Source organism: Glutamicibacter uratoxydans (genome assembly GCF_006539925.1).
Classification (GTDB): Bacteria; Actinomycetota; Actinomycetes; order Actinomycetales; family Micrococcaceae; genus Glutamicibacter; species Glutamicibacter uratoxydans.
In genome coordinates this window covers 1-57,671 of record NZ_BJNY01000021.1, presented here as the reverse complement: position 1 = coordinate 57,671, position 57,671 = coordinate 1, and the positions used below count along the sequence as shown (strand labels likewise).

General features: G+C 63.0%; 52 protein-coding genes (1 of these 52 running past the window's edge). 29 read left to right on the top strand and 23 right to left on the bottom strand.

The features are described 5' to 3' along the window. A protein-coding gene (locus AUR04nite_RS15420) for a DUF4192 domain-containing protein (protein WP_141366745.1) crosses the window boundary here: on the top strand, positions 1-46 show its 3' end. Its footprint begins 1,061 nt before the window's first position; only the last 46 of its 1,107 coding nucleotides appear in the window; its start codon lies off the left edge, out of view; its stop codon occupies positions 44-46. A 253-nt stretch (positions 47-299) separates the two neighbouring features. Further along, positions 300-1,508: an RNA polymerase sigma factor gene (locus AUR04nite_RS15415; RefSeq protein ID WP_141366743.1), complete on the top strand. Its 1,209-nt coding sequence runs from the start codon at positions 300-302 to the stop codon at positions 1,506-1,508. Positions 1,509-1,688: 180 nt separating this feature from the next. On the opposite strand, the gene AUR04nite_RS15410 is transcribed toward AUR04nite_RS15415, so the two are convergent. Further along, positions 1,689-1,913 carry a DUF7455 domain-containing protein gene (locus AUR04nite_RS15410; protein ID WP_141366741.1) on the bottom strand — a complete coding sequence of 75 codons (225 nt, stop codon included), beginning with the start codon at positions 1,911-1,913 and terminating at the stop codon, positions 1,689-1,691. 220 nt (positions 1,914-2,133) lie between these two features. On the opposite strand from AUR04nite_RS15410, the gene AUR04nite_RS15405 reads away from it, so the two are divergent. After that, positions 2,134-4,242 carry a DNA gyrase/topoisomerase IV subunit B gene (locus AUR04nite_RS15405; RefSeq protein ID WP_141366739.1) on the top strand — a complete coding sequence of 703 codons (2,109 nt, stop codon included), beginning with the start codon at positions 2,134-2,136 and terminating at the stop codon, positions 4,240-4,242. Positions 4,243-4,331: 89 nt separating this feature from the next. Here AUR04nite_RS15405 and AUR04nite_RS15400 read toward each other — a convergent pair whose 3' ends face one another. Together AUR04nite_RS15400 and AUR04nite_RS15395 are read right to left on the bottom strand one after the other, a co-directional pair. Then, complete coding sequence (locus AUR04nite_RS15400; protein ID WP_141366737.1) at positions 4,332-5,297, bottom strand: M56 family metallopeptidase; 966 nt, start codon at positions 5,295-5,297, stop codon at positions 4,332-4,334. A 23-nt stretch (positions 5,298-5,320) separates the two neighbouring features. Then, entirely contained in the window at positions 5,321-5,692 is a 372-nt protein-coding gene (locus AUR04nite_RS15395; protein ID WP_141366760.1) for a BlaI/MecI/CopY family transcriptional regulator, read from the bottom strand. A 414-nt stretch (positions 5,693-6,106) separates the two neighbouring features. Between AUR04nite_RS15395 and AUR04nite_RS15390 the strand changes: the two genes are divergently transcribed. The 3 genes from AUR04nite_RS15390 to cydC are packed head-to-tail and all read left to right on the top strand — an operon-like array spanning position 6,107 to position 12,095. Beyond that, positions 6,107-7,705: a cytochrome ubiquinol oxidase subunit I gene (locus AUR04nite_RS15390; RefSeq protein ID WP_141366735.1), complete on the top strand. Its 1,599-nt coding sequence runs from the start codon at positions 6,107-6,109 to the stop codon at positions 7,703-7,705. Between the two features lie 25 nt (positions 7,706-7,730). Next, positions 7,731-8,753, top strand: a complete 1,023-nt coding sequence (cydB, locus tag AUR04nite_RS15385) for a cytochrome d ubiquinol oxidase subunit II (RefSeq protein WP_141366733.1) — start codon at positions 7,731-7,733, stop codon at positions 8,751-8,753. 33 nt (positions 8,754-8,786) lie between these two features. Further along, positions 8,787-12,095, top strand: a complete 3,309-nt coding sequence (cydC, locus tag AUR04nite_RS15380; protein WP_141366731.1) for a thiol reductant ABC exporter subunit CydC — start codon at positions 8,787-8,789, stop codon at positions 12,093-12,095. Here cydC and AUR04nite_RS15375 read toward each other — a convergent pair. Beyond that, a complete protein-coding gene (locus AUR04nite_RS15375) occupies positions 12,092-14,731 on the bottom strand; it encodes a DNA gyrase/topoisomerase IV subunit A (RefSeq protein WP_141366729.1) in 2,640 nt (879 codons plus the stop codon). The genes cydC and AUR04nite_RS15375 overlap by 4 nt on opposite strands. A 97-nt stretch (positions 14,732-14,828) precedes the next feature. Between AUR04nite_RS15375 and AUR04nite_RS15370 the strand changes: the two genes are divergently transcribed. From AUR04nite_RS15370 to AUR04nite_RS15360, 3 genes are read left to right on the top strand one after another with little or no spacing between them, the layout of a single operon-like run. Next, the gene (locus AUR04nite_RS15370) at positions 14,829-17,489 is read left to right on the top strand and encodes a bifunctional acetate--CoA ligase family protein/GNAT family N-acetyltransferase (RefSeq protein ID WP_141366727.1); all 2,661 of its coding nucleotides are present in this window, start codon (positions 14,829-14,831) and stop codon (positions 17,487-17,489) included. 53 nt (positions 17,490-17,542) lie between these two features. Beyond that, the gene (locus tag AUR04nite_RS15365) at positions 17,543-18,130 is read left to right on the top strand and encodes a DUF5998 family protein (RefSeq protein ID WP_141366725.1); all 588 of its coding nucleotides are present in this window, start codon (positions 17,543-17,545) and stop codon (positions 18,128-18,130) included. A 9-nt stretch (positions 18,131-18,139) separates the two neighbouring features. Further along, positions 18,140-19,312 carry an alkaline phosphatase family protein gene (locus AUR04nite_RS15360; protein ID WP_246055559.1) on the top strand — a complete coding sequence of 391 codons (1,173 nt, stop codon included), beginning with the start codon at positions 18,140-18,142 and terminating at the stop codon, positions 19,310-19,312. An 83-nt stretch (positions 19,313-19,395) separates the two neighbouring features. Here the strand turns inward: AUR04nite_RS15360 and sepH are convergent, their stop codons facing one another. Continuing rightward, positions 19,396-20,451: a septation protein SepH gene (gene sepH, locus AUR04nite_RS15355; RefSeq protein ID WP_141366723.1), complete on the bottom strand. Its 1,056-nt coding sequence runs from the start codon at positions 20,449-20,451 to the stop codon at positions 19,396-19,398. 227 nt (positions 20,452-20,678) lie between these two features. On the opposite strand from sepH, the gene AUR04nite_RS15350 reads away from it, so the two are divergent. Further along, positions 20,679-20,981 carry a DUF4193 family protein gene (locus AUR04nite_RS15350; RefSeq protein WP_218024694.1) on the top strand — a complete coding sequence of 101 codons (303 nt, stop codon included), beginning with the start codon at positions 20,679-20,681 and terminating at the stop codon, positions 20,979-20,981. A gap of 68 nt (positions 20,982-21,049) precedes the next feature. Here AUR04nite_RS15350 and AUR04nite_RS15345 read toward each other — a convergent pair whose 3' ends face one another. Then, complete coding sequence (locus tag AUR04nite_RS15345; RefSeq protein ID WP_141366719.1) at positions 21,050-21,592, bottom strand: DUF3093 domain-containing protein; 543 nt, start codon at positions 21,590-21,592, stop codon at positions 21,050-21,052. Between the two features lie 142 nt (positions 21,593-21,734). On the opposite strand from AUR04nite_RS15345, the gene dut reads away from it, so the two are divergent. Genes dut through AUR04nite_RS15325 form a run of 4 tightly spaced genes read left to right on the top strand, consistent with a single transcriptional unit; the run spans position 21,735 to position 24,094 of the window. Further along, positions 21,735-22,193 (top strand): dUTP diphosphatase, encoded by a 459-nt coding sequence (dut, locus tag AUR04nite_RS15340; RefSeq protein ID WP_141366717.1) that lies wholly within the window; start codon positions 21,735-21,737, stop codon positions 22,191-22,193. 37 nt (positions 22,194-22,230) lie between these two features. Next, positions 22,231-22,947 (top strand): DUF3710 domain-containing protein, encoded by a 717-nt coding sequence (locus tag AUR04nite_RS15335; RefSeq protein ID WP_141366715.1) that lies wholly within the window; start codon positions 22,231-22,233, stop codon positions 22,945-22,947. Positions 22,948-22,951: 4 nt separating this feature from the next. Then, positions 22,952-23,326, top strand: coding sequence for a hypothetical protein (locus AUR04nite_RS15330; protein WP_141366713.1), 375 nt, complete (start codon positions 22,952-22,954; stop codon positions 23,324-23,326). Positions 23,327-23,374: 48 nt separating this feature from the next. Further along, positions 23,375-24,094: a DUF3159 domain-containing protein gene (locus AUR04nite_RS15325; protein ID WP_141366711.1), complete on the top strand. Its 720-nt coding sequence runs from the start codon at positions 23,375-23,377 to the stop codon at positions 24,092-24,094. Between the two features lie 80 nt (positions 24,095-24,174). Here the strand turns inward: AUR04nite_RS15325 and AUR04nite_RS15320 are convergent, their stop codons facing one another. Next, positions 24,175-24,840 carry a potassium channel family protein gene (locus AUR04nite_RS15320; RefSeq protein ID WP_141366709.1) on the bottom strand — a complete coding sequence of 222 codons (666 nt, stop codon included), beginning with the start codon at positions 24,838-24,840 and terminating at the stop codon, positions 24,175-24,177. 12 nt (positions 24,841-24,852) lie between these two features. Continuing rightward, positions 24,853-25,530, bottom strand: coding sequence for a potassium channel family protein (locus tag AUR04nite_RS15315; protein WP_141366707.1), 678 nt, complete (start codon positions 25,528-25,530; stop codon positions 24,853-24,855). Between the two features lie 145 nt (positions 25,531-25,675). Here AUR04nite_RS15315 and AUR04nite_RS15310 point away from each other — a divergent pair, with 145 nt between their 5' ends. The 11 genes from AUR04nite_RS15310 (at position 25,676) to AUR04nite_RS15260 (ending at position 37,971) form a co-directional block, all read left to right on the top strand. Continuing rightward, the gene (locus AUR04nite_RS15310; protein WP_174787893.1) at positions 25,676-27,697 is read left to right on the top strand and encodes an APC family permease; all 2,022 of its coding nucleotides are present in this window, start codon (positions 25,676-25,678) and stop codon (positions 27,695-27,697) included. A 6-nt stretch (positions 27,698-27,703) separates the two neighbouring features. Further along, the gene (locus tag AUR04nite_RS15305) at positions 27,704-29,026 is read left to right on the top strand and encodes a class I SAM-dependent RNA methyltransferase (protein WP_141366705.1); all 1,323 of its coding nucleotides are present in this window, start codon (positions 27,704-27,706) and stop codon (positions 29,024-29,026) included. Between the two features lie 192 nt (positions 29,027-29,218). Further along, positions 29,219-31,924, top strand: a complete 2,706-nt coding sequence (gene acnA, locus AUR04nite_RS15300; protein ID WP_170184238.1) for an aconitate hydratase AcnA — start codon at positions 29,219-29,221, stop codon at positions 31,922-31,924. A gap of 142 nt (positions 31,925-32,066) precedes the next feature. After that, the gene (locus AUR04nite_RS15295; protein WP_141366701.1) at positions 32,067-32,612 is read left to right on the top strand and encodes a GNAT family N-acetyltransferase; all 546 of its coding nucleotides are present in this window, start codon (positions 32,067-32,069) and stop codon (positions 32,610-32,612) included. Then, positions 32,609-33,478, top strand: a complete 870-nt coding sequence (locus AUR04nite_RS15290) for a phosphotransferase (protein WP_141366699.1) — start codon at positions 32,609-32,611, stop codon at positions 33,476-33,478. Before AUR04nite_RS15295 ends, AUR04nite_RS15290 begins: the two co-directional genes overlap by 4 nt. A 134-nt stretch (positions 33,479-33,612) precedes the next feature. Next, complete coding sequence (gene dxs / locus AUR04nite_RS15285; RefSeq protein WP_141366697.1) at positions 33,613-35,580, top strand: 1-deoxy-D-xylulose-5-phosphate synthase; 1,968 nt, start codon at positions 33,613-33,615, stop codon at positions 35,578-35,580. Beyond that, a complete protein-coding gene (locus tag AUR04nite_RS15280) occupies positions 35,577-36,158 on the top strand; it encodes a DUF402 domain-containing protein (protein ID WP_141366695.1) in 582 nt (193 codons plus the stop codon). The genes dxs and AUR04nite_RS15280 overlap by 4 nt, the downstream gene beginning before the upstream one ends. Before the next feature lie 69 nt (positions 36,159-36,227). Then, a complete protein-coding gene (locus AUR04nite_RS15275) occupies positions 36,228-36,797 on the top strand; it encodes a hypothetical protein (protein ID WP_141366693.1) in 570 nt (189 codons plus the stop codon). 12 nt (positions 36,798-36,809) lie between these two features. Beyond that, entirely contained in the window at positions 36,810-37,319 is a 510-nt protein-coding gene (locus tag AUR04nite_RS15270) for a GNAT family N-acetyltransferase (protein WP_141366691.1), read from the top strand. Continuing rightward, positions 37,316-37,651 (top strand): hypothetical protein, encoded by a 336-nt coding sequence (locus AUR04nite_RS15265; RefSeq protein WP_141366689.1) that lies wholly within the window; start codon positions 37,316-37,318, stop codon positions 37,649-37,651. Before AUR04nite_RS15270 ends, AUR04nite_RS15265 begins: the two co-directional genes overlap by 4 nt. Then, a complete protein-coding gene (locus AUR04nite_RS15260) occupies positions 37,648-37,971 on the top strand; it encodes a hypothetical protein (protein WP_141366687.1) in 324 nt (107 codons plus the stop codon). Before AUR04nite_RS15265 ends, AUR04nite_RS15260 begins: the two co-directional genes overlap by 4 nt. Before the next feature lie 94 nt (positions 37,972-38,065). Here AUR04nite_RS15260 and argG read toward each other — a convergent pair whose 3' ends face one another. Next, positions 38,066-39,493, bottom strand: coding sequence for an argininosuccinate synthase (gene argG, locus AUR04nite_RS15255; RefSeq protein WP_141366685.1), 1,428 nt, complete (start codon positions 39,491-39,493; stop codon positions 38,066-38,068). A gap of 134 nt (positions 39,494-39,627) precedes the next feature. On the opposite strand from argG, the gene AUR04nite_RS15250 reads away from it, so the two are divergent. Beyond that, positions 39,628-40,602, top strand: coding sequence for an aldo/keto reductase (locus tag AUR04nite_RS15250; protein ID WP_141366683.1), 975 nt, complete (start codon positions 39,628-39,630; stop codon positions 40,600-40,602). A 71-nt stretch (positions 40,603-40,673) separates the two neighbouring features. On the opposite strand, the gene AUR04nite_RS15245 is transcribed toward AUR04nite_RS15250, so the two are convergent. Next, positions 40,674-41,147: a QcrA and Rieske domain-containing protein gene (locus AUR04nite_RS15245; protein ID WP_170184237.1), complete on the bottom strand. Its 474-nt coding sequence runs from the start codon at positions 41,145-41,147 to the stop codon at positions 40,674-40,676. A 113-nt stretch (positions 41,148-41,260) separates the two neighbouring features. Here AUR04nite_RS15245 and AUR04nite_RS15240 point away from each other — a divergent pair, with 113 nt between their 5' ends. Beyond that, entirely contained in the window at positions 41,261-41,662 is a 402-nt protein-coding gene (locus tag AUR04nite_RS15240; protein ID WP_141366679.1) for a hypothetical protein, read from the top strand. Between the two features lie 101 nt (positions 41,663-41,763). On the opposite strand, the gene AUR04nite_RS15235 is transcribed toward AUR04nite_RS15240, so the two are convergent. The 8 genes from AUR04nite_RS15235 to msrB form a co-directional block, all read right to left on the bottom strand. Next, positions 41,764-43,890: a 3-hydroxyacyl-CoA dehydrogenase NAD-binding domain-containing protein gene (locus AUR04nite_RS15235; RefSeq protein ID WP_141366677.1), complete on the bottom strand. Its 2,127-nt coding sequence runs from the start codon at positions 43,888-43,890 to the stop codon at positions 41,764-41,766. A gap of 13 nt (positions 43,891-43,903) precedes the next feature. Then, positions 43,904-45,154, bottom strand: coding sequence for a thiolase family protein (locus AUR04nite_RS15230; protein WP_246055558.1), 1,251 nt, complete (start codon positions 45,152-45,154; stop codon positions 43,904-43,906). Positions 45,155-45,358: 204 nt separating this feature from the next. Beyond that, positions 45,359-46,606 (bottom strand): HRDC domain-containing protein, encoded by a 1,248-nt coding sequence (locus tag AUR04nite_RS15225; RefSeq protein WP_141366674.1) that lies wholly within the window; start codon positions 46,604-46,606, stop codon positions 45,359-45,361. Positions 46,607-46,654: 48 nt separating this feature from the next. Further along, positions 46,655-47,293: a DUF3000 domain-containing protein gene (locus AUR04nite_RS15220; protein ID WP_141366672.1), complete on the bottom strand. Its 639-nt coding sequence runs from the start codon at positions 47,291-47,293 to the stop codon at positions 46,655-46,657. 64 nt (positions 47,294-47,357) lie between these two features. After that, a complete protein-coding gene (locus AUR04nite_RS15215) occupies positions 47,358-48,419 on the bottom strand; it encodes a threonine aldolase family protein (protein WP_141366670.1) in 1,062 nt (353 codons plus the stop codon). Positions 48,420-48,536: 117 nt separating this feature from the next. Beyond that, positions 48,537-49,250 carry an SDR family oxidoreductase gene (locus AUR04nite_RS15210; RefSeq protein WP_141366668.1) on the bottom strand — a complete coding sequence of 238 codons (714 nt, stop codon included), beginning with the start codon at positions 49,248-49,250 and terminating at the stop codon, positions 48,537-48,539. A 38-nt stretch (positions 49,251-49,288) separates the two neighbouring features. After that, positions 49,289-50,674 (bottom strand): DUF6421 family protein, encoded by a 1,386-nt coding sequence (locus tag AUR04nite_RS15205; protein ID WP_141366666.1) that lies wholly within the window; start codon positions 50,672-50,674, stop codon positions 49,289-49,291. A 148-nt stretch (positions 50,675-50,822) separates the two neighbouring features. After that, positions 50,823-51,245 (bottom strand): peptide-methionine (R)-S-oxide reductase MsrB, encoded by a 423-nt coding sequence (gene msrB, locus AUR04nite_RS15200; RefSeq protein WP_141366664.1) that lies wholly within the window; start codon positions 51,243-51,245, stop codon positions 50,823-50,825. 61 nt (positions 51,246-51,306) lie between these two features. Between msrB and AUR04nite_RS15195 the strand changes: the two genes are divergently transcribed. After that, positions 51,307-52,530 (top strand): alpha/beta hydrolase family protein, encoded by a 1,224-nt coding sequence (locus tag AUR04nite_RS15195; RefSeq protein ID WP_141366662.1) that lies wholly within the window; start codon positions 51,307-51,309, stop codon positions 52,528-52,530. 64 nt (positions 52,531-52,594) lie between these two features. Here the strand turns inward: AUR04nite_RS15195 and ybaK are convergent, their stop codons facing one another. From ybaK to AUR04nite_RS15180, 3 genes are read right to left on the bottom strand one after another with little or no spacing between them, the layout of a single operon-like run. Beyond that, on the bottom strand, positions 52,595-53,098 hold the full coding sequence (ybaK, locus tag AUR04nite_RS15190) for a Cys-tRNA(Pro) deacylase (RefSeq protein ID WP_141366660.1): 504 nt from the start codon (positions 53,096-53,098) through the stop codon (positions 52,595-52,597). A gap of 47 nt (positions 53,099-53,145) precedes the next feature. Continuing rightward, complete coding sequence (locus AUR04nite_RS15185) at positions 53,146-53,589, bottom strand: SufE family protein (protein ID WP_141366658.1); 444 nt, start codon at positions 53,587-53,589, stop codon at positions 53,146-53,148. After that, on the bottom strand, positions 53,586-54,500 hold the full coding sequence (locus tag AUR04nite_RS15180; protein WP_141366656.1) for a sulfurtransferase: 915 nt from the start codon (positions 54,498-54,500) through the stop codon (positions 53,586-53,588). The genes AUR04nite_RS15185 and AUR04nite_RS15180 overlap by 4 nt, the downstream gene beginning before the upstream one ends. 211 nt (positions 54,501-54,711) lie before the next feature. Here AUR04nite_RS15180 and zapE point away from each other — a divergent pair, with 211 nt between their 5' ends. Continuing rightward, positions 54,712-55,752: a cell division protein ZapE gene (zapE, locus tag AUR04nite_RS15175; RefSeq protein WP_141366654.1), complete on the top strand. Its 1,041-nt coding sequence runs from the start codon at positions 54,712-54,714 to the stop codon at positions 55,750-55,752. A gap of 27 nt (positions 55,753-55,779) precedes the next feature. On the opposite strand, the gene AUR04nite_RS15170 is transcribed toward zapE, so the two are convergent. Both AUR04nite_RS15170 and AUR04nite_RS15165 read right to left on the bottom strand, forming a co-directional pair. Beyond that, the gene (locus AUR04nite_RS15170; protein ID WP_141366652.1) at positions 55,780-56,967 is read right to left on the bottom strand and encodes a benzoate/H(+) symporter BenE family transporter; all 1,188 of its coding nucleotides are present in this window, start codon (positions 56,965-56,967) and stop codon (positions 55,780-55,782) included. Positions 56,968-57,140: 173 nt separating this feature from the next. Continuing rightward, positions 57,141-57,359: an antitoxin gene (locus AUR04nite_RS15165; protein ID WP_246055557.1), complete on the bottom strand. Its 219-nt coding sequence runs from the start codon at positions 57,357-57,359 to the stop codon at positions 57,141-57,143. Between the last annotated feature and the right edge of the window lie 312 nt (positions 57,360-57,671).

Genomic DNA, 57,671 nt, shown 5'->3' with positions numbered 1-57,671 from the left:
TTGGGCTACCGATCAGCTTCGGGCGTGGAGAGCGCAATTCGCGTGACACGACAGCAAGGGATGCTCCCAAGTGGTATCCGGGCATGAATTCATGGATAATGGTTCAACAGACCCGGTTAGGTTCGAAAATGCTATTGTTCCGAAAACCACGTTTTGGGAACATCTAGCGAGTCTGATGCGTTGAATATTACGTGCCAGCTCAAGGTGAATCGTCTTGAACGAAACGCCCTCGGACTTGACAGGGTCATAGTGGTGTTACCGGCAGGTGCATCCGGAACGCATCGTTAGAAAGGTTATTCGTGTCATCTTCTGAGACGAACGCTAATCGCAAGGCAACCGAGGCCGAGGTTGACGCGGCCGAGGAAACGGCTACCAAGCCTGTAGCGAAGAAGCGCGCTACCAAGGCGCGAACCAAGAAAGCGGCAGGCGATTCCGCTGATCAGGGCGAGGAAACTATGACCCCTGAAGAACATGACGACGATGCTGAGTCAGGCACCGACGCCAAGAACGAGGACAAGTCGGAAGACGAGTCCAAGGGCTTTACCTTGTCGACATCTGACGATGATGCCCCGCAGCAGCAGGTCATGGTCGCTGGTGCAACTGCCGACCCAGTCAAGGACTACCTCAAGCAGATCGGCAAGGTTGCCCTGCTGAATGCTGAGCAGGAAGTTGACCTTGCCTTGCGCATCGAGGCCGGCCTGTTCGCTCAGGACAAGCTGGACCACGATGACGGATCGATCGACCAGCGCCTGCGCTGGGACTACGAGCAGATCATCCACGATGGCAAGATCGCCAAGAACCACCTGCTGGAAGCCAACCTTCGACTGGTGGTGTCTCTCGCGAAGCGCTACACCGGCCGCGGCATGCTCTTCCTGGACTTGATCCAGGAAGGCAACTTGGGCCTGATTCGTGCCGTGGAGAAGTTCGACTACACCAAGGGCTTCAAGTTCTCCACCTATGCAACGTGGTGGATCCGCCAGGCCATCACCCGCGCCATGGCCGACCAGGCCCGCACCATCCGCATTCCTGTGCACATGGTTGAAGTGATTAATAAGCTTGCCCGTGTACAGCGCCAGATGCTGCAGGATCTGGGCCGCGAACCTACCCCGGAGGAGCTGGCCAAGGAACTGGACATGACCCCCGAAAAGGTTGTCGAGGTTCAGAAGTACGGCCGCGAGCCAATTTCGCTGCACACCCCGCTGGGTGAAGACGGCGACTCCGAGTTCGGCGACCTGATCGAAGACTCCGAAGCAGTTGTCCCAGCTGATGCTGTGTCTTTCACCCTGTTGCAGGAGCAGCTGCATTCGGTGCTCGATACGCTTTCCGAGCGCGAGGCAGGCGTTGTTGCCATGCGCTTCGGCCTGACCGACGGCCAGCCTAAGACTTTAGACGAAATCGGCAAGGTCTACGGCGTGACCCGTGAACGTATTCGCCAGATTGAGTCCAAGACGATGTCGAAGCTTCGCCATCCGTCGCGTTCTCAGGTACTGCGCGACTATCTGGACTAAAGATCTAAACGAAAACCGCGGTTCATCCTGCCCCATCGGGCGCCAGGATGAACCGCGGTTTTTTCATGCCCAAAAAATTGCTGATCCGGCCTTGGCTACATAACGACAAAAAACTCGCGGGCTGGACCATCGATAAAGATGGTTCAACCCGCGAGTCCACGGTGTGGATCTAGTGGAACACTAGTCCTGGATGTCGACCTTTGGCTTTTCGTAAAGCCTCGACGACTCGTCCTGCCACAGTGAAGTTTGTGGACGCAGCTTGGTCTCAACATCGCGGGCATGGTGCGCGCAGAAGAGCAATTCGCCGCCGGTGGAAGCTAGCACGGCCCGTACGTAGGCCTGTGCACCGCAACGGTCGCACCGGTCGAGGGCATTTAGTTCACGACTAGGGGTTGTAGTAGTCATTGCCAGCCTCCTAATTTGATGGTTACTCTATACAACCAGCTTTGAGTCTGAATTTATCCCGATATCGCGGTGCTTTCGCTCACCGCGTACGGAATGTGGATAAGCTCTCATCGTCGACGGTGCCGCCCGGAGTCCGCCGATTGCCGCGAATTCGAACAAAGTAACGATTAGAATGGTAGCTAAGTAGTTCTTTTCCGCGTCAGTAGGAGATTGCAGCCAAGTGGCCTCATCCGATAATTACAGCGCACGGCATCTTTCAGTTCTTGAAGGCCTTGAGGCGGTGCGTAAAAGACCCGGTATGTATATCGGCTCCACCGATTCGCGTGGTCTCATGCACTGCCTGTGGGAAATCATCGACAACTCGGTTGACGAAGCACTGGGCGGGTTCGGCCAGTCGATCAACGTGATTCTTTATGCCGACGGCTCTGTAGAAGTCCAGGATGATGGCCGCGGCATTCCCGTGGATGTTGAACCGCGCACCGGACTCAGCGGCCTGGAAGTCGTCTTCACCAAGCTGCACGCGGGCGGCAAATTCGGCGGTGGATCGTATAGCGCTTCGGGCGGCCTGCATGGCGTCGGCGCCTCCGTGGTGAATGCGCTTTCTGCGCGGCTCGACGTCGAAGTGGACCGCGGCGGCAAGACCTACGCAATGCAGTTCCGGCGCGGCGAGCCTGGTACCTTTACCGACAAGGGCAAGAAGAAGGCGGACGTAAGCTTCACTCCTCATGAGACCGCGACGGCCCCAGAAATCGTGGGCAAGGCCAAGCGTGGGGTCACCGGCACACGCATCCGCTATTGGGCTGATGACTTCATCTTTACCCCCGATGCCCGGTTCTCCTACAAGGACCTGCAGGACCGCGCCCGCCAAACCTCATTCCTGGTACCAGGACTTCGCATTACGCTGCGCGACGAGCGGGGACTGCCCGATACCCCGGGCGCTGAAGGCCCGCATGAGGAAGTTTTCCAGCATGACGGCGGCATCAGCGAGTTTGTCGACTTTTTGAGTGCTGATTCGCCGGTCACGGACATCTGGCGATTCCAAGGTAGTGGTTCATTCCACGAAAAAGTCCCCGTGATCGATTCCAACGGGCGCAGCCACATCGAAGATGTTCAGCGAGTCTGCGAAGTAGACATCGCCATGCGCTGGGGGATCGGATACGACACGACTCTGCGCAGCTTCGTGAATATCATTGCCACGCCCAAGGGCGGCACGCACACCACTGGGTTCGAACAGGCGCTGCTCAAGTCACTGCGCAAGAATGTCGAATCCAATGCCCGCAAGCTCAAGTTCGGTCAGAAGGACAAGCTGGAGAAGGACGACGTCCTCGCAGGCCTGACTGCTGTGCTCACCGTCCGGCTGGCCGAGCCGCAGTTCGAGGGCCAGACCAAGGAAATTTTGGGCACTCCTCAGGTGCGCCAGGTGGTCTCCAAGGTTCTTGAAAAGGCCTTGAACGAACGGTTGGGATCGACCAAGCGTTCAGAGAAAGCTGAAGCAGCAACGCTGATGGAGAAGGTCGTCAACGAGATGAAGTCTCGTGTATCGGCCCGCATGCACAAGGAGACGCAGCGCCGCAAAACGGCACTGGAATCCTCCTCGCTGCCGGTGAAGCTCTTGGACTGCCGCAGCAAGGAAGTTGGCCGCTCGGAGCTGTTCCTCGTCGAGGGCGACAGCGCGCTGGGAACCGCCCGCCTCGCGCGCTCTTCCGAATTCCAGGCGCTGCTGCCGTTGCGCGGAAAGATTTTGAATGTCCAGAAGGCGTCGATCTCGGACATGCTGTCGAACGCCGAGTGCGCGGCCATGATCCAGGTCATCGGCGCCGGCTCCGGTCGAAGCTTCGACATTGACCAGGCCCGCTATGGCAAGGTCATCCTCATGACCGATGCCGACGTGGACGGCGCGCACATCCGCACGCTGCTGCTGACGCTCTTCTACCGGTACATGCGGCCAATGATTGAGCACGGACGCGTTTATGCGGCGGTGCCTCCGCTGCACCGCATCGAAATTATCAATCCTGGGGCCAAGCAGAACGAGGTCGTCTACACCTATTCCGAGGCCGAGATGACGAGGCTGCTGGGCAAACTGGAAGCTGAAGGGCGGCGCTACAAGGAACCGATCCAACGCTACAAGGGCTTGGGCGAGATGGATGCTGACCAGTTGGCCGAAACGACGATGGATCCGCGCCACAGAACGCTGCGCCGCGTGAATATCGAGCATGCGCAGGCTGCTGAGGAAGTCTTCGACCTCCTGATGGGATCCGACGTTGCGCCGCGCAAGAACTTCATCATCGCCGGTGCCGAGGATCTGGAACGCGAAAGGATCGACGCCTAAGGCGTTTCGCCTTCACTGAAACGAGAATGAGCCGGTGTCCTACGAATCCCAGGATTCGCCGGACACCGGCTCATTGTGGTACTTAGCACCTACCAGACCAAGAGCCTTGGCGCGATCAACAAAACGGTGGGGCAGGTCAGCAGCAGGATCGTACACGCCAGGACCACGCCGCGCTGGGGTTTGCGCAAGGGTGGTTCGGGGGTCAGCAGGCGTTTGAGGCGCCGTGATGAAACTTCGCCGCCGGGGATGCCTACCTGGGCCGCGTTCGTGGAGCTGGGCTGCTGCATTCCTGCGGGGTCGCTGGCGGCCGCCGCGGCGACTGTGACGATGGCTGTGAGCAGGGTTTTGCGGTTGACCTGTTCCAGGGCCTTGTCGTCGGCCAGCATTTCAATCAGCTGGCGTACCGCTTCCAAGGCGAGTTTTGAGGTCGGCAGCCATGGCAGCGCTTCATGCCATGCGGTGAAAGCCAGGATCAGCAGGTCGTGGCGCTGGTCGAGATGAGAACTTTCGTGGGCAATGACTGCCGCTTGTTCTTCAGCTGACAGCTGGGTGAGCAGTCCGCGGCTGAGTACCGTCACTGACTGGGCAATTCCCGGGACGCAGTAGGCCACAGGCAGATCGTGTTCCAGCACCAGGGTGTTGGGCCTGGTCTCAGAAGGATTGCTCAGCAGCTTCAACAGCTGCCGGTGTTTGGCCCGCTGTCTAGTGGTGCGCCAAGCCGCCCGTGCCAAGGTCAGCACCAGGTGCAGGGCGAAGAGGAAAGCCGTGCTGAGCGCGAAGAGGTGGACGATGCCCGGATATTCGGCATCCTGTTGGCCCAAGATGAGATTCCAGCCGGCCAGCAGGGCGGAAATCAGGTCATCGCCCAGCGGAGACAAGCCCCAGACCAGCATCGAACCAATCATCGACAGGCCGCCGGCGAGCGCGATGGCCTGCCAGAGCAGGACCGCTTGGACCGGCGCGCGCGAGGTCCATTTTGCTTTAGATAACGCCAACGGCGTTGGCCATGCCAGTGCAATAGCCAACGCCGCTAGGAAATATGAGGTGAGAAGCACTCAATCCCTGGAATTCGTGTAAATTAGGCTGACTTAACAGTGTCTAAGATAGCACGCAGGGATGCTGCCTCATCTGCCGAGATGCCGCCGATAAAGCGAGCTAGGACGGCTTCTCGGTCCTGGGCTGTGCCCAAGGCCTCATTGAGGAGTCCAACAGTGTGATCCTCGCGGGACGAGGATGCAGTGTAGCGATGAGGCCGAGTGGTTCGTTCGCGAATCACTAGCCCCTTCTTCTCCAATCGCGCCAATACCGTCAAAACTGTAGTGACTGCGAGTTCCTTCGCATCGGTGCCAAGTGCCGCAAGATCATCACGTAGATCGTTTGCGGTGAGTGGCTCTGCGGAGTCCCACAGCAGGTCCATGACGGAGCGTTCCAGATCGCCAAGGCTGGCCACTAGGTTGTACCTCACTTGCTTTAGTTGCGGTTGCAGTGGATCGATGGTCGTAATGACCAGAAATCTACTGCTTGGAAATATCATTGTAGCTATTTTGGCGCGATATTTCTACATTGCGTAAAAGAGTGCTGTGAGTACATTTTTTGAATTTTCTGTCAGTGGGATGGTGTCGCTGGTCGGCGTAGGCGTCCAGGGCCGGTCGAAAAATTTCTCTGGACGTGAGCTGTGTCACGCGACTAGACTTCCCTTCGCGTTTTCTTGGACTGCCGTGGCCTGAGGTGGCGGGGGAGTGAAAAGCATCTCTGTCATTTGATTTCTACAAGCTGTCGAAATTGCTCTATGGTGTGAGTGTGAATTCTTTTCTACGTTACGTAGAACTGGATGGCTGTGCTCCCGAAGACAATTGAGGAATCAATGGATGCATTAGAGATTGCCCGCTGGCAGTTCGGCATTACCACCGTCTACCACTTCCTGATGGTGCCGCTCACCATCGGCCTGGGCCTGACCGTCGCCGTGCTGCAGACGCTGTGGTACAAAACAGGAAACGAACACTGGCTGCGCATGACGAAGTTCTGGGGCAAGCTGTTCTTGATCAACTTCATCATGGGCGTGGCCACAGGCATCGTGCAGGAGTTCCAATTCGGCATGGCCTGGAGCGAATACAGTCGCTACGTCGGCGATGTTTTCGGCGCGCCGCTGGCGATGGAAGCGCTGCTGGCCTTCTTCGTCGAATCGACCTTCCTGGGCCTGTGGATCTTCGGCTGGAAGAAACTGCCCAAGTTCCTGCACCTGCTGACCATCTGGGCCGCCTCGCTGGCCACCATGCTCTCCGCCTACTTCATCCTTGTCGCCAACTCGTGGATGCAGCATCCGGTGGGCACCCAGATCATCGACGGGCGCGCGGTGATGACCGACGCCTGGGCGGTGTTCACGAATGTCACCGCGCTGATCACCTTCCCGCACACCCTGTTCGGAGCCTTCGCCGTAGCAGGCGGGTTCCTGCTGGGCATCTCCTGGTTCCACCTGTACCGCCGACGCCGCGACGGCATCGACACCGTCGACGCACAGGGGCGCGTCGTGGTCGGAGAAGACCTGTCCAAGGGCAGGCGCCGCGACGAGGTCGACTACCAGGTGTGGATCAAGTCCCTGCGCATCGGCGCCGTCGTTGCCCTGGTGTCCTTTATGGGCGTAGCGCTGACCGGCCACGAGCAGGCAAAGCTGATGTTTGAGCAGCAGCCGATGAAGATGGCCTCGGCAGAAGCCGCCTGCCATGACGGCACCGGGTTCTCCGTACTGACCTTGGGGGATGTCACCACCAAGGGAGCCACCAGCTGCGATGACGTGGTGGCAGTCTTCGAAGTTCCCGGCCTGCTCTCCTTCCTCGCCAACGGCGACTTCACCACCGAGGTCAAGGGCGTGAACACCCTGATCCCCGAATACCAGGAGAAGTACGGCAAGTACTACCCGAACGACGAAAGCATGGGCCAGTACGCCGGCCAGGAAATCGACTACCTGCCGGTCATGGAAGTGACCTACTGGGGCTTCCGACTCATGATCACCTTCGGCGGACTTTCGGCCCTGGCCGCGGCGGTGGTCCTGTGGATCACCCGCAAGGGCACCGTGCCGCAGAGCAAATGGCTCTCTCGCATTGCCCTGCTGAGCATCGCGGCTCCTTTCGGGGCGAACGCCACCGGATGGATCTTTACCGAAATGGGGCGCCAGCCCTTCACCGTGGCGCCCAATCCTGAAATGGGCGGCATCGACCAGGTCTTCATGTATACGGCGGCCTCGGTGTCCCCAACCGTCAGCGCCGGAGAACTGCTGTTCTCGCTGATCACGCTGACCACTGTCTACGCTGTCCTGCTGGTCGTGGAGCTGGTGCTGCTCACGCGCTATATCCGCGGCGGCGTCGGATCGGCCATGCCGGAACTGTCGCATAGCACCGCCGACGGCAAGGACCAGTCCGCCCACGACGACAGCGACGACGGCGACGTGCTCGCCTTCGCCTACTAGGCAAGAGCAGAAAAGGAGTAATGACATGGATTGGCTGCCAGCTCTTTGGTTCGTGCTGATCGCCGTGCTGTGGTGCGGCTACCTCTTCCTTGAGGGATTCGACCTCGGCGTGGGAATGATGATCGGCATCGGCCGCTCAAGCGAGCAGCGCAAGCGCGTGCTGCTCAATACGATCGGGCCAGTGTGGGATGGCAACGAGGTGTGGCTGCTGACGGCCGGCGGCGCTACGTTTGCCGCCTTCCCGCACTGGTACGCCTCGCTGTTCTCCGCACTGTACATTCCGCTGACGCTCGTGCTGGTCGCACTGATCTTCCGCGCCGTGGCCATCGAATACCGCGGCAAGGCGAAAACCGCCGCCGCCGGCAAGCTGTGGGATGCGGCGCTGGGCTACGGCTCGCTGGTCGCCGCCTTCGGCGTGGGCGCGATGCTCGCTTTGACCACCCTGGGGCTGCCGCTGAACGCCAACGGCGACCGCGTCGGCGGCCCCTTCGCCTGGCTCACCTGGCATGCGGTGCTCGGCGGAGTGGCAGTAGTGGCGTTCTGCTGGATCCACGCACTGGCCTTCGTCCGCTTGAAGACCGACGGGCCGATCCGCGCCCGGGCAGGGAAGCTGTTCACCCGCTGGCTGGTGCCGGCAGCCGTGCCGCTGGTGCTCTGGGTGCTGGCAGTCGTACTGCGCAATGACTCGGCCGCAGCCTGGGCGCTGCTGGCGGCAGCCGCCGCCGCACTGATTGCCAGCCTGCTGCTGGCCATTGCCGGGCGGGAAGGCGCCGCCTTCATCGCGCTGGGCGCCATGCTGCTGGCAGGAGTGGCAGCGATTTTCACCGCCGCCTTCCCGGTGGTCCTGCCCTCCACCATTGACCCGGCCTTCGACCTGAGCATCTACAACGCGTCAAGCACCCCGTACACGCTGAAGCTGATGAGCATCGTCGCGGCCTTCGGAGTCCCGCTGGTCCTTGCCTACCAGGCGTGGAGCTACTGGGTCTTCCGCAAGCGCATCCGCGAGGAGCACATCCCCGCAGCGCACGAAGTCACCTCCGTCGTCTAAGCACAGCGCAACCCCAAGGAGGGAAGCCGCCCCATGCGCGCCCCACGATTCCTGCCCCGCGGGCTGATTGCCCCGCATCAGCTGCTGGCCCTGTCAGCGTTCTCGGTCCTCAAGGCCGCAGGTCTGGTGCTCATCGCCATGGGCCTGGGCCAGTGGATCGCCGCCATGGCGGCCGGCGGCCACCCCGATGCGCAGCTGCTGCTGCTCGCCGCGGCAGGAGCCGGCGCCCGGGTGCTGGGCGTGTGGGGGCTGAATGCCTCGGCACTGCGCATGGGGTCAGGGGCCAAGGAAAAGATGCGCGCCAACCTAGTGCGCACCGCCGCTTGCCGCCCGGGCTTCCTGCCCGATCCGCAAGCCGAGCATTCGGTCCCGGTGACGGCAACCCTGGCCGGCCACGGACTGGAAAAGCTGGAGGACTACTTCACGAAATTCATCCCGGCGCTGATCGGCGCGCTGACCGTGCCGCTGGTTTTGGGAATCTACATCCTGCGCCTAGATTGGCTCAGCGCACTGGTGCTGGTGCTGACCATCCCGCTGGTGCCGGTCTTCATGGCGCTGATCGGCCTGCATACCCAGGACACGCTGGACGCCTCGCAGTCGACCCTGGATGCGCTGGCGCACCAGCTCTATGAACTGGCCCAGGGCTTGCCGGCACTGCTGGGGCTGGGCCGGGCCAGGAGCCATGGCAGCGCCATCGGCCAGGTCGGGGAGAAATACCGGAGCGCCACCATGGCCAACCTGAAAACCGTGTTCCTCTCCAGCTTCTGGCTCGAACTGATCTCCACCCTGTCCGTGGCAGTGCTCGCCGTCATGATCGGCGTGCGTCTGGTGGGAGGCGACATGGAACTTGCCGCCGGGCTGAGCATCCTGATCCTGGCTCCCGAACTGTTCGGAGCCCTGCGCGAGGTCGGCTCCGCCTACCACGCTGCCGACGACGGGCTGGCCGCCTACCAGCGCTACCAGCAGGCCACCGCCGAAGTCCCCAACGAAGCCCTGGTGCGTAGCGCCGCGGCGCAGGACGCAGGAAACATCCTGGAAGTCCGCCAGCTGCACCTGCAGTACCAGGACCAGGCACCGATCTACCAGAACTACAGCCTCAGTCTGGCGCCCGGGCAGCGCGTGGTGCTCGATGGCGCCAGCGGAAGCGGAAAAACATCGCTGCTGCGGCTGATTGCCGAGGCCGCCACCAGCGACAACACCTTTGACTCCCGCCGCGTCCAGGGCGAGGTCTACCTTGCGGGAAGCGCCGCGGTGATCAGCCAGCACCCGCAGTTCAACGCCGCCACCGGCACCGCACAACTGGCCCAGGACCTGCCCGGGGCCGACGCTGGCCTCATTGCCCAGATGGCGGCGCAGCTGCAGCTGGAGCAGATGCTCGATAGGCCCCTGGGCGAATACTCGCCGGGAGAGCTGCGCCGGCTGGAAGTGCTGCGCGCACTGGCCCGGATGCACACCGAACCGGACTGCACCCTGCTGCTGGCCGACGAGCCCACGGCCCACCTAGATGATGCCAACGCAAGCGCCGTGCGCAGGATGCTGGGGGAACTGCCCGAGAACTGCGCGGCGCTGATCGCCAGCCACGACCCGGCCCTGTGCGAAGATGCCGATGCCGATGCAGGCGCCTTGCGCGAAGAAGCTTCGCCGGAGCCTGGCACAGCTCCTGCACGTACTGCACCACAGCTGGCATCCGCCGCGCGGGAAGAACGCCGCGATGCAGGATTCAACCCGCTGCGCGAACTGTTTGCCGGTTACCGCCCGGCACGCCTCGCGCTGGCCTACGGGTCATTGAGCGTGCTGTGCGCCGTGGGCCTGGCAGCACTAAGCGGCTGGCTGATTGTCCAGGCCAGCTACCAGCCAGCCATCCTCACCCTGACGGTCGCCTTCGTCATGGTCCGCACTCTGGGCATCGGCCGCGCCGCCCTGCGCTACCTGGAGCAGCTGGCCATCCACGACGCGGTGCTGGGCTATGCCGCCACGCTGCGGGAAAAGATTTGGAACTCTATGGTGTCAGACCCGAGCGGGTGGGGCCTGGTCAGCCGTTCCTCGGTGGTGCTGCGCTTCCTACTGGCCGAGGTGGACGAGCTGCGCGACCTGCTGGCCAGGGTGCTGTTCCCGCCGCTGCAGGCGGTGCTGGTTTGGCTCAGCGCCTGCACGGTGCTCTGGTTCATCCAGCCGGCATTCGGCATGATCGCCGCAGGCGCCTTCCTGCTGCTGGCGCTGCCCGGTAGCTGGCTGGTGGCCAAGGTCGAATCCGCCCATCAGGCAGCGGCCCTGGAATACCGGCTCTCGCTCAGCGCACAGATCCTCTCGATCCTGCGCAACAAGAGCTCGCTGCGCGCCTTCGGCTCGCTGCAGCCGCAGCTGGCGGCGCTGGCCGACGAGGAGGCGGCCCACACCGCCGCGGCGCGGCACCACGCACTGGGACGGGCACTGGCCCCGAGCCTGGGCGTCCTGGCCACCGCCGGCTCAGCGGTCCTGATCGCGGCCGCCTCCCAGGTCTCTGGCTCGCTGACGGCGCTCGCCGTGCTGCTCATGCTCGCCCTGGCAGACTGCACCGGCGCGGCGTTGAACTCGGTGATGCTCTCCCGCGCGCTTAAGGAACTGACAACTTCGCTGGCCGACCAGCGTCTGGGCCAAGCACCGGAAGAAGCCGCCGCGGCAACCCAGCCGGTGTACGGATTCGAGCTGGAGCAGCTGAGCCTGGGCTACGGCCAGGGCCCGGCGGTAGTCCAGTCGCTGACTGCGCGGATCGAGCCGGGAGCCTGGACGGCAATTACCGGACCCTCGGGTTCGGGCAAATCCACAGTGCTCACCGCGCTGCTCGGAGTCCTTCCGGTGCGCTCCGGGGGCCTGCACCCGCTGGATGCGGCAGGCCAACGGCTGGAAGATTCGGGCATCAGCCCGGAGTCGGTGGCCTGGTGCCCGCAGGAAGCGCATCTTTTTGACTCGACGCTCAAGCGAAACCTGCTGCTTGGCCTGGGCCCTGATGCCCGGGCGACGGATCAGCAGTTAGAAGCGGTGCTAGACCAGGTGGGCCTGGGTAACTGGTTCCGGGCACAGCCCACGGGCCTGGAGACCCGCATCGGCTCGGGCGGACACAGCCTTTCGGGTGGACAGCGCTGCAAGCTGGCGGTGGCCCGAGCCCTGCTTGGTGGGCACCAGGTCATCCTCCTCGACGAGCCCACCGCCCATCTGGGACAGGACGAAGCACAGGAGCTGATGCGCACTTTGGAACAGGCCCTGGCAGGGCGCACCGTGGTGCTCATTACCCACGATGAACGCCTTGCCCAGCGCTGCGGCGCCCGGGTGGAGCTGGCACCCAAGGTGCCGGTGACTCTCTAGAGCAGCACTCCGCCGTCGTCAAATGGCAGGGTGTCTTCTCCCGGCTGCACCGCAGGCTTGCCGCGGGTTGGGGCCGGCAGCTGCTCCGGAGCCTGCGGGGCTGAGTCCTGCGCGGATTCCTGGGCCGCGGCGGAAGCACCGGCGGCGGCTGCGCCCGCGGGCACCAGCGCCCCGCCGAGGAGGTTGATGCTCTGGGCCAGCGGGGCACCGGAGCCGTCGCGCTTGCCGAACTCGGTAGGCAGCGCCCGCACCACGCCGGCAGTGGAGCTGGCCCGTGCAGGGCCTGCGCCGGCATAGCCCAGGGACAGGAAGTCCTCGCCCTTCACGAACCGGTGGGCGCGCACGCCGGCGGTGGCACGTCCCTTGGCCGGGAATTCGGCAAAGGCGGTCAGCTTCACCGACTGGCCCGAGGTGCCAGGCAGGGTCTGCGAACCGGAGGCGATCGTGGCCACCACCGCGTCGTTGGCTCCGGCAGGGATCACTCCGAAGAAGATCACCTGGTCGTCAGCTGCCAGCTTGATGCCCGCCATGCCGCGTCCGGTACGGCCCTGGGCGCGCACCGCGGAGGCGCTGAAGTGCAGCAGCTGGGCATTGCGGGTCAAGAACACCAGCTGGTCCTCGTCCTCGGCCGGCGCCGCCGCCAGCACCGCATCGCCGTCCTTGAGCGTGATCGCCTCGAACTCCTCGCGGTTCAGCGGGTAGTCGGGGGTGACGCGCTTGACAACGCCGTGCAGCGTGCCGAGTGCCAGCACCTTGTTCAGCGGCACCAGCGCCACTAGGGACTCGCCCTTGGGCAGCTTCAGGAACTCCGACACTGCGGCGCCCTGGGCCAGCTGCGGGAAGCCGTGGGTTTCGGGCAGCACCGGCACATCGATCATGGACACGCGCAGGATCCGCCCGGCGGAGGTCAACGCGCCGATCTCGCCGCGGGCCGAGGTGGCCACCTGGGAGAGCAGAACATCGTGCTTGACGCGGGCTGAAGCATAGTCGATTGGCGTGCGCGCATGGGTACGCGCAATCTGCCCGGTGGCGGAGAGCAGGGCCCAGCACGGAGTGTCTGACACTTCCATCGCCAAGGTGGCCTTCTTGCCGGTGCCCACCGCCTCGGGCAGGGCGGTGCCGCGCAGCGGCTGCAGCTCGGCGCTCTTGGCAAGCTTGGTGCGGCGCTCGGTGCCGAAGGTCTCGGCCATTTCGCCCAGCTCGCTGGAGACCAGCTCGCGCAGCAGCTGGTCGGAAGCCAGAATCGCGCGCAGCTCCTCGATTTCCTTGCGCAGCTGTTCGGCCTCGGTCTCCAGTTCAAGCCGCGAGTACTTGGTCAGCTGGCGCAGGCGCAGCTCAAGAATGTGGCTGGCCTGGGCCTCGGAGAGGTCGAAGACGCTCATCAGCCGCTCGCGAGCCTCGGCAGTCTGCTCGGAGGAGCGGATGATCGCGATGACGTCGTCGATGTCAACGATCGCGATCAGCAGGCCCTCGACCAGGTGCAGCCGGTCTTCGCGTTTGGCCAGACGGAATGCGGTGCGGCGGCGCACCACGTCCAGGCGGTGGTCCACGTACACGGTGAGCAGCTCGCGCAGCCCCAGGGTCTGCGGCTGTCCGTTGACCAGGGCTACGTTGTTGATGCCGAAGGAGTCTTCCATCGGGGTGTGCTTGTACAGGCTGGCGAGCACTGCGTTGGGGTTGAACCCGTTCTTCAGCTCGACGACGAGCTTGAGCCCGTTGTGCCGGTCGGTCAGGTCCACCACATCGGAGATGCCTGAGATCTTCTTGTTGGCGACCCCGTCCTTGATCTTCTCGATGACCTTCTCCGGGCCGACCGTGTAGGGCAGCTCGGTGACCACCAGCGCGGACTTGCGCGCAGAAACCTTTTCCAGGGCCACGGTGGCGCGGGTGCGGAACAGGCCGCGGCCGGTGCGGTAGGCGTCCTTGATTCCGTCCAGGCCGATGATGGTGCCGCCCGATGGCAAGTCCGGGCCGGGGATGAACTTCATCAGCTCCTCCACGCTGGCCTCGGGCTCGACCAGCAGGTGCTGGGCGGCGGCGATGACTTCTCCCAGATTGTGCGGCGCCATATTCGTCGCCATGCCCACCGCAATGCCGGTGGTGCCGTTGACCAGCAGGTTGGGGAAGGCCGCCGGAAGGACCTCAGGCTGCATGAACTGGTTGTCGTAGTTCGGGATGAAGTTCACGACGTCTTCATCGAGGTTCGCCGTCATCGCCACCGCGGAGGCCGCCAGGCGCGCCTCGGTATAGCGGGCGGCTGCCGGGCCGTCGTCCAGTGAGCCGAAGTTGCCGTGGCCGTCGATTAGCGGCAGGCGCAGCGAAAAGTCCTGGGACAGGCGCACCATGGCATCGTAGATCGCGGTGTCGCCGTGGGGGTGCAGCTTGCCCATGACCTCGCCGACCACGCGGGCGGATTTCACATGCCCCTTCTCGGGTCGCAGACCCATCTGGGCCATCTGGAACAGGATGCGGCGCTGGACCGGCTTGAGCCCGTCGCGGGCGTCGGGCAGGGCTCGGGAATAGATCACCGAATAGGCGTACTCCAGGAATGAAGATTCCATTTCACTGGTGACATCGATATCGATGATGTTCTCCACGAAATCCGCTGGTAGATCTTCAGACTTCTTTCGAGCCATTGAGCTGTAATTCCTTCATCTGCTGAGTACGGCTTGAATGCGCTTTGGTGCGTGTTGCCACTGGGCACAGCATCAAACTCGCGACTATCCTAAGCCTATGGTGGATCGTAAACTTTCTGTGGCATATCCGTCGCACTGGGAAGCAGACGTAGTTCTGCGGGATGGCACTACTGCCCATCTTCGCCCGATTACTCCGGCCGACGCCCAGGCCCTGCAGGATATGCATAGAAAACAATCCGAAACCTCGGTATACCTACGCTATTTTACGTACAAGTCGTCCCTGACGGCCAAAGAACTTGAGCGCTTCACCCACGTGGACTACGTCAACCGCGTTGCGTTTACCGTATTGCGTGGCAACAGTATCATCGGCGTCGGACGGTATGACCGGCTCGACGACCCGGCCGAAGCCGAGGTCGCCTTCAACGTCTCGGACGAATACCAGGGCACCGGCATCGGCTCCATCCTTCTGGAGCACCTGGCCGCGGCCGCCAGGGAAAACGACATCACCCGTTTCACCGCCGAGGTGCTGCCCGAGAACCGCAAGATGCTCACGGTCTTCTCCGACGCCGGCTACAACGTCGCCAGGCACTTCGAGGACGGGGTGGTGATGCTCGAATTCCCGATCAACCCCACCGAAAAGTCCCGCGAAGTCACCGAAGCGCGCGAGCACCGCGCCGAAGCCAGCAGCGTGGCAGGGATCCTGGCCCCCAGCTCAATCGCGGTGATCGGCGCGAGCAGGCGCTGGGGAAAGCTGGGGAACGCGGTGCTGCACCGGCTGGTCGAATCTGGATTCACCGGAAGCGTCTATGCGGTGAACGACTCCGCGCTGGAAGTCGGGGGCTTCATGGCCTACGGCAAGGTCAGCGAGATTCCCGGACCGGTGGACCTCGCAGTCATCTGCGTACCGCGCGAGCGGGTGACCCAAGCCATCGAGGACTGCGGGTCCCACGGGGTCAAGGGCTTGGTGATCATGAGCGCGGGATATGAAAACGTCGACGGGCTCTTAGAGCAGCGCGAGCTGGTGTCCCTGGCCAGGGCCAACGGAATGCGCGTGCTCGGCCCCGCCTCGCTGGGCCTGGTCAACACCGACCCGGAGGTGAACCTGCATATTTCGGGGGCAGCAGTCACCCCCGCAGCGGGCAACGTGGGCCTGTTCAGCCAATCCGCGTCCATGGGCATGATCCTCCAAGGTGTCGCCGTCCAGCATGCGATAGGCATCAGCAGCTCGATCTCCTCGGGCCTGCGCGCCGATGTGTCGGGCAATGACGCCATGCAGTATTTCGAGGACGACCCGCGCACCGAACTGGTGGCCATGCACCTTGAATCCTTCGGCAACCCGCGCAAGTTCGCCAGGATCGCCCGGCGCCTGGCACGCAGCAAGCCGGTGATCGTCGCCAAATCCGACCTGCTCGGCCGGCGCCTGCCGCCGGGGCATTCGGCCCGCATCGGCCAGGCGCCCAGCAGCGCGCTGAACGCCATGCTGCGCCAGTCCGGGGTGATCCGGGTGCGTTCGGTGGAAGAGCTGATGGAGGTGGCCGGACTGCTGTCGATCTTCAAGGCGCCCGCCGGCCCGCGGGTGGGCGTGCTCTCGAACTCGCTGACCCTTGCCGAGGTGGTCTGCGATGTGGCCCAGGCCCGCAACCTGAACGCCACCGCCCAGCGTGAAGAACTCGACTACACCGCGGGCCAGTCGGTGCTGCTGCCGGCCCTGCGTTCGCGCATCGCCGCGCTGGTTGCCGATGAGCAGATCGACAGCATCATCCTCGCCCAGCTCCCGCATCCGGGGATTTCCACCGAGGCGGTGCTCGGGGTGCTTGCGGAATTCGCAGCCCAGGACAAGCCGGTCATCGCCGTGCTGCCCGGTCACGTGGATGAGAAGATCTGCGGGGGAGTGCACCACCAGGTTCCCGTCTACATCTCGCCGACAGCTGCCGCCGGCGCGCTGGGCAAGGCCTACGGCTACCGGCAGTGGCTTGACATCCCCTTCGAGCCGCTCGTGGAGCCCGAGGGCCTGGACGTCCAAGGGGCCGCAGACTACCTGCAGGAACTGGCAGGACAGGTCAACGGGACCGAGCTGCTGGAACTGGACCCGCAGCAAAGCGCCAGGCTGCTGGGCTACTACGGGCTGGAATTCTTCGGCTCCACGGTGGTATCCACCGCAGACCAAGCGGTGGCCGCGGCCAATGAGCTGGGCTGGCCGGTGGTGCTCAAAGCCAACGACCCCGACCTGCGCCAGCGCCTGGACCTGGGCGGGGTGCGGCTGGACATCCCCGACGAGGCGAGCCTGCGGGCGAACTTCGCTCACATGAGCGCGTTGATGGCAGGCTACGGGGTGACCTCCCTAGAGGTGCAGTCCATGGCTGATGCCGGACAGGCCTGCGTGCTGCAGGGCATGGAGGACCCGCTGCTGGGGCCGGTGGTGTCCTTTGGCCTGAGCGGAGACGCCGTGAACTTGCTCGATGACTGGGCCCACGGCGTGCCCCCGTTCTCCGCCACCGACCTGGCGCAGCTGGTCCACCGCCCGCGCAGCAGCGCCCGGCTCTTCGGCTACCAGGGGCTGCCTGCGGTGGATCTTGGGCTGCTCACGGATTTCATCACCAGGGTTTCGCTGCTCAAGGACAACCACCCGGAGGTGACCATCGCGAACTTCGCGCCGGTCTCCGTCTCGGCCCATTCCCTGAGCGTGCTCGGCGTGAAGCTGAAGATCGGCAATGCGCAGCAGCGCACCGACAGCATCCGCAGGGCGCTGCGCAGCTAGCTGCGGCGACACACCGCAAACTGGCGGCGGCGTTCACTGGGTAGAATTGAGCCATGAGCTCTGCAACTTATTCGACGACTGCCGGCGCTGAACTCCAGCATGATTTGGTCCGCGCCGGCTTCTACCCGCAAATGGTCCAAGACGTGCTTGCCGAAGCAATGCTGGACCAGCCGGTGGTTGACCATCTTTTGCATCTGGAGACTCACTTCGACCACACCGAAGTCCACCGCCACATCACTGTGATGGTGCGCAGCGAGAAGGTGTTGTTCATCGTGCACGTGGACGACCAGCAGCTCGACGACCACGGCAAGGACGTCATGGCCCAGGTCTCGGTGGAGATGATTGGCCTTTCGCGCATCGAATCCGTGGCCACCAGCTTCGTCTACCACCAGCCGCAGCACTATTCCAGCAGCGATCCGGTGCGTGAATTGACCTTCGGCCTGTCCTGGGACGGAACCAAGCGCATCGACTTGGCTCCCGCCAGCTGCGGGGATCCGCAGTGCGATGCCGACCACGGGCTGAACGGCACCTCGCAGCCCGAGGACCTGGTGCTGCGCGTCAGCGCGGAAGCCGACGGCCAAAATGCGGTGGACAAGGCCCGCGAATTCGCTGTCCGCCTGCGCCTGGCAACGATCAGCTAGGGCCGCGACGTGACTTCGCGGCAGCTGCCAGTCCCATCCCAGAATATTCCGGCCGCTCCGGACTACGGAGTGTCCACGCTCAGCGAGGTGCTGCCTTCGGCGGCCCATGCCCTGGGCGTGCCCGGATTTGAGAATCCGCTGGGTCTCGAAGCGACCAAAAGGGTGGTGGTGATCCTCATCGACGGGTTGGGCTGGAACCAGCTCAAGTCGCATATCGGCCACGCACCCTTCCTGCGTTCGCACTTTGGGGCGGCCCAGAAGATCGGCACCGGATTCCCTTCCACCACCGCCACCTCGCTCAGCAGCCTGGCCACCGGCGTAGCCCCCGGAGTGCACGGCATGGTCGGTTATGACGTGGTGGACCCTGTAAGGCGCCGGGTGGTGAACCAGCTCGGAGGCTGGCCGGGCGATCTCGACCCCTATCTCTGGCAGCAGCAGCCTACAGTGTTTGAGCAGGTAGCCGAGCACGGGATCCATGTGGGCACCGTCTCGATTTCCCAGTTCGCGCATTCCGCGCTGACCAAGGCGGCGCTGCGCGGACCGAAGTTCGTGGCCGCTCAGCAGGCTACCGCCCGTTCGCGGGCTGCCGCCGAAATTTTTGCCAAGCACCGCAACGCGCTGGTCTACGTCTACTTCAACGAGCTGGATAAGGCCGGGCACAAGTTCGGCGTCGACTCCGAGCAGTGGCGCGGAACCCTCGAAGAGCTGGACTACGTGGTGAAGAACCTCGTATCAAAGCTGCCAGAGCAGACCACGGTGCTGATCACCGGAGACCACGGCATGGTGGACATCCCCGCCTCGCAGCGCATCGACTACAGCACCCAGCCGGAACTGATCGACTCGGTGGAACTGACCAGCGGGGAGCCGCGCGGGGTCCAGCTGACATTCTCCCCGGAAGCCAGCGATGCCACACGCCAAGCAGTCCGCGAGGCCTGGCAGCAAGCCTATGGGTCCAAGGCCTGGGTGCTCAGCCGCGACGAAGCGATCGAAATGGGCTACTTTGGCTCGATCAGCGACAAGCACGCCCAGCGCTTGGGGGATCTGATGATTCTCGCCGCCGAGCCCATTGCCCTCTATGACGGGCGGAGGGTCAAGCCGATGGCCTTCGAGATGGTGGGGCAGCACGGTTCGCTGACCGCCGCTGAGCGCTATGTCCCGCTGATCAAGCACCGCACTGCCTAGGGGCCTGGAGCACCGAGAACAGATGAGGGTGGCGCCGCCGAACTCGGCGAGGCCACCCTCAGTCGTATGATGTTGTCCGCAGGCTAGGAATCGGTGTCCTTTTTGCGCTTGCCGAACATGATGTCATCCCAGCTGGGCACCGACGAGCGCTTGGCCTTGCGGGCCGCGCCGTCGTCGTGCTGCTCCGCATCGGACTTGGAAGCCTCGGGCGCGCCGGACTCGGAGTCCGCCACTACGACCAGCTGCGAGGTGCGCGGTGAAATGCCCTGGGGCAGGTGCGGCAGCGACTCGTCCTCTTCGGACTCGTACTTGCTCATCCCGCGCTCGATGATTTCGTTGTAGCGGGCCTCAAGCTTCGGATCGGTGTCCTTGTTGCGCTGGCCGCGGCGGGCGTTGAGCAGCGAAATGAGCTCTTCGGTCTCGTCAGGCTCCGGAGCCGCCGGGGCGGCCGGCTCGTTCTCTACCTGCGAGAGCGCTGAAACTGGTCGAAAGTATTCGGGGGCCACCTGCTCGCTGAGGGTCTGCGCCCAGCGGTTCAGGTTCTTCAGGCTGCGCCGCGAAGGGGTGAACGCCCAGCGGGCGATGTTTTCGCTCTGGGAGGCGTCGTTGTCCAGCGACTCCACGTTCTCCGCCGGCAGCGGCGAGTCGAATTCCACAGTGACGATCCACTGGCCTTCGGGATCCTTCCACGAATTCCAGCGGGCGCTTGCAGCGTCGATGTTCAATTGGTGCAGGCGGTGCTCGACCATGGCGCCCAAGTCGGCAGGCTCCTCGCCGAAGACTTCGCGGTATTCTGCATCGGTCTGCGGACCGGATACTTCCACCCTGCGCGCCAGCTCTGCGATGTGCTCGCGTTCAGCCAGCACCGGGCCCTCGTACTTGACGATCGCCTCGATGGGCATGTCCCATTCCAAGGACAGCTCATAGGCCGACGCGCCGGCGCGGACGCGGGCCTGGATTTCGCGCGGCGAGTGCACGGAGGACTCTTCGCGGTTGCGCGGGGCCCTGGAACGGGCGATTTCGGACATGGCGCTGCGCAGTGCATCGTCAACGGGCAGTTCGAAACTCATCCCGTCGTCGCTGCTGACCTGCAAACTGGAACCATTTTCATGAATTCCCACGAGTCTCAGCTGACGCATTACTACCCTCCACACAGTTCACTTACTGTGTAAAACTCTGCCACTTGCGAGCCTATTTTCCTACCACCCGGCGGGGCGTGGCGCAAGATTCATGGTCAAGTTGCGTCCGCGGACCGTGCGCGGGAAGGATCTGCCATGATTGGTGGTTATACTGCTAGCCGGAAAGTTTTCTGTGACCAGCAGGCTTTCCATCCATGTTTTTCTTCAGGAAAGAGCAACTACAGACTATGGCTTTGGATTCTGCCGCCGCAGGCTCAACTCTGGACGACCCGCAGCGCGCTCGCGAGATCGCGGCGTTGAAGCAGGGCAAAACCGCGGCGATGGCCAACCTTGTTGACGAAAGCGAACGGGCCCTGGCGGAGGAGTATGTCCTTCCCGGTGGCGAGGCAGCCGCCGAGGAAGCAAATATCGACATTGTGCCGGAGCAGGCCGACGAGTTCACCTGCGCCGCCTGCTTTATGGTGCGCCACCGTTCACAGCTCGCCCGGGAAGAGGGAGGGCAGAAATTCTGCACCGAGTGCGAAGGCTGAGTTCAAAGCCTTCGGGAAACCAGGAGATATAGATGAAGCCGAGCCAGCTGGCTCGGCTTCATCTATATCTAGTCGGTCTGTTCTTCGTGGTGTTCGTCATTGCCGGCTTCCCGCTGCGCCGCTTCCTGCGCTTCGTCGGTGAATTCATACATGACTCCGCCCAGAGCCGCGGTGAATTCTTCCGGACGGCGGGTCGAGACCAGCCAGTAAGGGGTGGTGTCCCGCTCGTCAACGACTTCCAGCTTGACCACCGCATCCAGATAGCCGCGCAGCAGCATGTAGGCCAAGCCGTGCAGCTTCTGGCCGCGCTGTTTGAATGCCTCTTCGCCGCGGTAGCCGACGACCTGCCCGATGTACTTGCGTTCAATGCTGGCCCGGCCGACGGAGACCGTGTCGCTGGTGATCTCGATGCTCGGCACCCGCAGGATCATGATCACTGCCAAGGCGATCAGCAGGACGATGCCCACGGTGTAGCCCAGGGCGGTGTTGATCGGTGCAAAAGCAATACCACCAGTAGCTGAAATGAGAACTGGCCACATCCACGAACTGAAGGATGGCCAGATCTTCTCTTGGAAAAGAACGTTGGAAGCCTCTGGGCTGGTATTACTCATGGCTACAGTCTATGCAATGTTTTACGAGTCGTAGAATCTTTGGGTCTTGGTCTCCTGCCTGGATGCGCCGCGATAGAGTTATCTCCAGCAAAAGCTGAATCCAGCAACCTTACGAATGATCCACGAGGACTATCTAAAGACGATGAGTGAGCCTACAGTCAAGATTTCGATCAAGATGCTTGATGAAGACCTGCCGGTGCCCAGCTATGCGCACCCTTCGGATGCCGGTGCTGACCTGCATGCACGGACCTCGTTGGTGCTTGAGCCGGGGCAGCGCGCCCTGGTTCCTACGGGCATTGCCTTGGCCCTGCCCCACGGGTATGTCGGCCTGGTCCACCCGCGCAGCGGCCTGGCGACCAAGCACGGCATCACGGTAGTCAACGCACCGGGCACCGTGGATGCCGGATACCGCGGAGAGATTATGGTCACCCTGCTCAACACCGATGCGCAGCAGCCGTTCACGATCACCCGCGGCGACAGGATCGCCCAGTTGGTCATCCAGAAAGTCGAGCAGGCGGCCTTCATCCAGGTGGACTCCCTGGATGATTCGGCCCGCGGTGCCGGCGGCTTCGGGTCGACCGGCGGATTCGGCGCGAACTAAGTACTCTTGGTACTACGACGATTTTTCTAAGGAAAACATGATTTTCAAGCGTAAAAAGGCGCAGGACCACCCTGCGGCCGAGCCAGCTGACCTCGAACAGGCTGCCGGCGCGGAAGAAGAAGCCACCGGCAAACGCCAGCTGAACGGTCCCTTCGACTACAAGGACGTCGAAAATACCGACGACTACCTTGATTTCGGCTCCATCTTGGTCAAGCCGGTGATCGGATTGAAGGTCCGCATGGACGTCGAGCAGTCGAACCAGCGCGTGGTTGCGGTGTCCTTGGAAATCGCCGAATCCCGCGTGCAGCTGATGGCCTTCTCGGCCTCCAAGTCCACCTCGCTGTGGCCTGGCATCAGCGACAAGATCAAGGAAGACATCAAGAGCCAGAACGGCGAAATTTATCAGCGCGACGGCGAATACGGCCAGGAGCTGCTGGCCCAGGTGCCGCAGCAGCTGCCCGACGGCCGCGCCGGCCACGTAGCGTTGCGCTTTGTCGGCATCGACGGCCCCCGCTGGTTCCTGCGCGCGGTGATCGGCGGAGCGGCCATTGGCGATGAAGAGGCCGCGAAGACCATCGACGACCTGCTTCGTTCGGTGATCGTGAACCGCGGCGACAAGCCGCTGCCTCCACAGGAGCTGCTGCCGCTGAGCGTTCCAACTAACGCCCAGGCACGTCCTGCCGAGCCGGAACAGGAAGAAACCCAGGCGCCGCAGCGTCCCGAGCGCGGTCCGGAAATCACCCAGATCGGCTAGTTGAATGCCCAGCAAATACCAGCCGGTGTCACCCAAGATCACCGGCACCGATGCCAGGCGGGTGCATACGCGCCTGGCATCACTGGCGCAGCTGCCCGAAAAGGGCCGGATCGAGCACGTCGGCTATATCCAGTCGGTGAGCTATTCGGCTCCGGGCAGCGCGCCGCAGCTCAGCGCAGATGTGGTGGACCAGCCGAGTTCCATGCGCGCCCCGCGCGGCACGGTGCCGCACATCCGGCTGCGGTTCATGGGGCAGAAATCTGTGCCGGGCATCCGGCCGGGAGTGAAAATCGAATACTCGGGCATGGTCGCTCCGGTGGAGCAGATCCCCACGATCTACAACCCCAGATACATCATCGTCCCAGTGGCCCGAGGCTGAGCCTGACCAGCTGCACTCACGCCCCGCGGGGCAGAAGCGAGAAACACAGTGAACGAAGAACCCACGAAGTCCCCGGATGCCCAGCCTGAGCGCAGGCCGAGCTTCGCCGAAGCAATCAGCGCCAACTCAAAGGTTGCGCAGAACGCCGACGGCGGCATCGACGTGCTCTCCACCGTCGGGGGAGTGCGCGGCATCCTTGAAACGGTGGTGCCGGGCTTTGTCTTCGTGATCGTCTATGCGTTTACCTCGCAGCTGTCCTGGGCGCTGATTTCCTCCATTGCGCTGGGCGTGGTGTTCATGGTCTGGCGCCTTGCCACCAGGTCGACGCTGCTGCAGTCCATTTCCGGGTTGGTGGGAATCCTGATCTGCGCGCTGGTGGCCCGCACCTCAGGCAATGCGCGGGACTACTACGTTCCCGGCTTTTTCATCAGCGGCGGATACCTGATGGCGCTGATGGCCTCAATCTTCGTCAAGTGGCCGCTGATCGGGCTGCTGTTCGGATTCATCCGCAATGAGTCGGTGTCCTGGCGCGCCCAGCCGGACAGGCTGCGCCGCTACAGCATTGCCACCTGGCTGATCTGCGCGGTGTTCGCGCTGCGCCTGGTAGTGCAGCTGCCGATGTACTTTGCCGACCAGGTGGTGTCCCTGGGCGTGGCAAGGGCGTTGATGGGCGTTCCGCTGTATGCGGTGGGCCTGTGGTTCGCTTGGCTGGTCTCGCGCCCGGTGCAGGGCGCCGCGACTGAGCCCGAGCAGCCAGCGCAGTCCTAGCCGGCAAACCTTGGAAAAATGCTTCTGCCGGGCCCCGAAAAATTCGGGGCCGGGCAGAAGCATTTTTTGCGCTGCGCCGCTTAGCGGCTGGAGCCCTGCAGGGTGCGGCGCAGTAGCTGCTCCGCCCCCGGGGTGGTGATGAAGAAGATCTCGTCGCCGCCTTCGATGACGTCGTCGTCGCTGGGCGGGAACGGGGTCTTGTCGCGCACCACCGCCATGAGCGTGCATTCGGTGGGCCAAGGGATGCGCCCGATGGTTCGGCCGATCAGCCCTGAATCATGCGGGACGGTGAACTCGACCATGTAGACCTCGCCGGACTTCAGGGTCAGCAGGCGCACCAGGTCGCCGACCTCCACCGCTTCTTCCACCAGCGCCGTCATCAGGCGCGGGGTGCTGACCGCCACGTCTACGCCCCAGGCGTCGTCGAACATCCACTCGTTCTTGGGGTTGTTCACGCGGCCCACGGTACGGCGCACCCCGAATTCGCTCTTGGCCAGCAGTGAGACGACCAGATTGACCTTGTCGTCGCCGGTGGCGGAGACCACCACGTCGTAGTCTTCAAGCCCCACCCGCTGCAGCACCGCCAGTTCGCAGGCATCGCCGATCAGCCATTTGACGCCTTCAAGATCTGATCGGCGCGCCATCTCCGCTTTCGTGTCGACCAACAGCACCTCATGGGAATTGGCTACCAGTTCGCGGGCAATCGAGGATCCCACCGAGCCGGCTCCGGCAATCATTACCTTCACGTTGTGCTCCTTCTAATCGACTGGGGTTGGCTTTGGCGGGCTGGCAAGGATCTTTTCAACGTCCTGGCTTTGGTCAAGCCGCATCATCACGTGGATGAGGTCCCCGCCCTGCAGTCGGGTGCGGTTCACCGGGATGACGCCTTCGCCGAAACGGGTCAGATAGGCCACGCGCACCCCGGCGGCGGCTTCGATCTCTCGCACCAGGCGCCCGTACCAGTCGCGGTGCAGCGCCACCTCGGTGAGCACCAGGCGCCCCGAGGGCTCGCGGAAGTCCCCGCGCATGGAGTAGTCGGGAAGGATGCGCCGCAGCACCTGGTCGGTGCTCCAGCGCACCGCCGCCACCGTGGGGATGCCCAGGCGCTGGTAGATTTCTGCGCGCCCCGGGTCGTAGATGCGCGCCACGACATTGGGCACGTTGTAGGTTTCGCGGGCCACGCGGGTGGCGAGAATATTCGAGTTGTCGCCGCTGGAGACCGCAGCAAAGGCGTAGGCCTCATCGATCTTTGCCTGGACCAGGGTGTCCTTGTCGAAGCCCAGCCCGGTGACCCGGGAGCCGGAGAAGTCATCGCTGAGCCGGCGGAAGGCCTCCGGGTCCTGGTCGATGATCGCCACGGAATGACCCGCAGCATCCAGTGTATGGGCCAGGGCCACGCCGACGCGTCCACAACCCATGATCACAAAGTGCGCCACCAAAAACTCCTCGGGTGCAAGCTCTAGGAACAGATCTACCGGGCGCCGATGCACGGCGCCTGAAAGCAACAATAGCGCTGTTGAGCCTGATGGCAGATTGACTTGCGGTGGCCATGTCGCACCGCGCCTGCGATAACGTAGTGAGGTGCCCGCATTATTTGATGGTCTGAAACGCATTCTGGTGGGTCGGCCTTTCAGCACCGAACAGCTGAAAAAGAAGCCGCTCCCGCCGCGCATCGCCTTGCCGATTTTCTCCTCCAGCGCCCTGTCATCCCTGGCCTACGCTCCGGATGAGATCTTGCTGACCCTGGCCATGGCCGGCGTGGCGGCGACCATGCTTTCGCCCTATGTCGGCGTAGCGGTGCTGCTGGTGCTGGTGGTGCTGGTGCTCTCCTACCGCCAGTCGGTGCGGGCCTATCCTTCCGGCGGCGGCGACTACGAGATCGTGAGCAAGAACCTCGGGGCGCGCCCGGGCACCGCAGTGGCGGCGGCGCTGCTGGTCGACTTCGTGCTCACGGTCGCCGTGTCCAGCTCCTCGGCGGCCCAGTACCTGACGGGCATCTTCCCGGTGCTGGGGGAGTACCGCGCGCTGGTGGCCGCCGGGATCGTCGTCGTGCTGGTGGTCGGCAACCTGCGCGGACCGGCCCAGGGCCGCTGGTCCCTGGCCATTCCGGTCTACCTCTTCGCCTTCGGCATGCTCGCGCTGATCGCCATCGGCGGGGTGATGGCCGCCACCGGGCATCTGGGCTTGGCCCCCAGTGCGCAGTTCACCATCATCCCCGATGCCGAGTTCTCCACCGGCATCCAGGGCATGGTCGGGGCGCTGCTGATCCTGCGCGCCTTCTCCACCGGCTCGGCGGCGCTGACCGGCATCGAGGTGCCGATCTCCAATGTCCAGCAGCTTTCTCGCCCGCGCGCGAAGAACGCCGGGCGGATCCTGCTGGTCCTAGGCCTGCTCTCGGGCGTGCTGACCCTGGGCACCCTGATGCTCGCCAAGGCCACCGGCATCAAGGTGGTGGCTGACCCGCAGTCTTCGCTGATGCTGCACGGCCAGCCGATCCCCGAGGACTATGTGCAGGTTCCGGTGCTCGGCCAGCTGGCGCAGGCGGTGTTTGGGCAGTTCTATCTGGGCACCGTCATCGTCTCAGCGCTGACCATCATGGTGCTGCTGCTGGCGGGCAACCAGGCATTCAACTCCTTCCCGTCGCTGGCCAGCCAACTGGCCACCGACGGATTCCTGCCACGCCAGCTGCGCACCCGAGGCGACCGGCTGGGCTTCTCCAACGGCATCCTGTCCCTGGGCGTCGCCGCGGTGCTGCTGGTGCTGCTCTTCGGGGGAGATGTCACCATGCTGATCCAGCTGTATGTGGTGGGCGTGTTCGTCTCCTTCACCCTCAGCCAGCTAGCCATGCTCAAGCACTGGCAGCGCGAGCTGGTGCCGGTGGCGGACCGCCGGATCCGCGTCTCGATGCTGCGCCAGCGCCTGCTGAACCTGGTGGGCCTGGTGCTCTCCGGGCTGGTGCTGCTGGTGGTGCTGGCCACCCGCTTCATCCACGGCGCGTGGCTGGCGGTGCTGGGCATCGTGGTGCTGATGCTCATCATGGAATCGCTGCACCGCCACTACCAGCAGGTGGATGCGGAATTGTCCATCGACGACGACGGCGGGCAGGCCACCGCGCTGCCCTCGCGCGTGCACGCGCTGGTGCTGGTCTCCACCGTGCGCAAGCCGGTGCTGCGCGCACTGGCCTTCGCCCGGGCCAGCCGCCCCTCGAAGCTGGAGGCGATCATCGTGGACGTGGAAGCGGAGAAGACCGAACGCACGCTGGCTGACTGGGAGCGGCTGAAGATCCCGGTGCCGATCACGGCGCTGGCTTCCCCCTACCGCGACATCCCCGGGGCGCTGATCTCCCATATCCGCTCCATCAAGCGCGAATCCCCGCGCGATCTGATCGTCGTGTACATCCCCGAATATGTGGTGGGCAGCTGGTGGGAGCAGCTGGTGCACAACCAGACGGCGCTGCGCGTGAAGAACCGTCTGCACTACGAGCCGGGAGTGCTCATCGCCTCCGTCCCCTGGCGCCTGCTCAGCGCCAAAAACGTTTTGGGCGGGGCCCCGACCGAGGAATCCTCGGGCCACCGCGAACCGCATACTTTGCCAAAGGACTGAACCACCGTGACAGAATCCAACCTCCTGACCCTCGACCTGGGCCCCATTGCCCACGGCGGACACACCGTGGCGCGCCACGACGGCCGGGTCATCTTCGTCCGCCACGGCGTACCCGGCGAAGTGGTGCGCGTGCGCCTGACCGAAAACGAAGAGAGCGCGAAGTTCTGGCGCGGCGATGTGGCCGAGGTGCTGGAGCCCAGCGAGCACCGGGTGCCGCATTTCTGGGAGCCCGCCGACGCGCTGGCGCACCGCGACCCGGTGGGCGGGGCCGAATTCGGCCACATTTCACTGCCATTCCAGCGCGAGCTGAAGGCCAGGGTCTTTGCCGAACAGCTCACCCGCCTGGGCGGGCTGAACGCCGAAGAGAACAATTTCCCGCAGGTGCAGTTCGCACTGGGCCGGGAAGATGGCCTTGGCTGGCGCACCCGCATGTCCTATTCGGTGGATCCTGAAGGTCGGCTGGCGATGAGCGGGTTCAGGAGCAATAAGCTCACCGCCATCAGCCAGATGCCGCTGGCGCACCCGGCCATTGAAGCTACGGGCCTGTATGGCGTGGACTACACGGGCATCGACCGGGTTGAGGCAGCGGTATCCAGCAAGGACGACGCCACGGTGCTGATCCTGCTGGCAGAGGCACGTCCCGGGGCTGCCAAGCGCGTGGCGCGCCAGTTACCCGAAGGCGTCAACGTCGCAGCCTTCAGCCAATCCGGCGGCTCGGCGGCCGATGGGCGCGGCGCGCTGCAGGCCATCGCAGGACGCAGCTGGCTGAGCGAGGAAGTGCTTGGCGAAGAATTCCGCATTACCGGAGAAGGCTTCTGGCAGGTGCACCGCGCCGCCGCCGCCACGTTGAGCGAGCGCGTGCTGGAACTGGCTAAGCCCCAGCCCGGCGAACAGATTGCAGACCTCTATGCCGGCGCCGGGCTGTTCTCACTTCCTTTGGCCCGGGCCGTGGGTCAGGAAGGCCGCGTGTTCTCGATCGAGGGAGCACCGGGCACCCACGCCGATGCGAAGAAGAACCTGCGCGGGATTTCCCAGGCCACGGTGATCCGCGGACGGGTTGAAAGGGTGCTGCGCCAGGTGGCGCGCGATGCGGCCCTCGACGCCGTGGTGCTTGACCCGCCGCGTGCCGGAATTGACAAGAGCGTGGCGGCCGAGTTGGCCTCCAGCGCGGTGCAGCGGATTTGTTACGTGTCCTGCGACCCGGCATCTTTCGCCCGCGACGTGAGCCGATTGACCGCGCGCGGCTACGAATTAGCGCACGTGGAGATTCACGATTTGTACCCGCACACCCACCATATGGAGTCCGTGGCCCTGTTCGTGCGCCGTTAAACCGATCTTTTTGTCCGTTTGGACACGAATTTGGCCGAAATTTATTTCCGACCGGCCTTTTTCCGCGTGATGGCGATAGACTGTTTTTTAGCTCTGCAACAACACGATCATGAGCAACTCAGTTAGGGACTCCTAACTGGAATGTGATCGTGCGAGTGCAACAGAATGAGTGTCTGGCGAGAGGAGTCCCACGTGAGCAATGTGGACAGCTTCGGTGCCAAGGGCGTACTTGACGTCAATGGAACCGAATACGAAATTTACCGACTGAATAAGGTCGAAGGCTCAGACAGCCTTCCTTACAGCCTTAAGGTTCTGCTTGAGAACCTGCTTCGCACCGAGGACGGCGCGAACGTCACCGGCGAGCACATCAAGGCACTGGGCCAGTGGGATGCTTCGGCGCAGCCGAACACCGAAATCCAGTTCACCCCAGCTCGTGTCATCATGCAGGACTTCACCGGCGTTCCATGTGTTGTCGACCTGGCAACCATGCGCGAAGCCGTCAAGGACTTGGGCGGCGACCCAACCCGCGTGAACCCATTGGCACCTGCCGAAATGGTCATCGACCACTCGGTCCAGATCGACACCTTCGGCTTCGAAGGCGCTGTCGAGCGCAATATGGAGATCGAGTACCAGCGCAATGGCGAGCGCTACCAGTTCCTGCGCTGGGGCCAGACCGCGTTTGACGACTTCAAGGTCGTCCCACCGGGAACCGGCATCGTGCACCAGGTCAACATCGAGTACCTGGCACGCACCATCATGACCCGCGAAGTCGACGGCGTTGTGCGCGCCTACCCAGACACCTGCGTGGGCACCGACTCGCACACCACCATGGTCAACGGCCTGGGCGTGCTGGGCTGGGGCGTTGGCGGCATCGAGGCCGAGGCAGCAATGCTCGGCCAGCCAGTCTCCATGCTGATCCCACGCGTTGTCGGCTTCAAGCTCTCCGGCTCGATCCCGGCCGGCGCCACCGCAACCGACGTGGTGCTGACCATCACCGAAATGCTGCGCAAGCACGGTGTTGTGGGCAAGTTCGTTGAATTCTACGGCGAGGGCGTCGCTGAGGTGCCGCTGGCAAACCGCGCCACCATCGGCAACATGTCCCCAGAGTTCGGTTCGACCGCAGCGATGTTCCCAATTGACGATGTCACCTTGGACTACCTGCGCCTGACCGGCCGCTCGGATGAGAACGTCGCCCTGGTTGAGGCCTACGCCAAGGAACAGGGCATGTGGCACAACCCGGAGCGCGAGATCCGCTTCAGCGAGTACCTCGAGCTGGACCTGTCCACCGTCGTTCCATCGATCGCCGGCCCGAAGCGCCCGCAGGACCGCATCGAGCTGTCCAGTGCCAAGGAGCAGTTCCGCAAGGACCTGTACAACTACGTGTCGAACAACGAGGACACCCAGGGTGTCGGACGTCCATCGACCGCAGTTGAGGTTACCCGCGGCGAAGATACCTTCACCATCGACCATGGCCTGGTATCGATCGCTTCGATCACCTCGTGCACCAACACCTCCAACCCTTCGGTCATGCTCGCCGCCGCAGTGCTTGCACGCAACGCAGCTGACAAGGGCCTGCAGTCCAAGCCATGGGTGAAGACTTCGGTCGCCCCAGGCTCGAAGGTTGTCACCGAGTACTACGAGAAGTCGGGTCTGCTGCCTTCCCTGGAGAAGCTCGGCTTCTTCGTCGTGGGCTACGGCTGCACCACTTGCATCGGCAACTCCGGTCCACTGGATGCGGAGATCTCCGAGGCAATCCAGGCCAACGACCTGGCCGCCACCGCGGTGCTCTCCGGCAACCGCAACTTCGAAGGCCGCATCAACCCAGACGTGAAGATGAACTACCTGGCTTCCCCGCCGCTGGTCATCGCTTACGCACTGGCAGGCACCATGGACTTTGACTTTGAGACCGACGCACTGGGCCAGGACGCTGAGGGCAACGATGTCTTCCTGAAGGACATCTGGCCATCGCCTGTCGAGGTTCAGGAGATCATCGACTCCTCGATCGACAAGGACATGTTCGCCAAGGGCTACGACGGAGTCTTCGAGGGCGACGCACGCTGGAAGGCGCTGCAGACCCCAGAGGGCGACACCTTCGAGTGGGACGAGAAGTCCACCTACGCTCGCAAGGCACCGTACTTCGACGGCATGACCGCAGAACCACAGCCTGTTGAGGACATCAACGGCGCCCGCGTTCTGCTCAAGCTGGGCGACTCGGTCACCACCGACCACATCTCGCCTGCAGGTTCGTTCAAGTCGGAAACCCCGGCTGGCCGCTACCTGATCGAGAACGGCGTAGACCGCAAGGACTTCAACTCCTACGGCTCACGCCGTGGCAACCACGAAGTCATGATCCGCGGCACCTTCGCGAACATCCGCATCAAGAACCAGCTGCTGGACGGCGTCGAGGGTGGCTTCACCCGCGACTTCACCCAGGACGGCGCTCCACAGTCGTACGTGTACGACGCTGCCATGAACTACAAGGAAGCCGGCACCCCGCTGGTCGTCTTGGGCGGCAAGGAATACGGTTCGGGCTCCTCGCGCGACTGGGCTGCCAAGGGCACCGCACTGCTGGGCGTCAAGGCTGTCATCGCAGAGTCCTTCGAGCGCATCCACCGCTCGAATCTGATCGGCATGGGCGTTCTGCCACTGCAGTTCCCAGAAGGCGAATCCGCCGACACCCTGGGTCTTGCAGGCACCGAAACCTTCGCAGTCTCCGGCGTCACCGAACTGAACAACGGTGTCACCCCGGGAACCCTGAAGGTCACCGCCACCGCTGAAGACGGCAAGGTCACTGAGTTCGACGCAGTTCTGCGCATCGACACCCCAGGTGAAGCCGACTACTACCGCAACGGCGGCATCCTGCAGTACGTTCTGCGTCAGATCGCAGCAGCTAACTAAGGTTCACGCCTAGGAAAGTTGTTCATCACTGGAACAGCAGTGGAGCCCAAGTCCGAAAGGACTTGGGCTCCACTGTATTAAAAGGTGTTTTGCTAGGATCAACATTTACCCGCACAGCATATGGAATGGAGCTTGCCGAAGCATGAAAGTACTGGCTACACGCAGGCTTATGCTGCGGGCTTGGGAACAGGCCGATGCAGATTTCCTGTTCAGCCTCGAATCCCTGCCGGAAACCGTAAGGTATCTGGGAAGTGAATCCCGAGTCATGGCAAGCCTTGAGGAAGCCCGGGCATCGATAGTGCGCCGACGGGCAGTGGATGCGCCCGGACAGGGAATCTGGGCCATTGAAATCCGCGGCTCCGGAGAATTAGCAGGCAACCTGTTGTGCAAGCCCGTGGGGACCCCGAGTGTCGATGGAGCTGAAACTATTGAGATCGGATGGCACCTGCATCCTGACGCTCAGGGCCGCGGCTACGCGGTTGAAGCAGCCCAGGCTGTGATCGACTATGCGCACAGCCGCGGCATCACTACACTTTCTGCCTTCGTCGACCCGTTGAACAACGCCTCGATCAAGGTCTGCGAGCGGCTGGGCATGGCATCACAGGGCCTGACCGAGGAAGTCTATGGGCAGTCCATGCTGTGCTTCCAGCATACGAAGGATCTATCCAGCGGCAAGGAAAGCGAATGAGTGAACCGGAGAACCTCGACAACTTCCTAACCGAAGGCCAGCTGCGCTGCCTGCACGTTTGGCAGCCCGGGGCCCGGCTGGAAGCGGATCTCTCCTGGCACGAGACCGACACCCTGGTACTCCAGATGGAGTCCGGTGGCCGCAGGTTCATCCTCAAAAGCGCAGGCGAAGCCAACCACCATTTCGACAGGGAGCTGCAGGCCCATCGCGGACATACCGCCGCGATGGTGGCCGCCGGCTACTGTGCACCGCTGATCGCCTTTTCCCGGTCGCAGCGTCTCATGCTGCTGGATTACCTGCCCGGCGTGCTTGCCGATAAGACCCCTGCATCCACCGACCAGGCCATCCACCATCAAGCCGGCATAGCGCTGAAAATTCTGCACGATGGCCACAGCCGGGTGGATGAAGGCTACGAGGCGCGGCTGATCGCCAAATGCCGGCAGGTTCTGGGCCGGGAGCACCGCATCCCTGCGCCGACTGAACAAGCAATAGCGCACTGCCTGGACAGCTTTTCTCCGCAGGCGGCCATGCTGGTGCCTACTCATGGCGACTGGCAGCCGCGCAACTGGCTCACCGATGCAGGAAAACTGCGGGTCATCGATTTTGGCCGCTTCGAATTCCGCCCTGCCGCCACAGACCTGGTTCGGCTGGCTTCCCAGCAGTGGAAGGGGCGCCCAGATCTGGAAGCCGCGTTCTTCGCAGGCTATGGAACAGATCCTCGCTCGCCAAGGGACTGGCCGCTGCTGTATCTGCAGGAGGCGATAGGCACCGCGGTATGGGCCTACTCTATGGGTGCAGAAGAATTTGAGGAGCAGGGCCACCGGATGCTGGCCGAAGCGTTGGAGATGTTTGGGATTCAACCGTAGCGAATCTCATTTGGGCTAGATTCGCAACTACCGGTGTGGTGGCGGATAATAGAAGTGGTTTGGCGCGGGATAGAATTAGTGTTTCGCACCAGCTTGCTGTGCCGAAGTTCGGCAAACATGTGAAGGGGATGACTGTGTCTTTACTAGAGACCATAAAGAAACCAAGCGACCTTCGGGCGCTCACCCTGAAACAGCTGACTGAACTCGCAGAAGAAATCCGCGCATTTCTCATCGCCAATGTGGCCCGCACCGGCGGCCATCTGGGGCCGAATCTCGGCGTGGTCGAGCTGACCCTTGCCATCCACCGGGTCTTCGAATCTCCCAAAGACTCCATCGTCTTCGACACCGGCCACCAGTCCTATGTCCACAAGCTGGTGACCGGACGCCAAGACTTCCAGACGCTGCGCCAGCAGGACGGCCTGTCAGGCTACCCGGACCGCGGCGAATCGGAACACGACATTGTCGAGTCCTCCCACGCCTCCTCGTCCCTGTCCTGGGTGGACGGAATTTCCCGCGCCAACAAGCTGCGCGGGTTCGACGACCGCTATGCCGTCGCCTTGGTCGGCGACGGTGCCCTGACCGGCGGCATGGCCTGGGAAGCGGCGAACAACATCGCCGGAGACAAGGACCGCAAGGCAATCATCGTGGTCAACGACAACGGCCGCTCCTATGCCCCGACCATCGGCGGCCTAGCCAATCAGCTTTCGGGTCTTCGCCAGCAGCTGGACAAGGTCCGCACCCACCCGGCCTATGAGAACGCCATGGACAAGCTCAAGGACAAGCTCAAGGACTCCGGTCCGGTCGGAAGCTTCACCTACAAGTCGCTGCATGCAACCAAGAAGGGCATCAAGGACTGGTGGGCTCCGCAGGGGCTCTTTGAAGACCTCGGCATCAAATACATCGGGCCGATCGACGGGCACAACCTTGCCGCGGTGGAAGAAGCGCTGCAACAGGCCAAGCAGTACGGCGGCCCGGTGCTGGTGCACACCCTGACCGAAAAGGGCCACGGCTACGCCCCTGCGCTGGCAGATGAGGATGACCAGTTCCACGCGGTGGGCGTCATCGACCCGGCCACCGGCAAGCCGATCTCCACCTCCAGCGCCCAAAGCTGGACCAGCGTCTTCGGCGATGAAATTGCCAAGATCGCCGATGAACGCGAAGACGTCGTGGCGATCACCGGAGCCATGCTGCTGCCGGTGGGCTTGAAGAAGATGTCCGAAGCCCACCCGGAGCGCGTGATCGATGTGGGCATTGCCGAACAGCATGCCATGACCACCGCCGCCGGACTTGCCTACGGCGGGCTGCACCCGGTCGTGTGCGTCTATGCAACCTTCCTCAACCGCGCCTTCGACCAGCTGCTGATGGACGTGGCCCTGCACAAGGCCGGTGTGACCATTGTCCTGGACCGGGCAGGGGTGACCGGCCCGGACGGCGCCAGCCACCACGGCATGTGGGACATGGCGTTGACCCAGATCGTGCCCAACCTGCGCCTGGCCGCGCCGCGCGATGCCACCCGGCTGCGCGAAGAACTGCGCGAATCCATGGACGTCACCGACGCCCCTACCGTGGTGCGTTTCTCCAAGGGCTCGGTCGGTGAGGAAGTCGCCGCCATTGACCGGCTGCCTGACGGCGTCGACGTCCTGGCACGCCTGGGAGACCGCTCGGCACCGGATGTCCTGATCATCTCCGTGGGCGCCATGAGTGAGCTGTCGCTGGATGTGGCCCAGCGGCTGAACAGCCAGGGGGTTTCGGTGACCGTCATCGATCCGCGCTGGGTTCTGCCGATGCCTCAATCCGTGATTTCCCTGGCCGCCCGCCACCGGATCGTGGTGTGCATCGAAGACGGCGTACGCGCCGGCGGCGTCGGTTCGCGCCTGCGCACCGAGATGCGCGCTGCAGGAGTGGACACCGCGCTGAACGAAGTGGGACTGCCCACCTCGTTCCTGACGCATGGATCCCGCGAGCAGGTCATGGAACGCGTGGGGCTCACCGCCCAGCAGGTAGCCCGGGATACGCTGGCACAGGTACTGGGAACCAAGGTTCCCTTTGCCCGTCCGCTGCCGGGTCAGGAACTGCCTACCGGACAGATCCCCAAGCTGTGAGCGCACAGTTGGGCTGCCCGGCAGGACTGCCCAGAGAACCGGAAAACCCGCAGTTCGGAGCCCTCGTCGTCGCCCGCGCTTGGAAATACAATGGCGCCGCCCACTGGGTGGTCCCGGGATTCTATTTGGGCCAGGACCAGTATGGCCACTGGATCCACCAGCCGGCCGGATCCTTAATCGCCCGTCCGTCGACGGCTCATCTCGCCCCCTGCGACGCCTTGTGCTTGATCCCGCACGAAGGGCAGTGGGTCGCCACGCTGTACAACGACCCGGTGGAAGACTTCGACGTGTATATCGACCTTGCCAGCAGCATCGGCTGGCAGCAGATGAAGCGCGGGGCCTGGGAGGTCAATTCCATAGACCTCGACCTGGACGTCATCAGGTCCCACAGCCGGGGAACCTTCCTGGAGGACGAAGACGAGTTCCGCGAGCATTCCCACAGCATGAACTATCCGTCGGATCTCATTGAACAGGTCAGCGCGGAAAGCCTGGCGCTGTTGGCGCAAGTCGAAGCTGACCGCGAGCCGTTCAGCCATGCGCACCGGGAGCTCTGGCTGGCCAAAGCCCGCGAGCTCTAGGCCGCTGGGTCCTCAAGCACTAAAGAAAACTTTCCATACATCAGGACCACCTAATCCGAGGGGAAAAAGATGGCAATTATCCGCACCTACCGACTCAACGAGAAGAACGAACTGCAGTTCCGCGAAGCATGGTTCCAGCAGTTCGACGACGAGGAATTGGGCCAGTTCGTCATTAACCACGGCGCAGTGGGCCACATGTCCAAGACCAATGAGGTTCTGGATGTGACCGCCGACCGCGCCGATGAGCTCTTCGCCGGCTTCGTGGAGACCTGCACCGCTGAAGGCTACGCAGAAATCGCCAATGAAGACCAGTCGTGGGTCATCGTGCAGTATGCGCTGAAGACCGCCGAAGGCACCGAGCGCGACCACTATCTGGAAAAGAAGGCGGTCGAAGCCTTGACCGGCCACCTGGCGTGGCGCGGCCTGGGCACCGTTGAATCCAGCGATTTCGGCAACCGAAAGCTGAACATCCGCATTCTCTCGCCTGCGCCGAAGCTCGCAGTGAACGCCATCAAGGTGTGCATCCGCGAGGCGAAGCTCGACTTCACCAAGATGAGCATTGCCACAGCGGCTTATGACTCCATCGACAACGCTCGCATGGCCCACCCGCTGCCGGCCAAGCCATTTAGCCTGAACTAGAAGCCTGTTGGCATGCCGCTGTTGAGCATCAGGGACCTGGTCGAGGCAGACTTCCCGAGCGTGGCCGCCTTGTCCCGGTCCCTGGGCAGAACATGCAATCCAGGGCTTTGGCGCGGCGGCGAATGCCGGCTGGTCATCAGCTCGGCAGAAACCGGAGTGGTCGCCTGGGCGCGAGCACACTATTGGGATCCGCAGGACCCGTTGGCGTCCGCAGGTTTTTACTTGGGCGGCGTCGAAGTGGCTCCGAACTACCAGGGCCTGGGTTTAGCACATCGGCTGTCTCGCGCGCGGCTTGCCTGGGTGGCGGAACGGGCAACCGATGCCTATTGCGTGGTCAATTCGCGCAATGCGGCCTCGATTGCGCTGCAGCGTTCCCTGGGATTTGTCGAACAGGCGCGGGCGGCCCGGTTCGGCACGGTGGAATTCAGCGGGGGAGAAGGCATCCTCTTCCGGCGCGAGCTGCAGTCGTCCGACGCTTCCGCCGGCTCTCGAACTTTCACAATAGAAATAAAGGACCAATGATTCCACAAGAAGACCGGGACGAGACCCCTGGTGCACAGCGCAAAGGCACACGCATCGGAGCCACCCGCGTTCCATTGCATCTGGTATTTCAAGCGTGCGTCGGTGTCATTATCGGCATCGGCATCACGTCGTTGTTTGCCGGGGTGATGCCGGCCAAGCTGGCCCTGGCCGGCGTGCTGGTGGCCATTGCGGCCTGGATCGTCGAGCAGGGGTTCAGGCTTCCCGATGCTATGAGCATCACCGGCGCTCGTATTCGACTGGCGCTCAGGCTGGTCTCGCTGGTCGGCTTCACCATCGCGGTGGCGCCGCTGATGGCACTGATCGAAGGATGAGCGCACCAGCCGCCAACAAGCCGAGGCGCCAAACGCTGCGCCGCTATGCGCTGCTTCTGGCGCAAATGGCGGCAGGCATTGGGCTGGGCCTCGGATTAGCCCGGGTCATGCGCCTTCCAGAAGAGCAGATCGCCTTGATCGGCACGCTCATCACGCTGGTGACGTGGTTGGCCGAGGAAAGCTTCACGCTGCCGGACAAGGAAACCAGATGGGGTGCCCTGATTCACGGGGCACTCAGATTCCTGGCTTTGGTGGGCTTCATCATGGCGCTGCAGTCGCTGGCCGCCTTGAACGGCTGGGAGCCGGCGCTTCGCGGCTAGGAGCCAAGCCGTGAAATCTTGAACTGGAAAATCACAACAAAAATGTCCTCAGGGAAGATTATTCCCTGAGGACATTCGTGCATCCGGCTGGAGACTAGTCGGTGCCGGCGTCGAAGGCCGCAGCCTCATTGGCGCGGTCGGTGGCCAGCTCGTCGCTGTCTACCGGGGTGGCGTCGACAATCGCATTGGCTCCACCTGCTTCCAGCGAGCCGACCAGCTTGGCGGTGGTGCCGCCAACCAGGCCCATGGCCGCGTACTGCTCCAGACGGCCGCGGGAATCGGCAATGTCCAGGTTGCGCATGGTCAGCTGGCCAATGCGGTCCACCGGACCGAAGGCGGCATCGCCCACGCGTTCCATGGACAGCTTGTCCGGGTGGTAGCTGAGGTTCTCGCCGGTGGTGTCGACGATCGTGTAGTCGTCGCCGCGGCGCAGGCGGATGGTGACGGTGCCGGTGATGGCCGAGCCAACCCAGCGCTGCAGGGACTCGCGCAGCATCAGGGCCTGTGGGTCCAGCCAGCGGCCTTCGTACATCAGGCGGCCCAGCTTGCGGCCCTCGTTGTGGTAGCTGGCCACGGTGTCTTCGTTGTGGATCGCGTTGACCAGGCGCTCGTAGGCGATGAACAGCAGTGCCATGCCCGGAGCTTCGTAGATGCCGCGGGACTTGGCTTCGATGATGCGGTTCTCGATCTGGTCGCTCATGCCCAGGCCGTGGCGTCCGCCGATGATGTTCGCCTCGTTGACCAAGGCAACCGGGTCAACGTATTCCTTGCCGTTGATCGCTACCGGGCGGCCTGCGGAGAAGGTCACGGAGACGTCCTCAGACTTGATCTCTACGTTCTCGTCCCAGTACTTCACGCCCATGATCGGCTCGACGTTTTCGATCGAGCTGTTTAGCAGCTCCAGGGTCTTTGCCTCGTGCGTGGCGCCCCAGATGTTGGCGTCGGTGGAGTAGGCCTTTTCGGCGGAGTCGCGGTAAGGGAAGCCGTGGGCCACCATCCACTCGCTCATTTCCTGGCGGCCGCCGAGCTCTGACACGAACTGCGGGTCAAGCCAAGGCTTGTAGATGCGCAGCTTCGGGTTGGCCATGAGGCCGTAGCGGTAGAAGCGCTCGATGTCGTTGCCCTTGTAGGTCGAACCGTCGCCCCACACGTCCACGCCGTCTTCACGCATGGCGCGAACCAGCAGGGTGCCGGTGACAACACGGCCCAGAGGGGTGGTGTTGAAGTAGGACTTTCCGCCGGAGCGGATGTGGAAGGCGCCGCAGGCCAGGGCGGCGAAGCCTTCTTCGACCAGGCCTGGCTTGCAGTCGACCAGACGCGAAGCCTCGGCTCCGTACTCCAGTGCGCGCCCCGGAACGGCGTCGATATCCGGTTCGTCGTACTGGCCGAGATCGCCGGTGTAGGTGTACGGGATGGCGCCGTTGTGGCGCATCCAAGCTACTGCGACGGAGGTGTCGAGGCCGCCGGAGAACGCGATACCTACGCGCTCGCCTACTGGAAGATTGGTAAGAACTTTAGACATGTTTCCATCCTAATGGATAAATATGCATAGTAGTGAATTTTGGAGAAAATTCTTTGCACTAAGACCTAACAGATAGCCTAGGGGAGAAGTACACAGAGCGAAGAACTTCGCATCAATGCTAAGAAGGGAAGCCCATGGAATTTCGCCAGCTAGGCCGCAGCGGCCTGCAAGTTTCGGTGGTTGGATTGGGATGCAACAACCTGGGGCGCGCCGGGACCGCCACCGAATCTCAAGAAGGCACCAATGCGGTGATTCACGCCGCACTGGATGCAGGCATTACCTTCTTCGACGTGGCCGACACCTACGGCCGCGAACCGGGGTTGTCTGAAGAGCGGCTGGGCAAGGCGCTTGGCTCGGCCCGTGAAGACATCGTGCTTGCCACAAAATTCGGCATGGACATGAAGGGCGCCAACGGGCCTGATTATCAGGCGAGGGGCTCGCGGCGCTACATCGTCAAATCGGTGGAAAGCTCATTGGCCCGTTTGGGAACCGATCATATCGACCTCTACCAATTCCATACGCCAGATCCATTGACTCCAATCGATGAAACCCTGCGGGCCCTCGATGATCTGGTGACCAGTGGCAAGGTGCGGTATATCGGGCATTCCAACAGGGCTGGCTGGCAGATTGCCCAGGCGCACTATGTTGCCAAGGAGCTCGGCACGGAAAAGTTCATTTCCGCGCAGAACCACTACAACCTGCTGGACCGCCGCGCCGAGCTGGAGGTGCTTCCGGCGGCGAAGGAATTTGGCCTCGGCGTCTTGCCCTACTTTCCCTTGGCCAATGGCCTGCTCACCGGAAAATACTCCCTAGGCAAGGCGCCTGTCGGCAGCAGGTTGACTCACTCCCGACAGCACCTTGTGCAGGAGAGCAACTTCGAACAGCTCTCAGCCTTCGCGGACTTTGCCGCGCAGCGATCGCTGACCCCCGCCGAACTTGCCTTTTCCTGGCTGGCGGCCCAACAGCCGGTCGCCTCGGTCATCGCTGGAGCTACGCGCCCCGAGCAGGTCGCCGCCAACGCACGTTCTGTGCGCTGGGTGCCCACCGGCGAAGAGCTCGAACAGCTGGACCAGATCTTCCCTCCGGCGCAGAAAATCGCCCTTTTTTAGCGACGGGGTGCGAAACGGCTCCAGGCAGAAACCGTTTGGTTCTTGCCTGGAGTCGTTGTTCTTTGCAGTATCTAGGATTCGTCGGTGACGTAAACGACGATATCTTTGCCCTTGATTTCGGCCGCATATCGAGTTAGTGCCGCCTTGGCCGGCCCGGCAAGAACAGTGCCGTCCTTCGGCTCATACCGAGATCCATGGCAGGCGCAGTAGAAGTCATTCTTGTCGGACTTCGGGGAAACCGCGCAGCCTTGGTGGGTGCATTTGTTCGAGTACGCCAGCACAGTCTTCTCATCCTTGCGGAAGAGCAGCACAGCCGCTTTTTCGCCGTTGGGGTGCTTTGCCGGAGCCGCGGCACGCGAACCCACTGGCAAATCTGCAGCCTTCATCAGCACCTGGCCCTCTCCGCTGGGGGTGGGAATGTCCTTGGCGTCAGGAGTCTGCGCTTCAGAATGTCCGTCGCCGCAGGCGGTAAGCAGGGCCGCTGAGCCGATTGCGGCAGATGCACACATGAAAGTGCGTCGAGCTGGTTGGGCAAAGTCAGTCATGAGCCACATTATTTCAGATCAATCTGTGCTCCGGCTTAGCCGCCGGCGGTAGTGTCGAGAGACATAACCGTGGCAGCGGACTAGACTGCAAGCTACCGGAAGAAGGTGGGGTCATGATCCTGAAAAGAATTTTGTTCTGGTCATTTGGCATAGCTGTTCTGGGCTTTTTGATGTTCATGAATCTTCAGCCCGACGATTCGCCGTGGCGTGCCTTTGGCCCCTGGATTTACTGGGCCTTGGCTGGGCTCTTTGTGGTGGCCGCTGTCGTTCGGCTCATTCTCGGCCAGGATCGCCACAAGACGCACTATCTCGTGGGGCCGATGGCCTCGGCTGGACAGACTTACGGAAGCCTTGTCATGGGTTCGGCTGATGTGGGCGCTTCCACAGCCTTTACAGATAAGAGCCTTTCGGCGTTGACACCCAACACCGAATTGACGGTGGACAACAAGCCTCCGGAAGGCTTCGTCTTCAAGCAGCCTGCGGACGTACGGCGGAAACTAAACGGCGACAAATGAACATCGAAATTAAACTATGAAGCGGCGCTCACCGGACAATGAGCGCCGCTTCATTCTCATTCACACCACTCAGGGAGGGGTGGTGCGAAAACCTGGTTCAACTAGTTGTTGAACTTCTTGCCGTTGACACGTTCTGAAGCGCCAACCTGATCCAGATACGGGGTGATGCCGCCCAGATGCATCGGCCAGCCTGCTCCGGTGATCATGCACAGATCCACATCTGCGGCTTCGGCGACCACGCCTTCTGCCAGCAGCAAGCCGATCTCCTGGGCCAGGGCATCCTGGACCCGGAGCAGGATCTGCTCCTTGGTCGATGGCTTGTCGCCGAAGGTCATCAGCTTGGCGGCCTCTGGGTTGAGCACCTGGGCGCCGTTCTCATCTTTGACCCATAGGCTGGTGATCTTGGCATCCACCAGGTTCTGCAGATTCTGCGAAACGGTGAATCGATCTCCGAACGCCGCATGCAAGGACTCGTTGACGTGCTGTGCCACCGGCAGGCCGACCATGGCCAGCAGCGTCATCGGAGTCATCGGCAGGCCCATCGGGGCCAGCGCAGTATCAGCGGTGGCGGCATCGGTGCCCTCATCGAAAGCTGCCTGTACTTCGCTCATCAGGCGCAGCAGGACGCGGTTGACCACAAATGCCGCCGAATCTTCGGTGCGCACGGTGGTCTTCTTCAGCGCCTTGCCCAGCACAAACGCGGTGGACAGGGACACGTCATTGGTCCACTCGGTAGAGGCGATTTCCAGCAGCGGCATCACGGCGACAGGGTTGAAGAAATGGAACCCGACCAGGCGTTCGGGGTGCTTCAGGTCGCGGCCCATTTCGGTCACCGACAGCGAGGACGTGTTGGTGGCGAGTACGCAGTCGGCGGAAACAACTGCCTCCACTTCGGCGAAGACCTGCTTCTTCACGTTCAATTCTTCAAAGACCGCTTCGATGACGAAGTCTGCATCGGCGAAGGCGTCCTTGGTGACCGAGCCGGAAACCAAGGCCTTGGTGCGGTTCACGGCATCCTGGCTCATGCGGCCCTTGGCGTGCAGCTTGTCGATCTCCGAGTGGATGTAGCTGATGCCCTTGTCAATGCGCGACTGGTCGAGGTCGGTAATGACCACCGGAACATTCAGGCGGCGGACGAACAGCAGTGCCAGCTGGCTTGCCATCAAGCCCGCGCCGACGACGCCGACCTTGGTGACCGGGCGGGCCAGCTTGGCGTCGGGGGCGCCAGCCGGGCGCTTGCCGCGTTTCTGCACCAGGTCGAGGAAGGCGTAGACGGTGTTCTGGAACTGTGGGGTGTTCATCAGGCCGGTCAGGGCCTCGATTTCCAGCTGTGCAGATTCCTTCTGGGTCAGGGTCATGCCCTTGCGGAAGACTTCCAGGACCTTGTACGGGGCAGGAGCTGCTCCGGAGAGCTTGGCGTCCACGAACTTCTCGGCGGCATCAGCGGCATCCAGCCAGCGGCGTGCAACCTCTGGGTCCGAGGTGTCCACGGCATTCGGGCGCTGCACTGCGTGGGCACCGGTCAGCACGCTGTCGGCAAAGGCGACGGAGTGCTCGATGAAATCGGCTGGTTCGAACAAGGCATCGGCCACGCCCATCTTGTAGGCGGCCGGGCCGGAAAGGGTGCGGTTGTTGTTCAGCGGATTCTCGATCATGACCTTGAGGCCGTTTTCCGGTCCGACCAAGCGAGGCAGGCGATAGACGCCGGCCCAACCTGGAATCAGGCCGAGGAATGCCTCCGGCAGGCCGAGTGCGCCGGCGCCGGTGCTGACGGTGCGGTACGTGCAGGCCAGCGCAATTTCCAGGCCGCCGCCCAATGCCAGGCCGTTGATGAACGCAAAGGTGGGCACGCCCAGGTCCGCCAACAGGTCATAGGCACGGTGGCCCAGGGTGGCCATGGCCGCCGCCTGGGCAGGATCGCTCAGGCGCGTCACGGCCGAAAGGTCTGCGCCGGCAATCAGGAAGTACGGCTTGCCGGTAATGGCCAGGGCGTGGATCTCGCCGTTCTTGGCGCGCTGTGCTTGGATTTCCAGGGCCGCATGCAGCTCAACCAGGCCGTTGGGGCCCAGGGTGGTCGGCTTGCGGTGGTCCAGGCCGTTGTCCAAGGTGAGCAGCGCCAGGGTCTTGCCGCTGGCCAGGGCCACGTCCTTCACGAAGGAGTGGGTGATGGTTTCATCGCTCATGAGATCGGCAACGCCGGCGAAGTCTGGGGTGATAGCTGAAGTCATTGTCTTGTATTCCTTAAGCCTTGGTGCCGAAGTCTGCGTGGTTTGGGTTCTCCCAGATCACTGTGCCACCCATGCCCAAACCGATGCACATGGTGGTCAGTCCGTAGCGCACCGAGTGGTCCTCGGAGAACTGGCGTGCCAGCTGGTTCATCAGGCGCACGCCGGTGGATGCCAGTGGGTGGCCTACGGCGATCGCCCCGCCGTAGCGGTTCACGCGCGGGTCGTCCTGGTCGATGCCGTAGAAGTCCAGGAAGGAGAGCACCTGGACGGCGAAGGCCTCGTTGATCTCGAACAGCCCGATGTCATCGATCCCCAGCCCGGCCTTGGCCAGCGCCTTCTCGGTGGCGGGCACCGGACCGTAGCCCATGATGTCGGGTTCCACGCCGGCGAAGGCGAAGGAGACCATGCGCATCTTCGGGGCAAGGCCCAATTCGCGCACTGCCTGGCCGCTGGCAAGCATGGCCGCGGTAGCTCCGTCGTTCAGGCCAGCGGCGTTGCCTGCGGTGACCCGGCCGTGGGCGCGGAAGGGCGTGCGCAGATCGGCGAGGGATTCCATAGTGGTGCCCGGCCGTGGCGGCTCGTCGACGGTGTTCACTGCCCAGCCTTCGCCCGGGCGCTTGGCTGCCACCGGGATCAAATCCGGCTGGATCTGGTTGTTTTCATAGGCCCGCGCCAGCTTCTGCTGGGAGGCCACCGCGTAGCGGTCGGCGCGCTCCTTGGTGATTGCGGGGAAGCGGTCGTGCAGATTTTCTGCGGTGTTGCCCATGTTCAGCGCCTGCGGGTCGACAATGCGTTGGCTCATGAAGCGCGGGTTGGGATCGGCGCCGGCGCCCATCGGGTGGTTGCCCATGTGCTCCACGCCGCCGGCGACGACGATGTCGTAGGCTCCGAAGGCGATGCCGCCTGCGGTGGTGGTCACCGCCGTCATGGCGCCTGCGCACATGCGGTCGATCGCATAGCCCGGCACCGACTTGGGGATGCCCGCCAGCAGGCTGACGGTGCGGCCGATGGTCAGGCCCTGGTCGCCGGTCTGGGTGGTGGCCGCCAGCGAGACTTCGTCGATCTTCTCGGCAGGGACCTGCGGGTTGCGCTCAAGCAGGCCGCGCACCGCCTTGACGGCTAGGTCGTCGGCGCGGGTGCCGTGGTAGATTCCCTTTTCTCCGGCCTTGCCGAACGGGGTGCGCACCCCGTCGATGAAGACGACATCGCGGTCGTCGAGCAAGCTGCGCACGTTCTCGTGCTCCGTCGAGGCATTGACACTCACCGTCGGGCTCCTTGAAAGGTAGTTCAGTCTGCGGCACGGATCATGCGGCAGTGGCCACAATCACTGTGACTCAAGACATACGTTACTCATGAGTAACTTGAAGTGCAAGTGGGCCAGCTCACCACGTGCCGATTAAATGGCGCAAGCCGCCGAAAACTCCCGGAAATGAGGAGTTTTCGACGGCTTGAACACCGGCACGGAAGGCTATTTCTGCTTGAAGGCGGCGGCCAGCTTGCCTGAAAGAAGTTCGCGCTGCCATGGGCGGGCGCCAAGGCCTTCCAGCACCCGGTCCACCGATCCTTCGCTGAGCGCTGCCGGCGGATTCCAGCACAGCTCGCGCAGGTACTTAGGGGTCAGCAGGTTCTCTGTGGGGATGTTCCATTCCTCGCTGACCGCGGTGAGTACATCCTTGGCCAGCGCTAGGCGGGCGGCCGCCGCAGGGTTCTTCTCCACCCACGAGCGGTGGTGCGGCAGGCCGGAGCTCTCCGGGCGAAGCACGGGCAGGTCGCGGGTGCTTCGCCCGCGCTGCACGGCATCCAGCCAGCGCGGGGCATCGCGTTTGGCGCTGCGTCCGTGGAATCCGGGGATTTGGAGCAGGGCAGGCACGGAGCTGACCTTGAAGTCGATGGCGGCCATGATCGCCTTGTCCGGCAGCAGCCGCCCCGGGGCGACATCCCGGCTCTGGGCTAGGGACTCGCGCGATGTCCACAGCTCGCGGGCCACCGCGAGGTTGCGCCGGGACTTGATCTTGTTGATGCCCGAAAGCCGGCGCCACGGCTCGGCCGCCGATACGGGGTCGGGAAGGTGCAGCTCGTGCTCGAATTCCTGCCGCGCGAACTCAAGCTTTCCCTGCTCTTCAAGAACTTCCGTGATTTTGGTGCGCAGGTCTTCAAGCACCTCGACATCCAGTGCAGCATAGTTCAGCCATGATTCGGGCAGCGGGCGAGTGGACCAGTCGACCGCCGAATGCTCCTTGGCCAGCTTCAGGCCCAGCAGCTCGCCGACCATGGTGCCCAGGGAAACGCGCGGGAAGCCTGCCAGCCGCCCGGCCAGCTCGGTGTCGAACAGGGAGCGCGGGCTCATGCCCAGCTCATGCAGGCAGGGCAGGTCCTGGGTGGCGGCGTGGAGGATCCACGACTGCTCATTGGCGAACTCGACCAGCGGGGCCAGGTCCTCCAGTGTTTCCGGGTCGATGAGCCAGGTGCCTGCGCCTTCGCGGCGGATCTGAACGAGGAAGGCGCGCTGTCCATAGCGGAATCCGCTGGCGCGTTCGGTGTCTACCGCCAGGTCTCCGCTGCCCTGGGCCAGGGTGCGGACCGCGCGCATCAGGGCCGGGGGAGTGCTGATGACTTCCGGGGTGCCCTCGCGGGGCGCATTGAGCGGAATGAGTTCGCTGGCCTGGGCAGGAACATCTGCGGACGCGGTGGGTGACGTGAGTTCAGAATTGCTCATGGTGCTTCTATTCTATGTCCGGTGTTCCCGGCGCCGCGCAGGCCCTACTCAGCTCAGCCGGCGAAAGGGCAGCTGCTGCACGCCGTCGGGCAGCGGGGGCAGGCCGGCGAAGGTGCAGACCATGTCCGCCCAGGCGCTCAGGTGCACGCCGAGGTTGTCGGAATCGGGGGACCACGAGGCGCGCAGCTCGATGTCGATGTGGTCCTGTTCGCCGGCAAGGTTGCCGAAGGATTCGGAAATGACGCGGGTGGCGGTGCCCCCGGCCGAATGGTAGCCGGCGCCTCGTTCGCTCAGCGCGTCCTCAAGCCAGCTCCAGGCGACGGAGGCCAGCATGCTGTCCTGGCCCATTTCGCTTTCAAGCCGGGCGCGGATGTAGGTGACGATGCGGAACTGCCCGCCCCACAGCTCTTGGCCCGCCGGATCGTACAGCAGGATGAAGCGGCCAGTGGCAAGCTGCTCGGCTGGCTTCAGGAACGGGGTGCGTCCCAGCTCCTTGCCCGACCGCCCGTGGTCGGGTGTTGCCTCTTCCAACACGTCCCCGCTCAGGGCCAGCGCAAAAGGAGCGAGCCTGCCGGGGGCGGGGATTTCGGTGAAGTGAAGCTCTTTGCGGACCCTGGCATGGGACAGCTCCTCCAGGGCCAGGGCGAAGGCCGGCGGTATGGCGGCGGCAGGGCGTTCATTGGTCACACAGCGAGTCTAAGACGCGCCGCACCGCTGCTGCGGTACGGCGCGCCGGGTTTGGCCCTGCCTGCTAGGCTGCGACGTGCTGGCCCAACAGCTCGCGCAGCTTGGCGATGAATGCGTCGACGTCGGCCTCGGTGGTGTCGAAGGAGCACATCCAGCGCACCTGGCCGGCGGCGCGGTCCCAGTCGTAGAAGCGGAAGGACTCGCGCAGCTTGTCGCTGACCTCATTGGACAGCTGGGCGAAGACGCCGTTGGCCTGGGTCGGGTAGACCAGCTCGACCCCGTCGATCTGCTGCACGGCGGCCGAAAGCTTGGCGGCCATGGCGTTGGAGTGCCCGGCCAGCTCGCGCCACAGCCCGGTGCCGTAGAGCTCGATCAGCTGGGCGGAGATGAAGCGCATCTTGGAGCCCAGCTGCATGTTCATCTTGCGCAGGTACTTCATGTCTGCGGCCAGCTCGCTGCGCAGGGTCAGGATGCCTTCGCCGGCCAGCATGCCATTCTTGGTGCCCCCCAGGGAGACGATGTCCACTCCCGCGTCGGTGGTCAGCTCGCGCAGCTCGACGCCCAGGGAGGCGGCGGCGTTGGCCAGCCGGGAGCCGTCGAGGTGGACCATCATGCCCAGCTTGTGGGCGTGCTCGGTGATCGCCTTGATTTCCTCAGCGGTGTACACGGTGCCCAGCTCGGTGGCCTGGGTGATGGAAACTGCCAGCGGCTGGGCGCGGTGCTCGTCGCCCCAGCCCCAGGCCTCCTGGTCGATCAATTCCGGGGTCAGCTTGCCGTCGGGGGTGTCCACCTGCAGCAGCTTGAAGCCGCCGACGCGTTCGGGGGCGCCGTTCTCGTCCACATTGATGTGGGCGCTGGAGGCGCAGATGACTGCTCCCCAGCGCGGCAGCAGCGACATCAGCGCGGTGACGTTGGCTCCGGTGCCGTTGAACACGGGGAAGATTGATGCCTGCTCGCCGAACAGCTCGCGGGCCACCTCGTCGAGGCGTTCGGTGTACTGGTCTTCGCCGTAGGCGATCTGGTGTCCGCCGTTGGCCCGGGAGATGGCATCGAGGATGCGCGGGTGCACGCCCGAGTAGTTGTCCGATGCGAATCCGCGCAGCGAGGTGTCATGGCTCAAGGTCATCGTGGTGTTCCTTCATGTTGTGTGTCCCGGGGTGCGGGACCGAAAATTTGCGGGGTGCGGTGGCTTGCAGACGCCAATCAGCCCGATACCGCATCAAGCGGTAACGGGCTGAGAAGCTTAGGCTTTGGGCAGGGCGACGCGGGTGCCGTTGAGCTTGGCCGCCTCGGGCTTGAGCAGCTGGACTGCCGCTTCACCGAGGTAGCTGACCGGCGTGTAGCCGGCCGGAGCCTCATCGGGGGACTTGTCGCTCAGTGCCTTCACGACCCAACTGAAGGCAGCCGACTGTTCGGCCTGCTTGGTGAACAACCGGGCCACAGCGTTGACCCAGTGTTCCGCGGCGGCCTTGACCGCACCGTAGTTCGCGTTCGACGGGGTGGGGTTCATCACCGATTCGGAGCTGATGATGGCCAGTCTGCCGGCAGGCGAGGCAACAAGGTCGTCGACGAACAGCCGGGTGGTGTTGCGCAGGGTAGTCAGCACGCTGTCGTGCAGGAAGTACCAGTCCTCATCACTCTGGCCGGCGATCGACTTGCCGCCGCGCCAACCGCCGACCAGGTGCAGCAGGACGTCGATCTTGCCGTGCTGGTCGTGGATGGTGTCGCGCAGGTGCTCGACGGCCGCATGATCAGTCAGGTCGCACTGGTAGCGCATGGCTGCCCTGGGCATCCGCTCCACCAGTCGATCTGCGTTGCTGCCCACTGCGAGGACCTTGGCTCCGGCGTCGATCAGCGCTTTTGCGCAGGCGACGCCGGATGCTGAGGTTGCCCCGGCAATCAGCACTACTGGCGCCCGGTCTTCGGGCTGCTTCTGGGACTTAGTTTGTTCGCTCACATTCCTAGCCTAGATCAAGTTTGCCGTAGGGCGGACGGCTAGATTTCGGTGGCGCCGGTCATGCCGCGGGTGGACTCGATGGTGGCGGTCATCTTCTTGGACAGCGCCTCGTAGAACATCGACAGCGGGAACTCGTCGTCCATGACCTGATCGGTGATTTCGCGCAGCGGCGCGGTCAGCGGCAGGGCATCCGGTCCCTTGGCCCACACGGAAGCCGGGTGCGGGGTGACGGTGGCGGAGACCAGCTCGTAGGCAGCCAGCCAGTGGGCCAGCTTCGGGCGGTCGATCGACTTCCAGTACAGCTCGTCGATGGCGTCGCCCAGAGCGGAGACTACTGCAGGCACTTCGGCCCAGTCGATGGCCAGCTTGGTGTCGGTCCAGTGCAGGACGTGGTGCTGGTGCATCCAAGCGAAGAGCAGCTGTCCGCCCAGGCCGTCGTAGTTGCGCACGCGGGAGCCGGTGATGGCAAAGCGGAAGATGCGGTCGAAGATCACGGCGTACTGGACCAGCTTGGCGGTCTTTGCGGTGCGCTCGTCGGACTTTGGATCGTTCTCGATCTTGACGCATTCACGGAATGCGGTCAGGTCGCAGCGCAGCTCCTCCAGCGAGTACAGGAAGAACGGCATGCGCTGCTTGATCATGAATGGATCGAATGGCAGGTCGCCGCGCATGTGGGTGCGGTCGTGGATCAGGTCCCACATGATGAAGGTTTCTTCGGTCAGCTTCTGGTCTTCGAGCAGCTGTGCGGCGTCGGCAGGCAGTTCAAGGTTGGTGATGGCGCTGGCGTCCTTGAGGACCTTGCGGAAGCGCACTGCTTCGCGGTCCTGGAAGATTGCGCCCCAGGTGAAGGACGGGGTCTCGCGGATTGCGACGGACTCAGGGAAAAGCACTGCCGAGTTGGTGTCGTAGCCAGCGGTGAAGTCGATGAAGCGCAGCGGCACGAACAGCTTGTTGGAGTATTCGCCGTCTTCCAGGTTGGCGATGAACTCTGGCCAGATCACCTGCACCAGCACGGCTTCCAGCAGGCGGTTGGTGGAACCGTTCTGGGTGTACATAGGGAAGACGACCAGGTGCATCAGGCCGTCGAGGCGCTGGGTCTGCGGCTGGAATTCCATCAGGGAGTCTAGGAAGTCAGGCACGCCGAAGCCTGCATCGGACCAGTTCTGCAGGTCGATGACCAGCTTGTCCAGGTAGGCCGCGTCGTGCTCGAAGAAGCCGCGCAGGGTCTTGATGGACTCGATAACGGTAGCTACCAGTTCGGTGGCGCGAGGTGCGGTGGCGACGTCGGCGAGCGAGCCGTCCTTGACCTGCAGACCCTGGAACTCGCTGGCGGCGGCCTTGAGGCTCAACCATGCCTCGGAATTGGCGATGCGCTGTGCGTCTTCTGGACTGGTGGCCACTGGCTTGGTGGAAATCTGGGTCATCTCGGTACACCTTCTTCTTCGGTAGGGCAGCGTTCAGTTGCTTGATTAGAACGCTACGCCTATCGAAAGAAAAAGTAACTCTGAGTGAGCAGTGAATAAGAAACTCTTATTCATCGGGTGATGTAGATCGCTTCACCTCCAGCGCTGTTTAGCCCTGGGTGCTGCGCAGCTTCAGGCTCAGAGAGTTCATGCAATAGCGAAGGTCGGTTGGGGTGCCGAAGCCTTCGCCCTCGAAAACATGTCCCATGTGCGAATCGCAGTTCGCGCAGCGCACCTCCACGCGCTTCATTCCCATCGATTCGTCGGTGATGTAGCGGACGCGGTCTTCGGCCAGCGGCGCGAAGAACGACGGCCAGCCGCACCCGGCATCGAATTTCGTGGAGCTTGCAAAGAGCTCGGCCCCGCAGGCCCGGCAGGAATAGACGCCCTCGGTGGTCGTATCCCAATATTCGCCGGTGAAGGGGCGCTCGGTGCCTGCCTGACGCAGTACATGGAACTCTTCAGGCGAAAGCACGGTGCGCCAATCGATCTGCTCGGCGCCGGTTGATTCAGAATTTGGATTTTCGCTCATACTAAGGAAACTACAACTAGGGCAGGATGATTCCCAACCATAGATCTGGAAAGATAAAAATATGCCTCGGAAAATCGTTGACAAGCTTGAACCGCGCAAAACAGTCCCAGCAACTATTGTCGGGGCCGGCCTTGGCGTTGCCGCTGGTTCCCTTGTCGCGGCCAGCGTGTCCGCATTGGCCGGGTACTTCGCCCGCCGGGTCGTCACACCCGAAGAGCGCAGGGCCGAGAACGCAGTGGTCAAGCAGATCCTCACCGACGATGAAGGCCAACTGTGGATGCACCTAGTCCGGGACGCGGACACGATTGAGCCCGGAGGCTGCACTTTTCTGGCCGAATTCGACGCCTGCGCCGTCAGGCTGTCGGCCCCGGAGGACGTTCCCGGCAAACCGAAGCTGGTGGCCCGGCGCATCGAGCAGGTCTACCGCGGCTCCTTAGAAGGCGTGAAGCGCGGATATCTCTCCGGGGCAATGTACGAGCACCCCTCCGATCTTGGATTCGACGCCGAAGACGTGGTGATCGACCTTGAAGTGGGGGAGGGGCCGGCGTGGCTGGTCCGGGGAACACTGCATCCAGATGTCTGGGTCATCGGCGTGCACGGTCGAGGAGCCCGGCGCACCGAATCCATCAGGGCCCTGCCGGCACTGGCCCAGGCCGGGGTGACGACGCTGCTGATGAGCTACCGCAATGACGGCACCGCCCCCACCGGACCGGACGGACGCTACGGGCTGGGCGACACCGAATGGCTGGACGTGCAGTCGGCAGTGCGCTTTGCGCAGCATCACGGGGCCAGGCAGATCATCCTCCTCGGCTGGTCCATGGGTGGAGCCATCAGCCTGCAGATGGCAGACCGTTCCGAGCTGGGCGGCGCCATCGACGCTTTGATGCTGGTGGGGCCGGTGATCAACTGGGTCGATGTGCTCTCCCATCAGGCAAGGGCCAACAAGATTCCGCAGTCGGTGGGCCGCTTCGGACAATGGCTGCTCTCCAACAAGGCAGGGCGCTGGATTACCGGGCAGGCGGCCCCGGTCAACCTCAAGCGGCTCAACTGGGTCGACCGCGCCAGCGAATTGACCCATCCAATACTTTTGATGCATAGCCGTGACGACCAGTTCGTGCCCAACGGCCCCAGCCTGAAACTGGCGGCGCTGCGTCCAGATCTCGTCAGCCTGAAAACCTTCACCAAAGCAGGACATACCCGCGAGCCGAATGTGCACCCGCAGCTCTTTGCGCAAACCATCGTCGACTTCCTCGCCGACCGCATTGCCCGCGGCTCCGCGTCCTAGCCCGGCGCCACAAAAGCACCAACAAAAAATCGGGTGGGAAAAATCTTCCCACCCGATTTTTGGGTTAATGCGTCGCGATCTTCGCTAATATGGCGCCGGTCGCCTTGACCGCATCCTGCCAAGACAGCTCCAAGCTGAAGCCGCGCCGGCCGCCTGAAATGAAAATCGTTTCAAACTGTTCGGCGCTGGAATCGATCACCGTCGCCGAGTGCTGCCGCTGGCCGAAAGGCGAAATGCCTCCCAGCACATAGCCGCTGCGCCGCTGGGCCGCATCTTTGTCAGCCATCTGGGCTTTCTTCTTGCCCAGGGCAAGGCCCGCAGCCTTCAGGTCAAGCATGGAATCCACCGGAACCACGGCAATAGCCAGATCCTGTGCCGGCGAGGCGCCGGTGGAAACCATCAAGGTCTTGAAGACGCGCGCACCGTCCACGCCCAGCTGCTGCGCGGCCTCGCCGCCGTAGCTTTCGGCCGAGTCGCTGTGCACATAGTGATGGGCGGTGTAGGAAATACCGGCCGCATCAAGTGCGGCGGTGGCAGGCGTCGACGCAGCGTGCTTCTTCTTTCCCATGAATCAACGGCTTCCTTCAGCAATAGGTTCTGACTGCAACTGGCAGGCTAGTTCTGTTCCAGCTGTTCGTTGATTTGTCGCTTGATCCGTCCAAGCATGGCAGTCATGCCGCGCATGCGCAGCGGCGACAGCGCGCGGGTCAGTCCCAGCTGCTGAGGCATATCATCAGGCACCGCCAGGATCGTGGCGGCATCTTCGCCATCCAACCCGGCGGCCAGCACCGAAGCGAAGCCGCGGGTTGTCGGAGCCTCGGGAGGCGAGGAGAAGAACAGCGCCACCGGGTTGCCTGCCTGAGTGGAGACCTCGACCAGCAGGAACAGCGGCGACTGGCACTCGACGACCTGCTCTAAGAGCTCGGGATGATCGGCCAAGCGTTCGGGCAGCTCGGGCAGTTCCCGGGAGAACTCCAGCAGCAGCTCCAAACGCTCCGCTTCGGGAACCTCGATGAACTCCTCGACGATCTCATTCAGCTTGGAAGGGACGGTGCTCATGCGCGCACACCCTTCTTTGCAGGAACTTCGCCCTTCTCGGCGCCGCGGACAATAGGCACGCCGACAGCGTTGCCCCACTCGGTCCACGAACCGTCGTAGTTGCGCACGGTCTCGAAGCCCAGCAGGTGCTTGAGCACGAACCAGGTGTGGCTTGAACGCTCGCCAATGCGGCAGTAGGCAACAACGTCATCGCCAGGCTTCAATCCGGCCTCGCCCAGGTAGATGGCTTCCAGCTCGGAGCGGGACTTGAACGTTCCATCCTCGGCCGCAGCCTTGCCCCATGGCACCGAAGCGGCGCTGGGGATGTGGCCTCCGCGCAGGGCGCCCTCTTCAGGGTAGGCAGGCATGTGGGTGCGCTCGCCGGAGTATTCCTCGGGGGAGCGCACGTCGATCAGCGGGTTGCCCAGGTGTGCGAGCACCTCTGGCAGGAATGCGCGGATCGCTTCGTCCTGGCGTTCGACCACTGGATAGTCGCTCGGGGTGACGACAGGCTTGTCGGTAGTCAATTCGCGGCCTTCGGCAATCCACTTGTCGCGGCCGCCGTCCATCAGGCGTACATCTTCGTGGCCGAACAGGGTGAAGACCCACAGGGCGTAGGCGGCCCACCAGTTGGACTTGTCGCCGTAGATCACCACGGTGGTGTCGCGGGAGATGCCCTTGGAAGACAGCAGCTTGGCAAAGCCTTCGCCGTCCACATAGTCGCGGGTGACTTCGTCGTTCAGTTCGGTGTGCCAGTCAATTTTCTGCGCTCCGGGGATGTGCCCGGTGGAGTACAGCAAAATGTCCTCATCAGATTCCAGGACGACCAAGTTTTCGGCAGCCAGGTTCTCGGCCACCCATGAGGTGGAAACCAGACGCTCAGGATGGGCGTAGGCTGCATACTTCTCGTTGGACTCGACGGGCAATGGCATTTTCAATCACGTTCCTTGCATGTGTCGGTGTGACGGGTGCATCCCGTCCAATGCTTGCTCACCTTCTAGACTAGTGCTCTTGGCACATAGTCATGGTGTGAGCTATGACATTTCGCGGTGATTGTGCGTCATCCAAGGTAAACTGACCGATGGGCCTGCCAGCGGCGACCCTCGATCATCTGAGCATTCTAACGAAGGATCCCCCAAGCCAATGGCGACGATCACACACCTGAGCGAGACCACACCGCAGCTGTCAATCGAAGAACTGCTGGCCGGGTTCCATCCGTCCTACCGCTTTGGTGAAGTGTCCTTCAATACCTACCACCCGGACCCCAACCAGCCTTCACAGACCGAAGCGGTGGCCAAGCTCCAGGCCTTTGCCGATTCCGTAGGCAAGAACAACTCTGGTTCCTTCCTCTCCAAGCTGTTCGGCAAGAAGAAGGAAACGAAGAACGGCATCTACCTCGACGGTGGCTTCGGCGTAGGCAAGACCCACCTGCTCGCTTCGCTGTGGCATGCAGCTCCGGGACGCAAGGCGTTCGGCACCTTCGTTGAATACACCAACCTGGTCGGTGCGCTCTCCTTCCGTCAGACTGTCGACGTGCTCAGCCAGTACTCCCTGGTCTGCATCGATGAATTCGAGCTGGACGATCCGGGGGACACCGTGCTGATGTCCCGCCTGATGCGCGAGCTGTCCGACGCCGGGGTGAAGCTTGCGGCGACGTCCAATACGCTGCCCGGCGCCTTGGGCGAGGGCCGCTTTGCGGCCGTCGACTTCCAGCGTGAAATCAAGACTTTGTCCGAGCAGTTCGAAGTGCACCGCGTTGAGGGCGAAGACTTCCGCCACCGTGGCCTGCCGGAAGCGCCAAAGCCGCTGGACGACGAGAAGATCGAGGAATTTGCGCAGCAGCGCTACCCGGACAAGACCTTGGCGGTCGACGATTTTGCGCAGCTGGTTTCCCACCTGTCCAAGGTCCACCCTTCGCGCTACCGCCAGCTCATCTCAGAAGCCGACGTACTGGTCCTGCACAATGTGGACACCATTACCGACCAGGCGATTGCGCTTCGCTTCGTGGTGCTCGCCGACCGGCTGTATGACAAGGACGTGCCGATCGTCGCCTCGGGCAAGCCGTTCAGCGAGCTGTTCACTCCTGAAATGATGGCAGGCGGCTACCAGAAGAAGTACTTCCGCGCTGTCTCGCGCCTCACCGCACTAGCTCGTGAGGGCCAGATTGGGGAAGCTGCGCTCTAGCAGCAGGACATCTTCATTCAGCACATCTCATCGCCGGGCAGCCCGCTCGGCGATGACATGTATTAACAGTCCTACGGCCAGGGCCCAGAACGCGCCGCCGATGCCGAAGATGGTCACATTGCCGGCGGCGACCAGGATTGTGGCTAGGGCGCTGAGCTGCCACCGCGGCTCCTTCATGGCGCCGAGCAGTGCATTGGCCAACGTCGCCAACAAGGCCAGCCCAGCCGCCGCCTCAAACAACCCGGCAGGAGACAGCGAAGCCAAGGAAGCCAGCAGGCTCGATCCCGTGGCAAATATCAGGTAGAAGCCGCCCGAAGAAGCGGCGGCTTTCCAGCGCACCGCCGGGTCTTTCCCGGCGCTCGGCCCGGCAGCCAAGGCGGCCGAGATCGCCGCAAGGTTGATGGCATGCCCGCCGAAGAACGCGCCGGCTATGGAGCCGAACCCTGTCGTCACCATGCTTGAGCGCCACGGGGTTTGGTAGCCGAAGGAGGACATGACTGCCACGCCCGGAATATTCTGGGAGGCCATCGTGACAACAAAAAGGGGCAGGCTGATGCTGGCGACTGCCTGCCACGAAAATTCGGGGGCAACGAACTGAAGGCTCGGCATGGCTTGGACCTGGCCCCACGCGGCCGATCGGTGAATGGAAACCAGCCCGTAGGCGACGGCCGCCGCCATGCTCAGTGCTACGGCGTAGCGGGGGAGCAGTCGCAATCCGATGATGAACACCGCCAAGATCAGCACCGCCGCCAGCGGGATTGTGCCCAGCGCGGTAAATGGCTTCAGGCACAGGGGAATCAGGATTCCCGCGAGCATTCCCTGTGCGATCGGAACGGGAATCGCGCTGAGCAAGCGCTGCAGTGCCGGGACCAAACCGGTCAGAATGATCATTGCACCGCTGACAATGAACGCCCCTACGGATTGGGCAAAAGTGAAGCTTCCCATGCTCAGGCTGGCCAATAGCGCGGCGCCTGGGGTGGACCATGCGATGGTCACAGGTATCCGGTGCCGCAGCGAAAGCACAATGGACGCGACTCCGACTAAAAATGTCAGAGACAACAATCCGGACGATGCCTGGGCAGCGGTGGCCCCCGCATGCATCAGACCGGTCAACACCACCGCAAAAGATGACGTGAATCCCACCATGGTGGTGATGAATCCGGCGAGGACTGCGTCGCGTGGCACCAGCGGAACACCCGAATGTTGTAATGGCATGCTATTTTTCTATCCGGTCCAGCTGTGCGCAGAGAAATTCTTGTCGGTGTATGACTACCAATAATGTCGTGAATTACACGGTTGAGATGAGCTTTAATCTAGAAAAGCGCCACCGGTGAGGGTGGCGCTTTCCTACGCGCTACGGGCAAGGCCGAAGCTCTAACGACTGTCCGCTAGGCCTGATCCTTATTGCCGAGGTTGTTCAGGAGGTTCTGTGCCCCATCCTGAAGCCCGTCGACCTTGTCGGCGTACTTGCCGCCGGTCTTTTCGTCGACGAAGTCCCCGACCTTTTCGATGCCTTCTGAAATCTGATCAGAATTTTGGCTCGCAAAGTCTCCGGCCTGTGCTGCCAGTCCTTCAACCTTGCCCTTGAGCTCGTCGAAACCTGCCAATGGACACCTCCTTTCAACGCGGAGAGCCTTTTGCTCTCTTCCTGCAACCCATCCTAAAACTTCAAAAGCCGTTTGTGTAGGGATCATTAAATCTCGGGCGTGTTGTGACCCTTCTCAACCCTGGAAAAGTCGACTGAATAGTCGCTTTGCCTGTTAGTGAAGATTTGAATTCCGGTGCCGGGTTCTATGGTTGGCAGGGGAGCATAAAAAATTTGGGACCCACATCGAAATGTGGATCCCAAATTATTTGGAGCGGTCAACGAGGTTCGAACTCGCGACCTCAACCTTGGCAAGGTTGCGCTCTACCAGCTG

Coding starts and splice junctions, on each gene's coding strand:
- AUR04nite_RS15240 (WP_141366679.1), top strand. CDS start 41,261: ATGATCCTGAAAAGAATTTTGTTCTGGTCATTTGGCATAGCTGTTCTG.
- AUR04nite_RS15170 (WP_141366652.1), bottom strand. CDS start 56,967: ATGCCATTACAACATTCGGGTGTTCCGCTGGTGCCACGCGACGCAGTC.
- AUR04nite_RS15290 (WP_141366699.1), top strand. CDS start 32,609: ATGAGTGAACCGGAGAACCTCGACAACTTCCTAACCGAAGGCCAGCTG.
- AUR04nite_RS15245 (WP_170184237.1), bottom strand. CDS start 41,147: ATGACTGACTTTGCCCAACCAGCTCGACGCACTTTCATGTGTGCATCT.
- AUR04nite_RS15270 (WP_141366691.1), top strand. CDS start 36,810: ATGCCGCTGTTGAGCATCAGGGACCTGGTCGAGGCAGACTTCCCGAGC.
- AUR04nite_RS15205 (WP_141366666.1), bottom strand. CDS start 50,674: ATGACCCAGATTTCCACCAAGCCAGTGGCCACCAGTCCAGAAGACGCA.
- AUR04nite_RS15410 (WP_141366741.1), bottom strand. CDS start 1,913: ATGACTACTACAACCCCTAGTCGTGAACTAAATGCCCTCGACCGGTGC.
- AUR04nite_RS15295 (WP_141366701.1), top strand. CDS start 32,067: ATGAAAGTACTGGCTACACGCAGGCTTATGCTGCGGGCTTGGGAACAG.
- AUR04nite_RS15265 (WP_141366689.1), top strand. CDS start 37,316: ATGATTCCACAAGAAGACCGGGACGAGACCCCTGGTGCACAGCGCAAA.
- AUR04nite_RS15370 (WP_141366727.1), top strand. CDS start 14,829: ATGGTGGATCGTAAACTTTCTGTGGCATATCCGTCGCACTGGGAAGCA.
- AUR04nite_RS15375 (WP_141366729.1), bottom strand. CDS start 14,731: ATGGCTCGAAAGAAGTCTGAAGATCTACCAGCGGATTTCGTGGAGAAC.
- AUR04nite_RS15195 (WP_141366662.1), top strand. CDS start 51,307: ATGCCTCGGAAAATCGTTGACAAGCTTGAACCGCGCAAAACAGTCCCA.
- msrB (WP_141366664.1), bottom strand. CDS start 51,245: ATGAGCGAAAATCCAAATTCTGAATCAACCGGCGCCGAGCAGATCGAT.
- AUR04nite_RS15250 (WP_141366683.1), top strand. CDS start 39,628: ATGGAATTTCGCCAGCTAGGCCGCAGCGGCCTGCAAGTTTCGGTGGTT.
- cydB (WP_141366733.1), top strand. CDS start 7,731: ATGGATTGGCTGCCAGCTCTTTGGTTCGTGCTGATCGCCGTGCTGTGG.
- AUR04nite_RS15345 (WP_141366719.1), bottom strand. CDS start 21,592: ATGAGTAATACCAGCCCAGAGGCTTCCAACGTTCTTTTCCAAGAGAAG.
- AUR04nite_RS15335 (WP_141366715.1), top strand. CDS start 22,231: ATGATTTTCAAGCGTAAAAAGGCGCAGGACCACCCTGCGGCCGAGCCA.
- AUR04nite_RS15215 (WP_141366670.1), bottom strand. CDS start 48,419: ATGACCTTGAGCCATGACACCTCGCTGCGCGGATTCGCATCGGACAAC.
- ybaK (WP_141366660.1), bottom strand. CDS start 53,098: ATGGGAAAGAAGAAGCACGCTGCGTCGACGCCTGCCACCGCCGCACTT.
- sepH (WP_141366723.1), bottom strand. CDS start 20,451: ATGCGTCAGCTGAGACTCGTGGGAATTCATGAAAATGGTTCCAGTTTG.
- AUR04nite_RS15390 (WP_141366735.1), top strand. CDS start 6,107: ATGGATGCATTAGAGATTGCCCGCTGGCAGTTCGGCATTACCACCGTC.
- AUR04nite_RS15235 (WP_141366677.1), bottom strand. CDS start 43,890: ATGACTTCAGCTATCACCCCAGACTTCGCCGGCGTTGCCGATCTCATG.
- AUR04nite_RS15225 (WP_141366674.1), bottom strand. CDS start 46,606: ATGAGCAATTCTGAACTCACGTCACCCACCGCGTCCGCAGATGTTCCT.
- AUR04nite_RS15180 (WP_141366656.1), bottom strand. CDS start 54,500: ATGCCATTGCCCGTCGAGTCCAACGAGAAGTATGCAGCCTACGCCCAT.
- dut (WP_141366717.1), top strand. CDS start 21,735: ATGAGTGAGCCTACAGTCAAGATTTCGATCAAGATGCTTGATGAAGAC.
- AUR04nite_RS15350 (WP_218024694.1), top strand. CDS start 20,679: ATGGCTTTGGATTCTGCCGCCGCAGGCTCAACTCTGGACGACCCGCAG.
- AUR04nite_RS15185 (WP_141366658.1), bottom strand. CDS start 53,589: ATGAGCACCGTCCCTTCCAAGCTGAATGAGATCGTCGAGGAGTTCATC.
- argG (WP_141366685.1), bottom strand. CDS start 39,493: ATGTCTAAAGTTCTTACCAATCTTCCAGTAGGCGAGCGCGTAGGTATC.
- AUR04nite_RS15275 (WP_141366693.1), top strand. CDS start 36,228: ATGGCAATTATCCGCACCTACCGACTCAACGAGAAGAACGAACTGCAG.
- AUR04nite_RS15365 (WP_141366725.1), top strand. CDS start 17,543: ATGAGCTCTGCAACTTATTCGACGACTGCCGGCGCTGAACTCCAGCAT.
- zapE (WP_141366654.1), top strand. CDS start 54,712: ATGGCGACGATCACACACCTGAGCGAGACCACACCGCAGCTGTCAATC.
- cydC (WP_141366731.1), top strand. CDS start 8,787: ATGCGCGCCCCACGATTCCTGCCCCGCGGGCTGATTGCCCCGCATCAG.
- AUR04nite_RS15260 (WP_141366687.1), top strand. CDS start 37,648: ATGAGCGCACCAGCCGCCAACAAGCCGAGGCGCCAAACGCTGCGCCGC.
- AUR04nite_RS15330 (WP_141366713.1), top strand. CDS start 22,952: ATGCCCAGCAAATACCAGCCGGTGTCACCCAAGATCACCGGCACCGAT.